52 protein-coding genes (1 of these 52 cut by a window edge) are annotated in these 56,838 nt (G+C 59.0%); 33 read left to right on the forward strand and 19 right to left on the reverse strand.

Annotated features, from left to right (window positions below):
• Window positions 1-1,002 precede the first annotated feature (1,002 nt).
• Window positions 1,003-2,043 (reverse strand): pseudouridine synthase, encoded by a 1,041-nt coding sequence (locus tag HMPREF0308_RS05145; protein ID WP_370445675.1) that lies wholly within the window; start codon window positions 2,041-2,043, stop codon window positions 1,003-1,005.
• On the opposite strand from HMPREF0308_RS05145, the gene HMPREF0308_RS13870 reads away from it, so the two are divergent.
• The 4 genes from HMPREF0308_RS13870 (at window position 1,991) to HMPREF0308_RS05160 (ending at window position 4,185) form a co-directional block, all read left to right on the forward strand.
• Entirely contained in the window at window positions 1,991-2,134 is a 144-nt protein-coding gene (locus HMPREF0308_RS13870) for a hypothetical protein (protein ID WP_005529397.1), read from the forward strand. The two genes, HMPREF0308_RS05145 and HMPREF0308_RS13870, sit on opposite strands and share 53 nt — an antisense overlap.
• 43 nt (window positions 2,135-2,177) lie before the next feature.
• Window positions 2,178-3,074: a universal stress protein gene (locus HMPREF0308_RS05150; RefSeq protein ID WP_005529399.1), complete on the forward strand. Its 897-nt coding sequence runs from the start codon at window positions 2,178-2,180 to the stop codon at window positions 3,072-3,074.
• Between the two features lie 161 nt (window positions 3,075-3,235).
• The gene (locus HMPREF0308_RS05155; protein ID WP_005529400.1) at window positions 3,236-3,499 is read left to right on the forward strand and encodes a GlsB/YeaQ/YmgE family stress response membrane protein; all 264 of its coding nucleotides are present in this window, start codon (window positions 3,236-3,238) and stop codon (window positions 3,497-3,499) included.
• 77 nt (window positions 3,500-3,576) lie between these two features.
• On the forward strand, window positions 3,577-4,185 hold the full coding sequence (locus HMPREF0308_RS05160) for a TetR/AcrR family transcriptional regulator (RefSeq protein WP_005529402.1): 609 nt from the start codon (window positions 3,577-3,579) through the stop codon (window positions 4,183-4,185).
• Here the strand turns inward: HMPREF0308_RS05160 and yidC are convergent.
• Window positions 4,142-5,110 carry a membrane protein insertase YidC gene (gene yidC / locus HMPREF0308_RS05165; RefSeq protein ID WP_005529404.1) on the reverse strand — a complete coding sequence of 323 codons (969 nt, stop codon included), beginning with the start codon at window positions 5,108-5,110 and terminating at the stop codon, window positions 4,142-4,144. The genes HMPREF0308_RS05160 and yidC overlap by 44 nt on opposite strands.
• A gap of 60 nt (window positions 5,111-5,170) precedes the next feature.
• Between yidC and HMPREF0308_RS05170 the strand changes: the two genes are divergently transcribed.
• Together HMPREF0308_RS05170 and HMPREF0308_RS13875 are read left to right on the forward strand one after the other, a co-directional pair.
• The gene (locus HMPREF0308_RS05170; protein ID WP_005529406.1) at window positions 5,171-5,902 is read left to right on the forward strand and encodes a class E sortase; all 732 of its coding nucleotides are present in this window, start codon (window positions 5,171-5,173) and stop codon (window positions 5,900-5,902) included.
• On the forward strand, window positions 5,903-6,055 hold the full coding sequence (locus tag HMPREF0308_RS13875; protein ID WP_005529408.1) for a hypothetical protein: 153 nt from the start codon (window positions 5,903-5,905) through the stop codon (window positions 6,053-6,055). It abuts the gene before it with no gap.
• Window positions 6,056-6,077: 22 nt separating this feature from the next.
• On the opposite strand, the gene HMPREF0308_RS05180 is transcribed toward HMPREF0308_RS13875, so the two are convergent.
• A complete protein-coding gene (locus HMPREF0308_RS05180) occupies window positions 6,078-6,635 on the reverse strand; it encodes a DUF2020 domain-containing protein (protein ID WP_005529410.1) in 558 nt (185 codons plus the stop codon).
• Between HMPREF0308_RS05180 and HMPREF0308_RS05185 the strand changes: the two genes are divergently transcribed.
• Both HMPREF0308_RS05185 and HMPREF0308_RS05190 read left to right on the forward strand, forming a co-directional pair.
• Entirely contained in the window at window positions 6,634-7,806 is a 1,173-nt protein-coding gene (locus tag HMPREF0308_RS05185) for a sensor histidine kinase (RefSeq protein WP_034657033.1), read from the forward strand. The two genes, HMPREF0308_RS05180 and HMPREF0308_RS05185, sit on opposite strands and share 2 nt — an antisense overlap.
• 42 nt (window positions 7,807-7,848) lie before the next feature.
• Entirely contained in the window at window positions 7,849-8,487 is a 639-nt protein-coding gene (locus HMPREF0308_RS05190) for a LuxR C-terminal-related transcriptional regulator (RefSeq protein ID WP_005529414.1), read from the forward strand.
• Between the two features lie 19 nt (window positions 8,488-8,506).
• Here the strand turns inward: HMPREF0308_RS05190 and HMPREF0308_RS05195 are convergent, their stop codons facing one another.
• Window positions 8,507-9,139, reverse strand: a complete 633-nt coding sequence (locus HMPREF0308_RS05195) for a DUF6474 family protein (protein WP_034657035.1) — start codon at window positions 9,137-9,139, stop codon at window positions 8,507-8,509.
• A gap of 63 nt (window positions 9,140-9,202) precedes the next feature.
• Here HMPREF0308_RS05195 and HMPREF0308_RS05200 point away from each other — a divergent pair, with 63 nt between their 5' ends.
• Window positions 9,203-10,669: a TM0106 family RecB-like putative nuclease gene (locus HMPREF0308_RS05200; protein WP_005529418.1), complete on the forward strand. Its 1,467-nt coding sequence runs from the start codon at window positions 9,203-9,205 to the stop codon at window positions 10,667-10,669.
• Between the two features lie 94 nt (window positions 10,670-10,763).
• Here the strand turns inward: HMPREF0308_RS05200 and HMPREF0308_RS05205 are convergent, their stop codons facing one another.
• Together HMPREF0308_RS05205 and HMPREF0308_RS05210 are read right to left on the reverse strand one after the other, a co-directional pair.
• Window positions 10,764-12,044: a copper oxidase gene (locus HMPREF0308_RS05205; protein ID WP_172465265.1), complete on the reverse strand. Its 1,281-nt coding sequence runs from the start codon at window positions 12,042-12,044 to the stop codon at window positions 10,764-10,766.
• Window positions 12,045-12,055: 11 nt separating this feature from the next.
• Window positions 12,056-13,207 carry an MFS transporter gene (locus tag HMPREF0308_RS05210; RefSeq protein ID WP_005529421.1) on the reverse strand — a complete coding sequence of 384 codons (1,152 nt, stop codon included), beginning with the start codon at window positions 13,205-13,207 and terminating at the stop codon, window positions 12,056-12,058.
• 156 nt (window positions 13,208-13,363) lie between these two features.
• Here HMPREF0308_RS05210 and HMPREF0308_RS05215 point away from each other — a divergent pair, with 156 nt between their 5' ends.
• Window positions 13,364-14,269, forward strand: a complete 906-nt coding sequence (locus tag HMPREF0308_RS05215; RefSeq protein ID WP_005529423.1) for a LysR family transcriptional regulator — start codon at window positions 13,364-13,366, stop codon at window positions 14,267-14,269.
• A gap of 98 nt (window positions 14,270-14,367) precedes the next feature.
• Here the strand turns inward: HMPREF0308_RS05215 and HMPREF0308_RS05220 are convergent, their stop codons facing one another.
• Window positions 14,368-14,970, reverse strand: coding sequence for a superoxide dismutase (locus HMPREF0308_RS05220; RefSeq protein WP_005529425.1), 603 nt, complete (start codon window positions 14,968-14,970; stop codon window positions 14,368-14,370).
• Window positions 14,971-15,163: 193 nt separating this feature from the next.
• Here HMPREF0308_RS05220 and msrA point away from each other — a divergent pair, with 193 nt between their 5' ends.
• Window positions 15,164-15,814, forward strand: a complete 651-nt coding sequence (msrA, locus tag HMPREF0308_RS05225; protein ID WP_034657037.1) for a peptide-methionine (S)-S-oxide reductase MsrA — start codon at window positions 15,164-15,166, stop codon at window positions 15,812-15,814.
• Here msrA and HMPREF0308_RS05230 read toward each other — a convergent pair.
• Entirely contained in the window at window positions 15,811-17,658 is a 1,848-nt protein-coding gene (locus HMPREF0308_RS05230) for an alpha/beta-hydrolase family protein (RefSeq protein ID WP_005529428.1), read from the reverse strand. The genes msrA and HMPREF0308_RS05230 overlap by 4 nt on opposite strands.
• A 130-nt stretch (window positions 17,659-17,788) precedes the next feature.
• On the opposite strand from HMPREF0308_RS05230, the gene HMPREF0308_RS05235 reads away from it, so the two are divergent.
• Genes HMPREF0308_RS05235 through HMPREF0308_RS05245 form a run of 3 tightly spaced genes read left to right on the forward strand, consistent with a single transcriptional unit; the run spans window position 17,789 to window position 20,376 of the window.
• Complete coding sequence (locus tag HMPREF0308_RS05235; RefSeq protein ID WP_034657109.1) at window positions 17,789-18,736, forward strand: L-lactate dehydrogenase; 948 nt, start codon at window positions 17,789-17,791, stop codon at window positions 18,734-18,736.
• Window positions 18,736-19,434, forward strand: a complete 699-nt coding sequence (locus HMPREF0308_RS05240) for a glycerophosphodiester phosphodiesterase family protein (protein WP_005529431.1) — start codon at window positions 18,736-18,738, stop codon at window positions 19,432-19,434. Before HMPREF0308_RS05235 ends, HMPREF0308_RS05240 begins: the two co-directional genes overlap by 1 nt.
• Before the next feature lie 21 nt (window positions 19,435-19,455).
• Window positions 19,456-20,376 carry a DUF5926 family protein gene (locus HMPREF0308_RS05245; RefSeq protein WP_005529433.1) on the forward strand — a complete coding sequence of 307 codons (921 nt, stop codon included), beginning with the start codon at window positions 19,456-19,458 and terminating at the stop codon, window positions 20,374-20,376.
• Between the two features lie 96 nt (window positions 20,377-20,472).
• Here the strand turns inward: HMPREF0308_RS05245 and HMPREF0308_RS05250 are convergent, their stop codons facing one another.
• From HMPREF0308_RS05250 to HMPREF0308_RS05260, 3 genes are all read right to left on the reverse strand, one after another.
• Window positions 20,473-21,837, reverse strand: a complete 1,365-nt coding sequence (locus HMPREF0308_RS05250) for an LCP family protein (protein ID WP_005529434.1) — start codon at window positions 21,835-21,837, stop codon at window positions 20,473-20,475.
• A 123-nt stretch (window positions 21,838-21,960) separates the two neighbouring features.
• Window positions 21,961-22,737 (reverse strand): CPBP family intramembrane glutamic endopeptidase, encoded by a 777-nt coding sequence (locus HMPREF0308_RS05255; RefSeq protein WP_005529436.1) that lies wholly within the window; start codon window positions 22,735-22,737, stop codon window positions 21,961-21,963.
• A complete protein-coding gene (locus tag HMPREF0308_RS05260; RefSeq protein WP_005529438.1) occupies window positions 22,734-23,870 on the reverse strand; it encodes an amidase in 1,137 nt (378 codons plus the stop codon). Before HMPREF0308_RS05260 ends, HMPREF0308_RS05255 begins: the two co-directional genes overlap by 4 nt.
• Before the next feature lie 33 nt (window positions 23,871-23,903).
• On the opposite strand from HMPREF0308_RS05260, the gene pheA reads away from it, so the two are divergent.
• Window positions 23,904-24,833 carry a prephenate dehydratase gene (pheA, locus tag HMPREF0308_RS05265; protein ID WP_005529440.1) on the forward strand — a complete coding sequence of 310 codons (930 nt, stop codon included), beginning with the start codon at window positions 23,904-23,906 and terminating at the stop codon, window positions 24,831-24,833.
• Window positions 24,834-24,843: 10 nt separating this feature from the next.
• The gene (locus tag HMPREF0308_RS05270) at window positions 24,844-25,524 is read left to right on the forward strand and encodes a histidine phosphatase family protein (protein WP_005529442.1); all 681 of its coding nucleotides are present in this window, start codon (window positions 24,844-24,846) and stop codon (window positions 25,522-25,524) included.
• 22 nt (window positions 25,525-25,546) lie between these two features.
• On the opposite strand, the gene HMPREF0308_RS05275 is transcribed toward HMPREF0308_RS05270, so the two are convergent.
• The 3 genes from HMPREF0308_RS05275 to HMPREF0308_RS05285 all read right to left on the reverse strand — a co-directional run bounded on the left by HMPREF0308_RS05275 (window position 25,547) and on the right by HMPREF0308_RS05285 (window position 27,836).
• On the reverse strand, window positions 25,547-25,894 hold the full coding sequence (locus tag HMPREF0308_RS05275; RefSeq protein ID WP_005529444.1) for a metallopeptidase family protein: 348 nt from the start codon (window positions 25,892-25,894) through the stop codon (window positions 25,547-25,549).
• Between the two features lie 40 nt (window positions 25,895-25,934).
• Complete coding sequence (locus HMPREF0308_RS05280) at window positions 25,935-27,014, reverse strand: septum formation family protein (protein WP_005529446.1); 1,080 nt, start codon at window positions 27,012-27,014, stop codon at window positions 25,935-25,937.
• An 87-nt stretch (window positions 27,015-27,101) separates the two neighbouring features.
• Window positions 27,102-27,836 carry a GntR family transcriptional regulator gene (locus HMPREF0308_RS05285; RefSeq protein ID WP_005529448.1) on the reverse strand — a complete coding sequence of 245 codons (735 nt, stop codon included), beginning with the start codon at window positions 27,834-27,836 and terminating at the stop codon, window positions 27,102-27,104.
• A 65-nt stretch (window positions 27,837-27,901) separates the two neighbouring features.
• Between HMPREF0308_RS05285 and serS the strand changes: the two genes are divergently transcribed.
• The 6 genes from serS to HMPREF0308_RS05315 all read left to right on the forward strand — a co-directional run bounded on the left by serS (window position 27,902) and on the right by HMPREF0308_RS05315 (window position 36,458).
• On the forward strand, window positions 27,902-29,158 hold the full coding sequence (gene serS, locus HMPREF0308_RS05290; protein WP_005529450.1) for a serine--tRNA ligase: 1,257 nt from the start codon (window positions 27,902-27,904) through the stop codon (window positions 29,156-29,158).
• A gap of 129 nt (window positions 29,159-29,287) precedes the next feature.
• The gene (locus HMPREF0308_RS05295; protein WP_005529452.1) at window positions 29,288-31,111 is read left to right on the forward strand and encodes a lysophospholipid acyltransferase family protein; all 1,824 of its coding nucleotides are present in this window, start codon (window positions 29,288-29,290) and stop codon (window positions 31,109-31,111) included.
• A 323-nt stretch (window positions 31,112-31,434) separates the two neighbouring features.
• Entirely contained in the window at window positions 31,435-33,147 is a 1,713-nt protein-coding gene (locus HMPREF0308_RS05300) for a glycerol-3-phosphate dehydrogenase/oxidase (RefSeq protein ID WP_005529454.1), read from the forward strand.
• A 27-nt stretch (window positions 33,148-33,174) separates the two neighbouring features.
• Window positions 33,175-33,915, forward strand: a complete 741-nt coding sequence (locus HMPREF0308_RS05305; RefSeq protein ID WP_005529455.1) for an MIP/aquaporin family protein — start codon at window positions 33,175-33,177, stop codon at window positions 33,913-33,915.
• Window positions 33,916-33,960: 45 nt separating this feature from the next.
• Complete coding sequence (gene glpK / locus HMPREF0308_RS05310; RefSeq protein WP_005529457.1) at window positions 33,961-35,508, forward strand: glycerol kinase GlpK; 1,548 nt, start codon at window positions 33,961-33,963, stop codon at window positions 35,506-35,508.
• Window positions 35,509-35,621: 113 nt separating this feature from the next.
• Window positions 35,622-36,458, forward strand: a complete 837-nt coding sequence (locus HMPREF0308_RS05315) for a Cof-type HAD-IIB family hydrolase (protein WP_005529458.1) — start codon at window positions 35,622-35,624, stop codon at window positions 36,456-36,458.
• Window positions 36,459-36,537: 79 nt separating this feature from the next.
• On the opposite strand, the gene HMPREF0308_RS05320 is transcribed toward HMPREF0308_RS05315, so the two are convergent.
• Complete coding sequence (locus HMPREF0308_RS05320; protein WP_005529459.1) at window positions 36,538-38,634, reverse strand: N-acetylmuramoyl-L-alanine amidase; 2,097 nt, start codon at window positions 38,632-38,634, stop codon at window positions 36,538-36,540.
• Window positions 38,635-38,929: 295 nt separating this feature from the next.
• Here HMPREF0308_RS05320 and glf point away from each other — a divergent pair, with 295 nt between their 5' ends.
• The 8 genes from glf to HMPREF0308_RS05360 all read left to right on the forward strand — a co-directional run bounded on the left by glf (window position 38,930) and on the right by HMPREF0308_RS05360 (window position 45,339).
• Window positions 38,930-40,126 carry a UDP-galactopyranose mutase gene (glf, locus tag HMPREF0308_RS05325; protein ID WP_005529460.1) on the forward strand — a complete coding sequence of 399 codons (1,197 nt, stop codon included), beginning with the start codon at window positions 38,930-38,932 and terminating at the stop codon, window positions 40,124-40,126.
• Window positions 40,127-40,699: 573 nt separating this feature from the next.
• Window positions 40,700-42,424 (forward strand): carbon starvation CstA family protein, encoded by a 1,725-nt coding sequence (locus HMPREF0308_RS05330; RefSeq protein ID WP_005529462.1) that lies wholly within the window; start codon window positions 40,700-40,702, stop codon window positions 42,422-42,424.
• Between the two features lie 6 nt (window positions 42,425-42,430).
• Window positions 42,431-42,673, forward strand: coding sequence for a cory-CC-star protein (locus HMPREF0308_RS05335; protein ID WP_005529463.1), 243 nt, complete (start codon window positions 42,431-42,433; stop codon window positions 42,671-42,673).
• Entirely contained in the window at window positions 42,667-43,566 is a 900-nt protein-coding gene (locus tag HMPREF0308_RS05340) for an ArsA family ATPase (RefSeq protein ID WP_005529464.1), read from the forward strand. Before HMPREF0308_RS05335 ends, HMPREF0308_RS05340 begins: the two co-directional genes overlap by 7 nt.
• 147 nt (window positions 43,567-43,713) lie before the next feature.
• Window positions 43,714-43,902, forward strand: coding sequence for a three-helix bundle dimerization domain-containing protein (locus HMPREF0308_RS14170; RefSeq protein WP_005529465.1), 189 nt, complete (start codon window positions 43,714-43,716; stop codon window positions 43,900-43,902).
• Window positions 43,903-44,102: 200 nt separating this feature from the next.
• Complete coding sequence (locus HMPREF0308_RS14175) at window positions 44,103-44,318, forward strand: hypothetical protein (RefSeq protein ID WP_005529466.1); 216 nt, start codon at window positions 44,103-44,105, stop codon at window positions 44,316-44,318.
• Between the two features lie 168 nt (window positions 44,319-44,486).
• Window positions 44,487-44,690: a hypothetical protein gene (locus HMPREF0308_RS05355; RefSeq protein WP_005529467.1), complete on the forward strand. Its 204-nt coding sequence runs from the start codon at window positions 44,487-44,489 to the stop codon at window positions 44,688-44,690.
• A complete protein-coding gene (locus HMPREF0308_RS05360; RefSeq protein WP_034657041.1) occupies window positions 44,674-45,339 on the forward strand; it encodes a hypothetical protein in 666 nt (221 codons plus the stop codon). The genes HMPREF0308_RS05355 and HMPREF0308_RS05360 overlap by 17 nt, the downstream gene beginning before the upstream one ends.
• 82 nt (window positions 45,340-45,421) lie before the next feature.
• On the opposite strand, the gene HMPREF0308_RS05365 is transcribed toward HMPREF0308_RS05360, so the two are convergent.
• From HMPREF0308_RS05365 to HMPREF0308_RS05380, 4 genes are read right to left on the reverse strand one after another with little or no spacing between them, the layout of a single operon-like run.
• Window positions 45,422-48,622, reverse strand: coding sequence for a type I restriction endonuclease subunit R (locus HMPREF0308_RS05365; RefSeq protein WP_005529470.1), 3,201 nt, complete (start codon window positions 48,620-48,622; stop codon window positions 45,422-45,424).
• Window positions 48,623-48,657: 35 nt separating this feature from the next.
• Window positions 48,658-49,806, reverse strand: a complete 1,149-nt coding sequence (locus HMPREF0308_RS05370; RefSeq protein ID WP_005529471.1) for a restriction endonuclease subunit S — start codon at window positions 49,804-49,806, stop codon at window positions 48,658-48,660.
• Complete coding sequence (locus HMPREF0308_RS05375; RefSeq protein WP_005529472.1) at window positions 49,806-51,437, reverse strand: class I SAM-dependent DNA methyltransferase; 1,632 nt, start codon at window positions 51,435-51,437, stop codon at window positions 49,806-49,808. The genes HMPREF0308_RS05370 and HMPREF0308_RS05375 overlap by 1 nt, the downstream gene beginning before the upstream one ends.
• 53 nt (window positions 51,438-51,490) lie before the next feature.
• Window positions 51,491-53,485, reverse strand: a complete 1,995-nt coding sequence (locus HMPREF0308_RS05380; protein ID WP_005529473.1) for a hypothetical protein — start codon at window positions 53,483-53,485, stop codon at window positions 51,491-51,493.
• A gap of 500 nt (window positions 53,486-53,985) precedes the next feature.
• On the opposite strand from HMPREF0308_RS05380, the gene HMPREF0308_RS05385 reads away from it, so the two are divergent.
• From HMPREF0308_RS05385 to HMPREF0308_RS05395, 3 genes are all read left to right on the forward strand, one after another.
• On the forward strand, window positions 53,986-54,528 hold the full coding sequence (locus HMPREF0308_RS05385; protein WP_005529474.1) for a three-helix bundle dimerization domain-containing protein: 543 nt from the start codon (window positions 53,986-53,988) through the stop codon (window positions 54,526-54,528).
• 300 nt (window positions 54,529-54,828) lie between these two features.
• Complete coding sequence (locus HMPREF0308_RS05390) at window positions 54,829-56,808, forward strand: glycosyltransferase (RefSeq protein ID WP_034657046.1); 1,980 nt, start codon at window positions 54,829-54,831, stop codon at window positions 56,806-56,808.
• Window positions 56,798-56,838, forward strand: the 5' end (the start) of a protein-coding gene (locus HMPREF0308_RS05395) for a phosphatase PAP2 family protein (protein WP_005529478.1). It continues 487 nt past the right edge of the window; only the first 41 of its 528 coding nucleotides appear in the window; the start codon lies at window positions 56,798-56,800; its stop codon lies beyond the right edge, outside the window. Before HMPREF0308_RS05390 ends, HMPREF0308_RS05395 begins: the two co-directional genes overlap by 11 nt.

Consider the following 56,838-nt stretch of genomic DNA (forward strand, 5'->3'; position numbering starts at 1 on the left):
CCCTTTTTCGATCTTTTGTCGTAGTTGGCCACGGCCTTAGCGATGCGCAGTGCATCAGTTCTTGGACGTCTTCTGGTTCGATCCAGGTGCCGGCACTCGGAACGATATGCACCGAAAGATTTGAAATTTCTCTCCTACGACTCGCTTAGAAGGGGGGTTGAAGAAGGTGTTAATGACGGTTGAAAAGTAGCCCAGTAGCAGCGGTCGAATGGTAGCCCATTCAATCAGAATTGGAAAGGTGGTTTCCATGGATAATTGGGCGCAGATTCGAGTACTGCGCGCGGAGGAAGGCGATTGGTTGTGCGGGTCGGCTATACGTTTCCTTGTCTTATTCTCTGATATCGGTCGGCCTAGCTGGTTGTCTTTTTCTCCATTTGGGCTCCAGGGGTGGATCGGGCCGGGTTTCTATAACTCCGTATTCAGTCTCTTCTGTTTCAAATCACATCATTCCTTTGGCCCGGCGTGGTTTCGTTTCAAGTCTGGTGTCGTTAGGGAATGCTGGAGTGTTTGTATTGAGGTCGCCCGTAGCCTTGGGCGGGGCATTTTGTCGATCCGATAGGTTTTAATGCCTGGGAGCGGGAACTCGACTAGTGGTTTCCGCTTTCTGTCGTAGCGTCGTGGTCGAGTCTTTGGGAGCTGCGTGGGGTTAGGCCTCAGATCGGCGGGGCTTGTTTTGTTGATATTCCTATCGCGCGTTGGTGCATGGGGGCGCCTTCGATTTGGTCCGGTAGGCGAGCTAGGCGAGCCTATTTGCGTCGTGATCTATCCCGCTGCGTGCGATTAGGGCCAAGCGTTTGTCGCCTAGAAGTCGTTGTTTGCGACTTTAGGTGAGGCCAACGTCTCCGTTGATGGTCTGATTTTCTCGTTATTTTGGGAAATTAATCTTGGGCAACTGGGTGTTTATTGCTTGTTTCTGTGTTTGGGCGTATCAATAGCCGTGTTCAGTTTGCATCATTTCCGCTGCTTATTTTTTCGCTGGGATCGACGTACGAATTACAACATTTATGGGTGGAGGAAATGATGGTCTACTAAAGGTAAATTCGAAACGAATTCCCTTGGTTTTCCAGTCAGAGGATCGATGAACTCGATGCGTGTCGCGGTGAGATGCATTGGTACGCGCATGTCTTCGGCGTCGGCGGGGAAGGTAACCGGGTAGACGGGGTCGCCAAGGATCGGCACACCGGCCTCCCACATATGTAGGCGAAGCTGGTGCGTCTTTCCGGTCTTCGGCTTGAGCGTGTACTTAGCCAAAGGCGGCTGCGGACCGTGAATAGCTTCGTAGGGTTCGTTATCCACGGGGTTAACGCCGGCAACCTCAGTGAAAGCATTTGGTTCGCCCGCTACCAGCCTGCCCTGGATCTCACCCGGGGTTTTCTCAATGCGTGACTCCCACATGGCGCCGACGGGGACGTCGGAAAGCGGGGCGATAGCCTCGTAAGTCTTGTGGACTCGTCGTTCCGCAAACAGTGTTTGGTAGGCGCCACGAATTTCTTTGGTCTTTGTAAACACGAGGATGCCTGACGTGAGCCGGTCTAGCCGATGCGCGGGCGACAGGTCATCGATGCCCGTGATGCGCCGCATCTGAACCGTCGCGGACTGCACGATGTGCTTGGCACGCGGCATCGTGGCCATGAAAGGTGGCTTGTCCACCACCAGCAAATGCTTGTCTTCAAACAGGATCGGAATGTCGTAAGGTACCGGCTCCTCCGGTGCAGGGATCCTATAGAAGAAGACGTCCTGGTCCTTGGTGAGCAGGGTCTCTGGTTTCAGCACTGTTTGATCGCGCAAGACCACTTCGCCTGCGTCGAAGCGTGCTTGGAGCGCCGCCGCGTTGTCGTCTGGGTGCCGGTGGCGTTGAGTCTGAATGAGGTGCTCGAGAAAAGCCCAGGCTGAAATAGAGCCTTCCGGTACACGCGCACGGGTGGGGTTCAACCCATCTTTAATCGGCAACGGGCTGAAGCCTTTGCGCATATGTACTAGTCTGTTCTCCATGGATTTTGACTCTCTTCTTGCACCGGTAATTGAATTCTTCTCCACCGGCATTGGCGCTGTAATTGCCAAGGTCGCGGAGTTTATTTACAGCGTACTTTTCCCAGCTAACGCAGGCGCTGCAACAACTGCGGAGATTGGTTAATACGTACTACACTTGATGGTATAACCACCTGAAAGGAAAGAACATGGCCAAGGAAGACATTGTTGTTGTTGCCGTAGATGGTTCGGAAGCCTCCAAGAACGCTGTTCGTTGGGCAGCTAACACTGCCCTCAAGCGTGGTATTCCTCTCCGCATTGCCTCCAGCTACACGATGCCACAGTTCCTCTATGCAGAAGGCATGGTTCCCCCAAAGGAGCTCTTTGAGGATCTGCAGGCTGAAACCCTCGAGAAGATTGAAGAGGGTCGCGCGATTGCGCACGAGGTTGCTCCAGAGCTGAAGATCGGACACACCGTCGCAGAGGGTTCCCCGATTGATATGCTCCTGGAGATGTCCCAGGACGTCACCATGATTGTCATGGGTTCCCGCGGCATGGGTGGCCTCTCCGGCATGGTGATGGGTTCTGTTTCCGCTTCCGTGGTTTCCCACGCTGCCTGCCCGGTTGTTGTTGTCCGTGAGAACAACAACGTCACCGAGCTGAACAAGTACGGTCCGGTTGTTGTCGGGGTCGACGGTTCTGAGGTTTCCCAGAAGGCCACCGCGTACGCTTTCAAGGAAGCTGACGCTCGTGGCGCAGAGCTGATTGCGGTTCACACCTGGATGGACATGCAGGTTCAGGCTTCCCTCGCCGGACTGTCCGCAGCCCAGGCTGAGTGGGCAGAAGTCGAGAAGGAACAGGCGGAGCTGCTGACCGAGCGCATCGCTTCCTTCCAGGAGGAGTACCCGAACGTTCAGGTAAAGAAGCTCATCGCCCGCGACCGTCCGGTGCGTGCGCTTACCGACGCCTCCGATGGCGCCCAGCTGCTCGTCGTTGGTTCCCATGGACGTGGTGGCTTCAAGGGCATGCTGCTCGGATCTACCTCCCGTGCACTGCTGCAGTCGGCGCCTTGCCCAATGATGGTTGTGCGCCCAGACTCTGCTTAATAGCTGGCAACCAGCCGAATTGGCTGGCAATCTACTAACGATTGAGACACGATTTTAGGAGCGACCTGCGGAAAGACAGATCGCTCCTTTCTTTTTTCCAAAAATGCTGGAACCATGGTACTTGTAGCTGAAACAACTAATACTAAAAGGAGAGAATTGCTATGGGTATGGGTCTAGGATTCTTTGGTTCGATTATCGTCGGTATTATTGCTGGCTGGTTGGCTGAGAAGATCATGAAACGCGATCACGGCCTGCTGACTAACCTTATCGTCGGTGTACTTGGCGGTCTCTTGGGCGCAGGCATTATGTCCTTCTTCGGTTCGAGCTCCCCGAATGGCTGGATCATGATGATCGTCGTCGCCACCTTGGGTGCTTGTTTGCTTCTGTGGATTGTTGGTCTCGTTACCAAGAAGTCGGCGAAGTAGATCCGAATCTAATTCGCAAACATACCGGTTTGTCTATATTGTGTAGATGAACCGGTTTCGTCGTTTTAGGAGAGGATATGCCAGAAAAGAAGTCGCGCAGGAATCGTCCGAGCCCGCGCAGCCGACTCCTCGAGTCCGCGACTAATCTCTTTACCACTGAGGGCATTCGTGTCATCGGCATCGACCGCATTCTCCGCGAAGCTGACGTGGCCAAAGCATCCCTTTACTCCCTCTTCGGCTCAAAAGACGCCCTCGTCATTGCGTACGTAGAGTCCCTCGATGAGAAGTACCGAGCTGACTGGGAAGCGCGCATTGAGGGGCTTACGGATCCGCACCAGAAGGTGCTTGCGTTCTTTGATAAGGCAATCGAAGAACAGCCCGATATGGAATTCCGCGGCTCGCACTTCCTCAACGCAGCGGGCGAATACCCGCGCCCCGAAACTGATGCTGAGCGGGGAATCGTTGCAGCCTGTATGGAGCACCGCAATTGGATGCACTCCACTATGACGGCACTGCTGACTGCGAAGAATGGCTACCCCTCGGCAACACAGGCTAGCCAGCTACTTATTTTCCTAGATGGCGGCATGGCGGGTGCTAGGCTGACCCGCGAAATATCGCCTCTTAAGACGGCGCGAGAACTCGCTATTCAGCTTCTTTCTGCGCCGCCTGCTGACTATTCAATCTAATTTGCTTGCGCGCCTCGCCCAGGATCTGGGCGTGGTGCTTGCGCTTTGCACGTAGGTCTTCCTTGCTGAGCCCTTCGGGATTCTTATTCTTTTTGGTGTCCTTGTTGCGCCAGGCGCGGAAGCTATCACGCCGCAGCTGTGTCACGGCGTCGGTAAGCGGGTAACGGCGGTACATGATGTATTCGTAGACCAAAGTTTGGACCAGTGTGTAGAGATAGGTCCAAGCCCAATAGAAGATGATGGCGACAGGGATTGGTCCGCTCATTGCTGCGCTCCACAGTATCCATGGCATCAAAATGATCATCGAGAACATGAACCAGAACATGCGTCGTGGCACTTTCTCATCGAACTGCAAGGTGAGGAAGCTGCGGTATTGGGTGATGATCATGTTAAGAATGGTGAAGCCGATGGCCAGTACCAGGATGGGAACTACGAGATCACGGTGGTCACGGGCAAAGTCCGTAATCGGCACGCCGTTGAGTAGCGCAGCGCGAAATGACGTGACATCGCCAGGTGTGAGCAGGCCGACGTGGTCCACTTGCCCGATGCGCGAGGCACGCAGCACAACTTGGTAGAGGCCGAGGAAGAAGGGCACAATGATGAAAACAGGTAGACAGCCCACGAGCGGGTTGTACTTATAGCGCTCGTGTAGTTCTTTTTGATCCTGTAAGGCTGCGACAGCCTCCTCTACCGTGGTTGCGGCGTCAAGCCTAGCTTTAATTGCATTGGCTTCGGGGCGCATCAAAGCACTTATGCGACCTGAGCGAACGGACAGCCAGTTCAGTGGTGCGATGAAGCTGCGAACAGTAAGAACGAGGAATACGATCGCCACGAGCCATGCCATAGATTCATCAAGAAAAGAGGCAAAGAGCAGGTGCCATAGTTTCAAGATGCCGGAAACGGGGTACATGAAAACTTCGAGCATGATTGTCCTTTGCGATCCATGGATAGGGCACTATTACTGTACAGCGGTTAAGGTAATTCCATGACTAAGACCAGAGTGAGCACTGTCATCGGTGAGCTGATGCTGACTGCTGGCGTGATCTTGCTGCTTTTTTCCTTCTATGAGGCCTATTGGACCAATCTAGAGTCCGGGAAGTTGCAGGACAAAGCCAATGAGAAGCTCGATACTCAGTGGCACAACCCTCGCGGTAAACTAAAGCCTGAGCTTGGCGAGGCTTTTGCGCGTATGTATATTCCGACCTTCGGGTCCGATTTCCATTTTGCCATCCTGGAAGGCACGGAAGATGAAGACCTCTTACGCGGACCTGGACATTATGCCGACACCCAGATGCCAGGCGAGTTAGGAAATTTTGGTGTGGCAGGTCACCGCGTGGGTAAAGGCGCGCCTTTCAACGATTTGGGCAATCTTGAGACCTGCGACGCCATTGTGATTGAGACCCAAACAGAATGGATTACCTATCGCGTCATGCCAATCGATGGCGCGCAGGCCGATTGTTTTACCCCGGAACAGCAGGCTAAGCCCGAATACCAGGGCATCAATGGCCGCCACATAACGCTGCCCAATGATGGTGCCGTAATTAACCCCATCCCAGGGATGGATACGCCAGTGGAGCAGGCATCAGAGGCCTTGCTCACCCTAACCACTTGCCACCCGCAGTTTTCGAATGCAGAACGCATGATCGTCCACGCGATGGAAGTCGGGCACGAGCCGAAGGTAAAGGGACAGACCCCGGCCGTTCTGGAGGAGAATTAAATGTATCGCGCACTTTGGAATCTTTTGCCAGGCCCCACAGTGGTCAGGGTAATACTCGCGATTGTGATTGCGGTTGGAGTGTTCTTCCTTCTTATGGAAGTTGTTTTCCCGTGGGTCTCGGTGATGATGCCGTATAACGACGTCGCAGTCTAACGTCGCTTCAACCCCTGAGGGTTTAGAGTGCCAAGTTCTTAATCGTTTCCTTGGTAATAAGCTCCGCCTTCAAGGTCTGCGCCTGGTTGGACCAGACGAGCACGGCCTTGTTGTCCTTTTGTACCGCGAAGACCGAGTAGGAATCCTCGAAGACACCACGTCCGCCGGACCAGCCATCGAATTCTGCAGGCTCTGTGGAGTCAATGGGCGCTGCCCAGTCAACCACCGCACGAGCTTCTTCTACCGAGGGCATTTCGCGGACGATGACTGTGGCCTGTGGTTCCTCTGGGTAGGACCAGAAGATGCAAGCGGGCGTCTTAAAGCGCTGATCGACGGCCACACGGGTCATTCTCTGGCCGTTGGTATCGGCAACCCACTGGGAGTCCAGGTAAGGGCAATCCTGATCGGTGCTGGCCTCTGCGGTGGCGTCGATGGGCAAACCGTCGTTGGGTAGTGCCGCGGCGGTAGGGGAGGCGTCGTCAGGCGCTGCCGAAAGTTCGGGGGAAGATAAGCCTTGGGAATCGCAGGCAGATAGGGCGAGCGTGACGACCATGAGGGAGGACAGTAGGCTTTTTCGCATGATGTCCACAATAGAACAGCGCTCGCCAGATACGGAGGCCTTGCGCAACGGCATCCATATTCTTACTGCAACGTTGCTTGTCGTTGCGATTTTTACCACCGTGCGTTTGCCGCTGTGGCAGGCGGTCATCAACCTGTTGTTGCTGACCGCTTTTGCAGTGGTTTACTTCGCGGGTTCCGTCTACGTGGAGCAGTGGCCGCGTGGGGCGCGGTACCTGTGGCTCGTCATTCTGACGGTGGTGTGGATGGCGGACATGTTCGTAGCTCCGGCAGCTATCTACTTGGTCTTCGCCCTTTTCTTCCTCTACCTTTACGTGCTCGACTTGTATGCGGGTGTGGTCTGCGTAGTTATCGCGACGATCATTTCCGTTACGGTGCAGATTCCTGGGGGTCTGACCTTCGGTGGCGTTATGGGCCCAGCGGTCTCTGCACTGGTGACCGTGGCGATCTATTATGCGTTTCGGGCCTTGTCCCTGATGAACCGTGAGCTGATTGAGACCCGCTCTCAGCTGGCAGAGTCAGAAAGGGAGAGCGGAATGATTGCTGAACGCCAGCGCATTGCGCACGAAATCCACGATACTCTCGCCCAAGGCCTGTCCTCCATCCAAATGCTGCTGCACGCAGCGGATCGAGATCTCGACACAGAAGACGTGCCGCGCGCCAAAGAGCGTATCGAACTTGCACGCCGCACCGCAGCAGATAACCTGCATGAAGCGCGCGCCATGATTGCAGCACTCCAGCCGCCAGCGCTTGCTGAGGCCTCCCTAGAAGGGGCGCTCACGCGCATGGCGGAGAACTTCGCTGCCACGAGCGGGCTTGACGTTGAAGTCGACTCTGAGGGCGACGTGCTCAAATTGCCGATGAAGGTCGAGGCTGCCCTCTTGCGCATCGCGCAGGGAGCGGTGGGCAACGTGGTCAAACATTCGGAGGCAACACGTGCGCGCATTACCGTAACTTACGCGCCGGGTGAAGTGCGCGTGGACGTAGTCGATAACGGGCACGGTTTTGACGTAACGGCAGTACAGAACAAACCGGCGGGGTTGGGGCACATTGGGCTCTCGGCGATGCGCCGACGCGCGGAGGAGCTCGGCGGCGAAGTGATCATTGAGTCCACCCCGGGGTCAGGTACCGCGGTGTCAGTTAGTATGCCCTTAGATAACCCTGTAAATTAAACTTTTGGATGATTTTCTCAACCACTTTAGGAGGAAGAGCACGTGATTAGGGTCTTGCTGGCAGATGACCACGAGATCGTTCGCCTCGGGCTGCGATCTGTGCTCGAAGGCGCAGAGGACATTGAGGTTGTCGGCGAGGTAGCAACGGCGGAGGCTGCGGTTTCCGCGGCGCAGGCCGGCGGTATCGACGTGATCTTGATGGATCTTCGTTTTGGCGCAGGAATCGAGGGCACGCGCGTGATGGGTGGCGCTGAGGCAACCGCGGCCATTCGCTCCTCGATGAGCACTCCACCAAAGGTCCTGGTGGTAACAAACTATGACACGGATGCAGATATCCTCGGCGCCATCGAAGCAGGCGCTGTGGGATACCTGCTGAAGGATGCGCCGCCGCACGAGCTGCTGGCTGCCGTGCACTCGGCCGCGGATGGTGACTCTGCGCTTTCGCCGATTGTGGCGGACCGTCTCATGACGCGTGTGCGCACCCCTCGTACCTCGTTGACTCCACGCGAGCTAGAGGTACTCAAGCTCGTGGCCGCGGGCGCGTCAAATCGCGAGATTGGACAGGACCTTATGCTTTCGGAAGCCACGGTGAAGTCGCACCTGGTACATATTTACGACAAGCTGGGGGTGCGCTCCCGTACTTCTGCTGTAGCAGCAGCCCGCGAACAAGGCGTTCTTTAGAAGGGGCTTTTGTCGGAACTTAGTCCTGTAAACGCTTCTGGATTTCAGCAGTGATGTTATCGATCTCGCCCTCGATGGTCTTGTGAACACGGCGGCGCTGCTGATCGGTCATGAACTCAGCGTTATCGATGGAGGCTTCCACCTCGGTCAGGCGCTCCTTGATGTCGCGCTTAAAGCCAGCCGGAAGGTTGGATTCCTTAAGGGAGTTACGGATACCTGTGGTGCGTGCCTTCAGGGAAGCTCCATGGCCGGAGAAGGAAGCGAGCTGGTCAGTAGTCAGGCCTGCCTTTTTGGCACGGTTGGCCTCCAGCTGGCCTTGAGCGGCTACGACGCCGCGGTAAATGAGCGGCAGGAGCAGCGGCGCAGCGGTTCGCAATGCGCCTGCGTAGCGCTTGACATTGTTCTTGTTTAGACGGCCATTCTTGAGCTTATCCAGCTCCAGCTGTGCCATCTTCTTTTCATGCTTGCGGCGCTTCTTTAACCCCTTTTCCTCGGACTTGATGAGTGCCTTCTCTTGCTTTGCCAGCAGCTTCTGCTGGCGCTTCTGTGCCTTGGAGGCTTCCTTAACTTCCGCCTTTACGCGGGTTTTAGCTGCTTTGAGCTCCGCGCGTGCTTCGCGGCGGGCCTTCTTAATCTTCTTAATAATGCTCATTTTCATCCTTTGCTTTTTGTCTGGGTTCAACTTTACCTTGCTGTTCTATTAAGCTCACCCGTTGTGAAGGATGTGCTTGGTGCTGCGGACCTCGTGGGGTGTCGTTATAGGCTCGTGCAGCGGCGTGCCCACCCGGAGATTCCGCGCACGCATGCTTCGCTGGCTAGGGCCGAGCGGCATGCTGCGGCTGTCGACGCAGCCTTGGCGAATTTGCCGGTTAAGGCACCCGGGCGTTTCCGACGCATCGATATTGAAGGGGATGAGTGGGAACGCTCCATGGCCACGCTGGAGGCGCTGGCTTATGGCTACACGCACATCACTAATGCCGTCTTTGCCACCGATGAATGGAAGGTGGAGGTAGATCTTCTCCTGCAAGAGGGCGAAAAGTACACACCAGTTATCGTGTCGAATCACCGCGTCGCTCGGCGCAATGAGAGGGCACGCACTCTGGCGGTGCCGACTCATCGCATCGGTTTGAGCGAGCCGCTTGAGATGCCGTACAAGATTCGCCACCATGCCGTGGATGGTTACCGGCTGGCATTTGCGGCGCTGGCGCTGGAGGAGTTGGGCTTGAACTCTGGCCGGGGCGGCGCGATTGGGCAGGATCGCTCCCAAGCCTTTTTTACTGACACGTCCCGTTACAACGTTGAGGGTGCGCTAGCGCAGCCTCTGCCGACGGGGCCGCGTCGGGTAAAAGAATGTGCGACGTGCCGTTTCTGGCAGCTTTGCGAGCCTGAGTTGGGAGAGCGCGATGACATCTCGTTGTTCTTGCCGGGCGATCGTGCGAACCCATACCGGGAGCGCGGCATTGAGACAGTGCAGGCGCTTATCGACGCCCATCTTGGCGAACCTTCTCAGTTGGCCCAGGCCTGGCGGGACGGGCAGCCGCTGCTGCGGCGCGCGGCGGCGTCGCCAAGCGTGGGCATCGAAGTGCCCCGTGCCGACGTGGAAGTAGACGTGGACATGGAGGCCTATCTCGACCAAGGCGCCTATCTCTGGGGCGCTTGGTACCAGGGCGAGTATCGCGCATTCGTGACGTGGGAGCCGCTCGGTGGCAGAGCTGAGGCGGCAAACTTTGAGGAATTCTGGTCCTGGCTCATGGGCCTGCGCGCGGAAGCACACGCTGCGGGTAAGACCTTTGCTGCGTATTGCTACTCGGCGCACGGGGAGAACCACTGGATGCGGATGTCAGCGAAGCGCTTTGGCAGACCTGCCCTGGCGGAGGTGGAGGAATTCATCTCTTCGGGCGAGTGGGTCGATATGTTTGTGCATGTCAAGCGTAATTTCGCGGGCCCTTATGGCCTGGGGCTGAAGACGGTGGCGCCGCTGGCCGGATTTGAGTGGCCGGAGGACTTCGACGGCGAGGAATCCGTCAACGCAAGGCGCGAAGCTTTGGCCGGTGATCTTAAAGTTCGCCAGCAGATCCTTGACTACAACGCAGGCGATGTACAAGCCACCCGCGCAATCCGCGAGTTCATGAGCGCCGACGCGCCAGGCGTGCCCAATCTTGGAGCCATTTCCGTCCCCTAAGCCTTAGACCTCTTACCTTGACGGTGAGCCCTGTCTGGCCCACCGACGACAGTGAATACGACTCTGACCACGAGCCCGAGACTGGTACGGGCTTTTAGAGGAGCAGAAGCGGGGCCAAGATGACGAGGCCAAGTGCGACCTGCTCCCAGGGGACAGTGGTCTCTGGGGCTGGACCCTCGACCTTTTTCTGTAGAACGGCTTTTTGCGCCTTCACGGCCCGGACGATGAAGATGGGGTAGACCGCGAGCGAGCCGAGGCACAGCAGCGTTGCCAGAATCATGGCCCACGAGCTGGAGGTACCCATCCAGATGGCCACGCCGCCATTGATGAAAGTCGCGCGCAGCAAGCCCGCGCGGTTAAGCTCACGCAGGCCAGCGCGGGTAGCAGCGGGTCCGCCGCCCATCGTGGTGGGCAGCAGGTAGCTCATCACACCGAACAACAACTGCGCGGCGAAGCCAATCACCAAAGCTAGCGTTGGGATAGCCGGCTCAGAACTAAAGAAGTGCTGCACCGTGTAATAGGTCAGCGCGCCCACCAACCAAAAGGCGGCAGCCAGTATGGAGACAGACGGGTAGTTGATGCGCCCGCGCGGATCTTTGGCCACAGTGAGGACATTGCCTACCCAGCCCTCGAGGCTAAGTATCCAGCCCAGGCAATAGACGATGAGTCCGGCTTCAGGGTGGTTCACAATCGTGCCCAACAGGGTGACCACAATGCCAACCGCCAGCAGCGTGAAGCTCGAGCGCATCCGCTTGTTGACGCCCTTGGTGCGCCAGATGGAGGGGAACAAGATGGTCAGCGAACCTGCGGCTGCCAGCCCAACGAAACCGCCAACGTTGGCGGTGACGTGCGCGATGAGTAGGCGTGGATGTGCCGGATAAACCGAGAGCAACGCGCCCAGAGTAGCGCCCACCGCCAGGAAGAATGCCGAGGCTACATAGGCCGCAATCACCGGACGGAAGCGCTTGTCCTTTGCCTCACGCCATTGCCCAAAGAGGGAAACTCCATGCCAGGCCACCATTGCGGCAACAATCGTGGCGCCCACCTGCGTCAGAATCCAGTGCTGCTCCCAAGCCTTGTGGAGGAGCTGGCCGATGAGGACCAAGACAACGCCCGCATTGAGCATATAGATGCGATAGAGCTGGCGCGGCCGGGCGGAATCAGGAAGGCGTGCTTGGACGAACTTCTCAGTCAGGTGTTGCGACCACACCACGATGGAATTGGTCAGGATGCCCAGCGTAAACAGGTGAATGAGCACCCAGCGGGCGTTAGGGGTGAAAGTATGGAGCGCACCCACGATGATGAAGACCATCATCCATATAGTCACGGGACGAGAAGCCCGTCGATGCCACGTGCGTGCTGACCACTTATCCATAAAACACGAGTTTATTCGTTTTTTCTCAAGGTCAAAGTCAGCACAGTAAGTGCCACCGCGAGCCCCGTATAGACTACGACGAAGCCGGCCCAGGGGAGGGCGTCGAAAAGCAGCCCTGCCACCGCGCCCACCACGGAAGAGCCGAAGTAATAACAAAACACGTACATGCTTGAAGCCTCAGCGCGGTCGTGCGTGGCAAGGTGGCCCACCCAACCTGAAGCCGTGGAGTGCGCTGCGAAGAATCCCACCGTCAGTGCCACGATTCCTACCAACACCACCGGCAGCGGGCCAGCGCATAGCGCGATGCCCACCGTGAAAAGTAGCGACGAGGCGAACAACGTCTTGCCATGACCAATCTGCTGCACCAACTTGCCCGCGCGTGCTGAGGACCACGTGCCGGTGAGGTAGAAGAGGAACACCGAACCCGCCAACGCCGGGGCGAGACCGAAATGCTCAATGAGCCTAAATCCCAAGAAGTTATACATGGACACGAAGGTGCCCATCGCCAAAAATGCGACTAGGAACAGGGGCGCGAGCTGGCGATTATGCCAATGGGCGAAGATGGCGCGCAGTTCATTGCCCAAGCGGATGGACTTCGGCGTGAAGTTGCGCTGCGCAGGAAGCAGGATGATGCAGATCGCCGCGAAGAGCAGGGAGACGCAGGCAGAACCGAGTAGCGCCCAGCGCCAAGAACTAAATTCCAAAATTCCCGTGGGGATAAGACGCCCGCTAAGGCCCCCAATGGAGGTGCCGGCAATATAGAGACCCATCGCGCGGGCAAGATCCTTGGCGTCGAGTTCTTCCGAGAGCCAGGCCATTGCCGTGGCAGGTGCGCCAGCCATCACTGCACCTTGGAGGCCGCGCAACGCGATGAGCGTGGCGGCATTCGGGGCTAGTGGCACCACGAGCCCGAGCACCGTCGCTGCGATGGCGGAGATGATAAGCAGACGCCCGCGGCCGAAGCGCTCCGACAGGATCGAGGCGGGGACCACGCATACAGCCAGCGAACCGGTCGCTGCAGAAATCGTCAGCGCGGCTTGCGTGGAGCTTAGACCCATCTGGGCGACCAAGGTCGGCAGCATGGCCTGTGTGGTGTACAAACAGGAGAAGATTGCGAGGCCCACGAAGAGCATCGCGAGTGTGGCGCGCCGGGTTCTGGTCATGCATCTAGGATGCTCGCCACCAACGCATGTGTAAAATGTGTGAAACCATATATTTCCATGCATGACATGCATGATGAGATGCGCATGGCGTGATACGCATGGCATAGCGAGCATGATTTTGCTCGGCAGGAAGAAACTACAGGAAGAATCCAAGCGATGAATCTCGAGGATGTGCGCGGAGTAGTCGCCGTGGCCGAGCAAGGTTTGGTGGGTGCTGCAGCTGATGACCTGGGGATCTCCCAATCGGCGTTGACTCGGCGTGTGCAGCGAATTGAGCAGCAGCTCGGGGCAAACTTGTTCTCCCGCACAGGGCGGCGGCTGGTCCTCAACTCCCGCGGGGTGGCCTTTGTTCAACATGCGCGGACTATGCTCAACGCGCAGACCGCTGCGCGCGATGCGGTGGCACGCCTTATGGATCCTGAGCGGGGAACCGTGCGCCTTGACTTCATGCATTCGTTGGGCACTTGGATGGTCCCTGACCTGGTCAAGGCCTATCGCGCCCAGCACCCGCACGTCGATATACGGCTACACCAAGGAGCCGCGCGTGAGCTCGTCGAGCGCGTGCTTGCCGGCGAGTCGGACCTCGCCCTTGTGGGCCCGCGTCCGGCAGGGGTGGCGCAGTCAGGCGAATCGGCGCCCTCATCGAGCGTGACGGAAATTGGCTGGCACCAGATTGAGCTGCAGCGTCTCGGCCTCGCCGTGCCTGAGGGGCATTGGGCAGCGGGGCGGCAAAGCGTGGACATCGCTGATTTCCGCGATGAGCCATTCATCGGCATGTTGCCTGGCTATGGCACGCGCATGCTTCTCGATGCCCTCGCTACCAAAGCGGGATTCTCCCCGCGGCTGGTGTTCGAATCGATGGAGCTGACCACTGTGGCCGGGCTTGTCGACGCCGGACTCGGCACCGCACTGCTTCCCCTCGACGACCCTTATCTCCAAGCCCGCAACCTCATCCCGTTGGAGCCACCTGCCTTCCGCGAACTCGGCCTCGTGTGGCGCCCCGGCGATGACGCCCCGCCCGTGGAGCAGTTTCGCGACTTCATCATGGCGCGCTCAGTCTGACGGCTTAAGGGACATTTGGCCCTTAAGCCGTCTGACTGGGGCAAGAAAAAGACCGCCCGGAGGCGGTCTTAACCAATGCAAGCTAACGCGTATGCGGCTTACTTGGAAGCTGCAGCGAAGCGCTCTGCAACGTCATCCCAGTTGAAGACGTTCCAGACAGCCTTGACGTAGTCAGCCTTAACGTTCTTGTACTGCAGGTAGAAAGCGTGCTCCCACATATCGAGCATGAGCAGCGGGGTGAAGTTGATGGAGGTGTTGCCCTGCTGATCGGTCAGCTGCTCAACGAGGAGGCGGCCAGCGATGTGGTCGTAGCCCAGGACAGCCCAGCCGGAGCCCTGCAGGCCAAGAGCCGCAGCGTTGAAGGCCTTCTGGAAAGCCTCGAAGGAACCGAAGTCACGGTTGATAGCCTCAGCCAGCTCGCCGGTTGGCTCGCCGCCACCGTTAGGGCCAAGGTTCTTCCAGAAGATGGAGTGGTTGGTGTGGCCACCCAGGTTGAAAGCAAGGTTCTTGTACAGAGCGCGGAGGCGGTCTGCATTGCCCTCGCCCTTAATCTCAGCGTCGATAGCCTCGAGAGCTGCGTTTGCGCCAGCAACATAGTTTGCGTGGTGCTTGGTGTGGTGCAGCTCCATGATCTCTGCGGAGATGTGTGGCTCGAGAGCGTCGTATGCGTAGTCGAGTTCTGGGAGTTCGTAGACAGCCATTGTTAATTCCTTTCTTTGGGTACGGTGCCCAATGATAGGAGCGCTGAAAGAATTCCGCCACAATTTATCCGGAACGAATTACGCTCGGGGCGCGTTAAAACCTATATGGGCCGTCATGGGGCGGTGTGCGAACGCCTGCCCCGTGGGCGAAGTTGCCGCCCAAATACCCCAAGACAACGAGCAAGGAGATGTCATGTCGTGGTTGTTTAAGCCGGAACCAAAGATTGTGAACAGGGAAGATGCCCTTCCCGGCCGTGCGGAGCCGATCCTGGATCCACGCCCGCACGCGGTGCTCGGCACTCCGATCACTGGCCCGTGGAAAGAGGGACAGAAGTCCCTTCTGATCGCTATCGGCTGTTTCTGGGGCGCGGAGAAAATGTTCTGGGAAACCCCCGGTGTGGAGTCCACGTCCGTTGGCTATGCCGGTGGCACCACCCCGAACCCTACGTACTACGAGGTCTGCCGCGGCCTGACTAACCACGCTGAGACCGTGCAGATTACCTATGATCCCGCGCAGGTTAGCCTGCATGACTTGGTGGTCAAGGCCTTGGAAGCCCACGATCCCACACAAGGTTTTCGGCAGGGCAATGACGTGGGCACGCAGTACCGTTCCGCGTTCTACCCAGAGACTGAGGAAGAGCGTGCGGAGATCCAGGAGATCGTGGATTCCTACGCAGGTAAGCTTGCCGACGCCGGCTTCGGTGACACCACCACTGAGGTCAAGCTCCTCTCAGAGACGGACTCCGGTGCCTACTACCTCGCCGAGGACGAGCACCAGCAATACCTGCACAAGAACCCCAACGGCTACTGCCCGCACCACTCTACTGGCGTCAAGTGCGGCTAGAACCGCTTCCTTACTTGGGTGCGGAAATCTGAGGGCTTGTTGAGCTGATCGCGTTCCACGAACACGCGCATCCTCTCCGCCAGCTCTGGCGTGAGCTGGGTGCGTGCTTGTGAACCGAGGACGCAATCCCAGTACCAGAATGTTTCCTCAAAGTAGTTGTGGCCGTGGCCGCCCGGCACATTGAGGGAGTTGAGCTGATCGAGGGCTACCTGCCAAAAAGTGATGAAAGGTGCCCACGGCAGGCGTTTGAATGTATCGGCATACAGCGTGTTCGGTGCCGGTTCATGAATCCAGTCTGGGCGCATGAAGATAAGGTGGCGATCCCACCACACGATGGCATCGGATGCGTGCTGGCCAAAGACCACGCGGGGACGGCACCAGCGCTCGTATTCGCTGCCGAAGGCATCGTGTTCCATGTGCGCTGGGGTGGAGGCAAAACGCACGTGCTTGCCGGCGTCGATAAGCGGCAGGCGTTCCAAGGAACCGCGATCACGCCCGCGGGCCAGCCGCCGCGTAAACGTAGTCATGCGAGGAGGGCCGGTGAATACCGCGCCGTCGCAAGACTGCAGAAGATCGTCTAGGTCACGGTAGTTTTCCACGATGCCGTAGCAGCCCAGGGATTCGCCGGCGAAATACAGCTTCGGGCGATCGTCTTCGGGCAGCGTCGAAAGCCGTGACTGCACAGCGTTGATGAGCTCCCGCGCGGCGTCGACTGGCGCCTGGCGGTCAACGACGTAGCAAAACACCGAAGGTAGATAGGAGTACTGCAGGGTGACCGTGGCGCAGTTGCCATGGGTTAAGAACTCGTATGCTGAAACCGAATAGTTGTTGATCCAGCCGGAGCCAGCGGGCAACTGGATGACGATGGTCTCCCGGCGAAAAGCGCCGGTGCGTTCTAACTCGGCCAATGCCTGCTGAGCGGCGCTGATGGGGCCGCGCCCTTGGACTAAGCCGACGAAGATGCGGATGGGCTCGTGAGCGCGGTTGCAGATCATCACCTCTTTAATGTCGTGCGCACGCGGGCCGCGGTCCAGGAAGGCGCGGCCTTGGGAGCCGACTGCAGTCCACGGCTCAAGGGACCATGGGCTGCCACTTCGCTCCGGCTCCCACGGCATGACCGAGCCGGGATAAACCAGCTTGTTGAGCTGCAGTGCTTTGAGGGAGGCGTCGTGGATGAAGCGGCGCCAGAGCATGCGATTGCTGAGGAAAGCAGCGGCGTAGCTGACCGCGGCACCGGCCAGCGGCCAAGCGACCCACCAGGGGAGCCACCGCTGGACCCCGCGGGAGAGCTGAGTGACAGTGATCTGTGCGGCTTCCCCGACGATGAGCAGCGTGCCGTAACCAACTGTTCCGAGGGCAATGCCGAGAAAGGCGGATTCAGGGCCGCGCTCGTTGTGCTTATTGACCAGCTTTGCCTGTGCGCTCTGGTTGCGAAGGGAACGCATGCCTACAGCCAGGGTGATGGCGCCCAGGGCTAGGTGCGTACGGCTGCGCAGGGTAGGGCCAACGTGATCCTGGGGGCGTTTGCCAATGGCGCGTAGTCCACGCTTGGTGATGAACGCGGCCGTGGTCGCGGCCAAGTGGCCTACGCCTTGGCCGATGGCGACGTTGGCGGCCGTGACCCACCACGGGCGCGGAAGGAGCGAGGGCGAGACCGCCGCCCAGGTGGCAATCTCGGCGGCAAAGATGCCGGGCGCCATGTTCTGTGGCAAACGTCTCCTGCCGGTCATGCGTACTCCAGGTGTAAGATCGCTGAGCACTTCCAGACCGAAAGCCGCAGCTGACAGGGTATGTATGGCTGCGGTGCGGGCGAATTTGCGGGCGATATCACGCATGCGGACCATTCAACCAGTTCGGAAAGCGCCCCGCAGCGTATGTCCGATCGGACAATTTGTGTGTGAGATCGGACTGCCTACTGTGTGAGATCGGGCGCACAACGGGCACAAATCAGAAATAGGGGGCACAATGGGAGCCATGGGAAATCATGTTGGAAACAAAGTTGTACTCATCGGCGCAGGCGACGTTGGAATTGCCTACGCATTCGCATTGGTAAACCAAGGCACCGTCGATCATCTTGCAATCATCGATATCGACGAGAAGAAGCTCGCCGGTAACGTAATGGACCTCAACCACGGTGTTGTCTGGGCGCCATCTCGCACCCGTGTCACCAAGGGCACCTACGAAGACTGCGCTGACGCCTCCATGGTCGTCATCTGTGCTGGTGCTGCACAGAAGCCGGGCGAGACCCGCTTGCAGCTCGTGGACAAGAACGTCAGCATCATGAACTCCATCGTTGGTGACGTCATGAAGAACGGCTTCGACGGTATCTTCCTCGTGGCCTCCAACCCGGTGGATCTGCTCACCTACGCAGTGTGGAAGGCCTCCGGTCTGCCGCACGAGCGCGTCATCGGCTCCGGCACCATCCTGGACTCCGCTCGTTACCGCTACATGCTCTCTGAGATGGATGACATCGCCCCGACTTCCGTACACGCTTACATCATCGGCGAGCACGGCGACTCCGAGCTCCCGGTTGTCTCTTCGGCCAACATCGGCGGTGTGTCCTTGTCCCACCGCTCCGAGAAGGACCCGGGCTACAACGAGCGCATCGAGAAGATCTTCGAAGAGACTCGCGACGCTGCCTACACCATCATCGACGCCAAGGGTTCCACCTCTTATGGCATCGGCATGGGCCTGGCACGCATCACCCGTGCAGTCATCCAGAACCAGGCAGTTGTGCTTCCGGTTTCTGCGTACCTGCAGGGCGAGTATGGCGTTGAGGATGTTTACATTGGCACCCCAGCTGTCATCGACCGCTCCGGTATCAACAAGGTTGTTGAGCTGCAGCTCGACGAGCATGAGAAGGAGCGTTTCAACGCTTCTTACGAGACGCTGAACGAAATTAAGACCAAGATTTTCGGCTAGTGAAAATTGTCGCCCACAGGGGATACTCCGGTAAATATCCGGAGCTATCCCCTCTCGCATTTGCTAAGGCGCTCGAGCTGCCTATCCACGGCGTCGAGTGCGATATTCGTTTGTCCAGGGACAGAAAAGTTGTGGTCAACCATGACCCCACCTTGGATCGCACCGCAGGTAGGCCCGGCCGCATCGCACAGATGGACTGGGACGAGCTGCGCCACGTCGACATCGGCGATGGGCAGAACATGCTGCTGCTCGATGAACTGCTAGAGATGCTGGGCGATAATCCGCACCATCTCTACATCGAAACCAAGCATCCCTCCGGCCAGGGCGATGTCCTTGAAGAACAGCTGGTGCTGCGCTTGCGCTACGCCGGGCTTCTCGACGACCCCCGCATCCACATGATTTCCTTCTCCCATAAAGCAATCCGCCGGATGCAGTCCCTTGCCCCTCAGGTGGACCGTTTCTACTTGCGGCGTGACTGGGAACGCCATTTCCCAGATATCCTTCTGTCTCGTCCGACGGGGCTGGGAATGTCACTGTTGCGTGCAAAAATGCGTCCCGATGACATTGGGGCGTTCGACCTGCCCACTTATCTGTGGACCGTGGATAGGTCCGACGATATGAAGTGGGCGTGGTCGAACGGCATCGATATCCTCGCCACGAATCAACCAGAAGTAGCCCTACACGCCATAGAACTGTAGGCAGCAGGTAAATTGGTGGGCATGGCCAAGAAGAAAAAGAACAACGAACAGCTGCCTGAGGGCATGTCCCGCCGTCAGGCAAAGCTCGCTGCTCGCGCCGCTGAGCGCGCTGCCCTCGAAAAGGATCCCCGCCCCTTCGGCGGTTTAGCCGCTGAGGCGTCCCTCGTTGCAATGCAGGAATTCGTTCCTTCCGCAACGGCAAAGCTTTCCCTGAAGGGCTTCGACAAGGACGTTTACGTCTCGACCGTGCTCCCAGGTGCATCCGCGGCCCTCATCCGTGATGAGGAGTTTGGTGGCGAGGCATTCGTGGGCCTGCAGGTCCAGTCCCATACCCACAACCCTGGGCGCGACCTCGCTTATGCGCTTAACTGGGTAAAGAACAACAAGCCTGGCTCTACTCTGGAGTCCACCGCTGCGGACGGCACCGAGCCGGCCTTGAGCGAGTTGCTTGAGGAATCCGCTGAGCTGGATATCAACGTCTACCAGGACTTCGCTTGGTGGATGCCGGAGGGCGCGCAGATCACCCCGCAGGTGGCGCAGTCCATGCAGATGGCCAACGATTCCGTCATTGAGTCCCACCAGGTGGGCAATGACATTGAGGGCATCGCATTCTGGGCTAACGCTGGCGGCGGCAAGGCACACATCCGTTGGGTCCGCCCTAACGATGATGAGAACGCTTTCCTCAACGCCCTGGCCCGCGTCGCTGCACGCGGCGAGTTGAACCTGGGCGAGGGTACCAAGTTCGCTGGTGTCTTCCGTACCCACGGCCTCATCGCGCCGGTCTTCGACCTCAAGCCTGAGGTGGCCCACGACTCTTACGAAGTTGAACTTGCCCGCGTGGACAAGGCGCTGGCCGAGGAGCTCAAGAATGACGCTAACCTCACCGCTGACGAGCGCAAGCAGCTGGAGAACATCAAGTCCCGCCAGGTGACCCTGCGCTAGAGGCAGCTCTAGATACTTAGCCTGAGCCTTAGTGCTACACGGCAAAGGGGAGAGAAACCAAGATGGCTTCTCTCCCCTTTTATTTTGTTGCGCAGCTTACTTCATCGAGTCCCACAGCTGCTGCGTTGCCTCGTCATCCCACAACACCACGTTGCCCACGGTGGTGTCTTGGAATCCGCCAATTGGCACGGTCTCAGTTTCCACGCCGCTGGCCATGGCTAGGGCCACGCGAGCGAGGTGCCACACGTGATCCTTTTCACCCACGACGAAGGAGGTTGCGGTGTGGTTGACCAGGGATATTGTGCGGAACGGGTTAATGAGCGTGCCCGGTGAGGTGATCTTGTCGAGCAGCGCCGCGAAGAATTCGCGCTGACGCTGCACGCGGTCCAGGTCGCCCATTGCTGTGGCACGAGTACGCACGTAACCCAGCGCATCACGTCCGCGTAGCTCCTGGCATCCAGCCTGCAGGTTGATGCCCGCTAGTGGGTCGTCGATGGGCTCCTTGACGCAGATGTCCACGCCGCCGACGGAGTCGACCACGTTGGCAAGTCCGCCCATACCGATTTCCGCATAGTGGTTGATGCGCAGGCCAGTGGATTGCTCCACGGTTTCGGTGAGTAGCTGGGGTCCGCCGTAGGTAAAGGCGGCATTGATCTTGTCCATGCCAAAGCCAGGGACCTCAACGTAGCTATCGCGCGGGATCGAGATGAGCTTCGCCTTGCCGGAGGAAGGGATGTGCAGCAGCATGATGGTGTCAGTACGGCCCACGCCCACGTCACCACCGGTTCCGAGCTCTGCTTGTTCTTCTTCGGTGAGGCCTTGACGGGAATCGGAGCCCACCAGGAGCCAGTTTGTTCCGGCGGTTTTGGCCACCTGCTCGGCCGGCTTGGCCTCGATGCGGGTCAGGCGCGAGTCCGTCCACAGGGTAAACACGAGGGTGAAAACGAGTAGGATAGCTACGGCCCAGCCAAAGCATCCCAGGGATTGCTTGATGGGGTTGGCCTTTTTACGGCGTCGGTGTGGGCGTTGCTTCGGCGCCGGTTCGGGCGCACGATAGCTGCGCGGCACCTCGGGAGTGGCGCGGCGTGGGGCGGGAGCGGCCGGGGTGCTCCGATATCCGGTGTTCTGAGCAGGGCGCTGGTTGCGCTCCATGTAGGCGCCGACGTCGAAGCGAGTTTCCTCTGCGCGCTGTGCTGGGAGCGAGTTAGCCCGCGGCGTAGCACGCGACGCGGAGGGGGAAGAAGCGACGGCAGATGCGCTGGAGGAACCTGCACGAGGTGGGCGCTGCTGCGCTTGGCGACGCCGCACCGGGCGGCCGTAGCGGTCCCTGATGGGTTTGCCGTCGGCGCCGAGGACATAGTCGGCGGGCGAGCTGGAATTCGAATCTGCTCCAGGGGCGGGGACAGGGCTATCGCCTGCGCGGCGCGCCTCGCGATGCGGGTCTCGTCCAGATTCAGTCATGCGCTCAACCTTACAACGAATTCACATCCGCCCCACAAGGCACACACCGCCCTCCTCCTCATAAACCAGGAGACGGGTGGCGCCGCGGAATGGTTCACAGACCTCGGGGTAGTGATGTGGGTCTTAGAAGAGGAAAGCGTATCCCACGAACGCCACCGCGTCGATGAGGAAATGCGCAATGACAAGCGGCCAAACTTTTCCGGTCTTATGGAAGAAGTAGCCGTAGACCAAGCCCATCACAATGTTGCCGAATCCAGCGGATACGCCCTGGTAGAGGTGATAAGAACCGCGCAGGATCGAGGAAGCTGCGAGAGTTGCTGGCAGGCCCCATCCCGATTGACGCAGGCGCGTCGTGAACCAGTAGACCACCACGACCTCTTCCGCAAAGGCATTGGCCGCAGACTTCACAAGCAGCACGGGCATCTCCACCCAGGCATTGTCGAAGGAGGTGGGCACTACCTCCTTGGTCCAGCCAAAATGCAGCGCGGTGTAGTACAACGCCAAACCCGGGAGTCCAATTAGCGCTGCTAGACCAGCGCCTTGCAGCCAATCCCTGCCCCAGGCACGAACCCGAGTGGTCGGCTGAGCACCGCTTCCGCCGAGCATATTGCGCGGCGGCATGTGCACGTGCAACAAGTACAAAGCCAACGCACCCCAGGCAAAGAGCACTGCAGCAGAGCACAACTGGAGCCCGATATCGATGAGCGGCAGAGTGGATTGGCTCGCGTTAATCGTCACCGACTGCTCGTTGAGCGGAGCCGGATTGAGCAGAGCATCGGTCAAGCGTAGTGCAGAACGAACACCGGAAATGCCAAAGGTGATGACGAGGACTATCAGGATTTCGCTCCGGAGCGCTTTTAGCGTCTTAAGCGTCTTTGCTGTGTTCATATCCTTAGTCATCGGTGGAGAGCCTTCGCTAGGCCGAGAAGCTCGGCGTCGTCAAGCGTGATGCTTCCCAACTGGACGCCGACCGGTGGGTGATCGCGTACCGGCCAGGGAATCGATACCGCCGGAAGCTTGGCCACATTAAACAACGAACCCCACGGCGACCAGCGCGTCTGCTCGTCGAAGTTCTCCTGATGATCCAGCGACACGAAGGTGCCGCGCCGGGGAGGATCGTAGGCCAGCATCGGGCTTAAAATCGCGTCTACCTCCCAGTACTGCGCCAGAAGCTCAGGCAGTGCTGCCGCATGTAGGCGCGCGGCCGTGTGCTCTTCCTTACTGATCAATTTGCCCCGTTGCCTGACCCAATCGGTGTAGCCGGCAGCATCAGGAAGGGTGGCCAAGCGCCACATGAACAGGCGCTGGAAGGTCACGAAGGTCTCAGCTGCTTGCGGATATGGAGAGATAGCCACCGTCTCAAAGCCTTGCGCTTCAAGCGCGGTCGTTGCCTCTTTAACTGCGTGGAGCATGTGTGGAGCAATTTCCACGTCAGCAAAGAGCGGCTGCGTCAGCACGCCAATGCGGGCCCGCGGCGTGCGGGGAGTGAGGCCGTGGAGAAAAGCGGCGTCGGCAAGCGTGCGCGTGATGAAGCCCTGCACCGTGAGATCCTCGCCCGCGGGCTTGAATCCCACCACACCGCACGCGGCTGCAGGAACGCGGATGGATCCGCCGCCGTCGGAAGCGTGCGCGGCCCGGAGCAGACCGCGCGCTACCTGCACTGCTGCGCCACCAGAAGAACCACCTGGCGTGTGTCCCGGATACAACGGATTGTCTGGATGCGGCAGGCCTACCGGCTCCGTGTCCACGCGCAAACCCAACTCGGGGGCTGCCGACTTGCCGATGAAAAGCGCGCCCTGCGCCTCCAAGTCCGCGATGAACGGGTCCGTGACGTCGGGAAAATACGTGCGCGCCTTATGCCCCAGCGTGGTGGGCATTCCCATGACGTCGTTCAAATCCTTGGCCGAGAGAATCCAACCGCTCAGCCTTCCCTGCGTCTGCGGGCGGCGGTCCAAGTCGAGGTGGGTGAAACCATGCTCTTCTGCGGAAAGAGAAGACACAGACTCGCGCAGCTTTTCCAGGGTGAACTCCATGGCAGCACAGTCTAGTGGGCTAAGGTTTCTCCTATGAGCACCACCACAAAAGCCAGCACGAAGATTGCCTTCTTGGGCCCTGCGGGGACCTTCACCGAAGCCGCTTTGCAGCAGCTGAGCGTGCACTTTGAACAGGTGGAACCCTTGCCGGTGAGCTCGCCTTCGGAAGCCCTGGCCGCGGTGCGCGCAGGTGTTGCTGACTTCGCTTGTGTGGCGATTGAGAACTCCGTCGATGGCGCTGTGACTGCGACTTTCGACGCCCTCGTGGAAGGCGAGCGCGTGCAGGTCTACCGCGAGGTGGACCTCCCAGTGGCGTTTAGCATCATGGTGCGTCCAGGAATGCAGCTTGGCGACGTCGCGACATTCGCCACCCACCCCGTGGCTTATCAGCAGGTGCGTGGTTGGCTGAAGGAGAACCTGCCAGGCGTGAAGTTCGTGCCGGCTAGCTCCAACGGTGCCGCTGCCCAGGCGGTGGCGCAGGGGGAGATTGACGCAGCGGCCGCGCCCGCGCGTGCGGCTGAGCTCTTTGGCTTGGACACGCTTGCCGACGGCGTCGCAGACGTCGCAGACGCTACCACCCGGTTTGTGCTGGTTGGGCCTGCTGGCAAGCCGACTGCGCGCACGGGGCACGACAAGACCTCGGTGATTTTTACGCTGCCTAATGAACCTGGTTCGTTGGTCGGTGCGTTGGAGGAATTCGCTCACCGTGGCGTGGATCTTTCCCGCATCGAGTCGCGCCCCACCCGCAAGACCTTCGGTACCTACCGCTTCCATGTGGACCTCATTGGGCACATTGAGGACCAGCCGGTAGCAGAGGCGCTGCGCGCGGTGTGGCTACGCGCAGAGGAACTCATGTTTGTGGGCTCGTGGCCGTCTGTTGCGGAAATTGGTGAACAGCCGCGTGATCTCAATCGCTTGGCGGCCGCGGATGAATGGGTAGCGCAGGCGCGTCAGGGCAAATAATGTAGTTGCCATGTCCGGAAGAATCTTTCTTGTGCGCCATGGCCAGACGTTCTCCAACGTAGAGCGTCTCATCGATACCCGCCCTCCAGGAGCCGAGCTTACTGAGCGCGGCCGTGACCAAGCCACTGAGGTAGGCCGCGAGCTCGCGGAGCTGACCGCAGGCCGCAACGTGCGCTTCTACTGCTCCGTGGCACTCCGTGCGCAGCAGACTGCGATGCTGGCAGCTGCCTCATTTGCGGAGGCTACCGACCAGTTCCGCGTCCCGGTTGAGGTCAAGGCTGGGCTGCACGAGATCTTTGCAGGCGACTTTGAGATGGACGGCAGCGAAGAAGCGCACCGTTCTTACATGGTGGCGTTGCGCGGCTGGATTGACGGCGACGCCACCGCCCGCATGGAGGGTGGCGAGACCTATTCCGACGTCCTGGCCCGCTACCAGCCGGTGGTTGAGGAGATCGCGGCGGAACTCGGTGACGATGACGACGCCGTGATTGTCAGCCATGGCGCGGCCATCCGCGTGGTAAGCCGCCATGCCACCGGCATCGACGCCGACTTCGCGTACACCGGATACATGCCCAACGGCAGATTTACCCTCATGGAGCCAGGCGGCAGGCCCTTTGGCCAGTGGACGCTCAAGCGCTGGGCCGACACCGATATTGATGAAGCCAGCGGTGTCGCACCGACCATGTACTAAACAGGCGATGGGAGGAGGCTGACTAACCCCAGCCCAAGTGGTGGAGCTCGTGCTCTTCAAGGCCGAAGTAATGTCCCAACTCGTGGAAGACGGTTACTTCGACTTCATGCGCGAGCTCTTCTTCGCTGTTGCACCAGTGCTGCAGGGCGCCGCGATAGATAAAGATGGTATCGGGCAGAAAACCCGTGTGGTCGAAAGTGCGTTCAGGGAGCGCGACCCCTACGTATAAGCCCAACAGGTGGGGGTTGTCTTCGTTGTAATCCTCCACGAGGATGGCCAGGTTTCGCATGCGGTGCACGAATTCATCTGGGATCTTGTCCAGGGCATCCGTGACCATCTCGTCGAAGCGTTCTTCACTGACTAGGTACATAAGCTTTCCGATGTAGACCGAGGCAGACCGAGGCGTGAACCTACTGGGCTGGTGCTACCGCAGGGGTTGGTGCTGCCGCGCCAGGGGCCGCAGATGGTGCAGCGGATGGCGCAGCCGAAGCGTTGTTGCGGATCGGGTTGCGCTCAGGCTGCTGTGCAGGTGGGGCACCATCGATGGTCAGCGCAGCGCGGCCACCCGTGGCCGAGCCCGTGATAATGGAGAAGGAACCATTATTAGGGTGCATCAGCGAGCAGTTCACTGAGCGGGAGCCACCGTTCCAGGAGGCCTCGCTGACAGAGCCCCAGAATGGCTGCAGCGTGGATTGGTAGAGGTTTTCTTCCCCGCCCAAGTACTTCTCAGCGGCAGCGGTGCAGGTCTCGTTGAGGTAGGTGTCGAGCTCCTCGCCGGCTGGGTAACCGTCAGGGAAGCGCTCGCCCAAGTTAACAACGGATACGGTCTCAAGCTGGTGCGGTTGAGCGCAGTCAACGGTGCGCATGATCTGCTTGTCATCGATGCTGCGGCACTCGCCGGCCTTGGCCACGACAGCTTGGTCCACTGCCTCCACGTTGCCGGTGCTCAGCTGCGGTACACCAGTTTCATCAGTGGTTTGTAGGCCGCACAGTAGGGTGCGGTCGCCCTTGTCCCAGGCGTTAGACGGCGGCAAGACCGAGGCGATGTCATACTTGCCTGCCGGATCCCATTTGCCGTGTAAGTAACCCAAAGTGCTGGACGCGCAGAGCTCATCGCGTAGCGCGTTCTGGCGGGTGACGTCGGGGCGTTTGGCGTCAGGACCAAACTCGCTGGTGGGGTAGGTGCTGAGATCCTCGCGAGCGGCGACCTCAAAGCGGTGCGGTTCAGCGCAGGAGATGGACTGGAAGTTAGAGATCTCGCCCTTGGCGTCGATGTCCCATGTCAGGCAGGTTCCAGACTCGGCAGAGGTAAAGGAGGCAACTTCCATTTCGGAGGTCGGCCCGGTCTCATCCGTTGAGGTTTCGCCCGCGGTGGTGCCGGTGGAGGGGCTCCAAAATCCATATGCGCCCAAGAAAGCGGCCGCGGCGAGGGCGGCCACTAGGAAAAGGCGGACGGCAAAGGATGAGCGCCAAGGGGAAGTTTTACTCATAAGGCCTCCTATAGTACCCGCTAGTGCTGCATAGCTCGGAAATCCTGGGAGGCCGCTTGCCCATGCGGCCTGCGTGGAAGAAGGTCGCTAGTTCTCGAGGGCGCGGCTCACGCGGGTGGTGAGATGGTAGCGGTCGGTGCGATAAACGGAGGAACACCACTCGACGGGACGGTCGCCTGAGCGGGACTTGCGGATGATGTGCAGCAAGGGGGTTCCAGGTTCGACGTCGAGAAGCTCGGCGATCTCCGGGTCAGCCGCAATAGCAGTTACTGTCTGGTCTGCCTCGGTAATCGGCAGATCGAAATTAGAGTCCAAAATGGCGTAGACAGAGTTGTAAATATCATTTTCTAGAAGGTTGGGGACAAAAGAAGAGTTGTACCAACCGTCGTCGATGGAATAGGGTTCCCCGTCGCCCAGTCGCAGGCGTCGAAGGTGAGTGTGGGTCAAAGTGGAATCGGTGCCGAAGAACTCGGATACCTCATCTGGGGCTGATGCCCGCCCGCCTAACAAGATTTTGCTCGAAGCGTGGACGTGCTGTGCGCCCATTTCGTCGGAAAAAGAGGCCAAGTGAAGGCGTGAAACGAGGGGATTAGGGGCCACGAAAGTGCCTTTTCCGCGTACTCGCCGTAGGCGACCAGCGGCCACAAGATCACCGATGGCGCGGCGAACCGTGATGCGGGAAACGCCATACGTCTCCTCCAAAATGCGTTCACCAGGGAGAATGTCCCCTGGCTTGAGCGTTGTGTTGCACAGCTCAGTGAGGATGTCACGAAGCTGGGCATGCTTGGGGACTGGTCCGTCGGTGATGATTTGTGCGGTCATATTCACATAATAATTCGCTGGTTATTACCACTGCAAGGCTCATGTAGTGCGGTAAGCTTTTCAACGTGATTGATCTTAAGTTCCTCCGCGAAAACCCAGACGTTGTCCGTGCCTCCCAGGTCACCCGTGGGGAGGACCCAGCTCTTGTCGATCAGCTCCTGGCTGCCGACGAAGCTCGCCGTTCCGCTATCTTGGCGGCAGACGAGCTGCGTTCCGAGCAGAAGGCGTTTGGCAAGAAAATTGGACAAGCTTCCCCAGAAGAGCGTCCTGCTCTTCTGGAGGGCTCCAATGAGCTGAAGGAAAAGGTCAAGAAGGCCGAGGCTGAGCTAGCTGAGGCTGAGGCAAAGGTCAACGATCTCCAGTTCCAGATCTCGAACGTGGTCGAGGGGGCACCAGCGGGCGGCGAGGATGACTTCATCGTCCTTGAAGAGGTTGGCGCCATCCCAGAATTCGACTTTGAGCCGAAGGATCACCTCGAGCTCGGCGAGTCCCTTGGACTCATCGACGTCAAGCGCGGTGCCAAGGTTGGTGGCGCTCGCTTCTACTACCTCACCGGTGACGGTGCCTTCCTGCAGCTGGGCATGCTCATGCTGGCCGCGCAGAAGGCGCGTGAAGCAGGTTTCCAGCTGATGATCCCGCCAGTTCTGGTTCGCCCAGACATCATGGCTGGCACCGGTTTCTTGGGCCAGCATTCCGATGAGATCTACTACCTGCCTGCTGATGATTTGTACCTGGTTGGTACCTCCGAGGTCGCCCTCGCTGGCTACCACAAGGATGAGATCCTGGACCTCAGCGATGGCCCTCTGAAGTACACCGGTTGGTCCTCCTGCTTCCGCCGTGAGGCTGGTTCCCACGGTAAGGACACCCGCGGCATTCTTCGCGTCCACCAGTTCGACAAGCTGGAGATGTTCGTCTTCTGTAAGCCAGAAGAAGCAGAAGAGATGCACCAGATGCTGCTGAAGATGGAAAAGGACATGCTCGCTGCGATGGAGCTGCCATACCGCACCATCGATATCGCTGGTGGTGACCTCGGCTCCTCTGCCGCCCGCAAGTTCGACAACGAGGCATGGGTTCCTACCCAGGGCTGCTACCGCGAGCTCACCTCGACCTCGAACTGCACCACTTTCCAGGCGCGCCGCCTGCAGACTCGCTACCGCGATGAGAATGGCAAGACCCAGTACGCTGCGACACTCAACGGCACCTTGGCCACCACCCGTTGGCTTGTAGCCATCCTTGAGAACCACCAGCAGGCTGACGGCTCCGTTGTTGTTCCTGAGGCACTGCGCCCATTCGTGGGCAAGGATGTTCTGCGTCCGAAATAAGGAACTGTAAAAAGTATTGATTATGTACGCCTCTCCCCCGGGTTCTTGCAGCCCGGGGGTCCGTGTATCCCAGACCCTTTAGAGCTTTGATTTCACTGCTCTATCCAATCCGCCACTCGTCAGGGGACCATGATGAACGCAATTAAAGACTTCTTTTACCAACGAATTGTCACCCTGGCACGGGGCGTTACTATTGCGCAGGGGCTTAAGTTTCGCACCTGGGGCGAGGAGAATATCCCGGACAAAGGCGGCGCGGTGTTGGTGGTCAACCACACTGGCTACATGGACTTCGTATTCGGTGGCTTCATTCCGCATCAAAAGAAGCGTCTGGTGCGTTTCCTCGCCAAGGCCGCCATATTCAAAACCCCAGTTGTGGGCCCATTGTTGAACATGATGGGTCACGTTCCAGTCGATCGCATCGACGGGGGCGAATCCATCCGCTGCGGGATCGAGCTGGCGAAGGCGGGCGAGCTTGTCGGCGTTTTCGCCGAAGGTACGATTTCCCGCAGTTTTGAGATTCGCAGCATGCGTAGCGGCGCGGCCCGCATCGCCTATGAAGCGGGCGTCCCCGTCATTCCCATGGTGGTCTTTGGCTCGCAGCGCATCTGGACAAAAGGGCAGAAGAAGAACCTGGGCCGCAGCAACACCCCGCTATTGATCCGGGCGCTGGAGCCATTTACCCCGACGGGCGACGTCGAGGCAGACACCGCCGAAATCCGTCGCCGCATGCAGGCCGGTGTCGAGGGTCTGTGGAAGGACTACGAGGCCGAGTTTGGCCCCATGCCCAAGGGCGCTTTCTGGGTTCCTGCCCGCATGGGTGGAGGAGCGCCCACCCTGGAGGAGGCCGAGCGCGAGGACAAGGCCGTGGAGTCGGAGCGCTACCGTGTGCGCCGCCTCCGTGACGATCTGATGGGGCTCAAGACCCGCATCACCGAGGCAACCTCCGAGCTGCTCAGGGAACGTCTTGCTATCACCGCCAAGCCTTCGACGGACGAACTCGAAGAGCTTAAGCATACGGCCCCAGAGACACTTGACTGGGTCAAGGAGAACTTAAACTCGGTCCTCGAGGAGGCTACCCGCGGGCTTGAGGAAGGGCGCGACAAAGTCTCGGAGATCATGGCTCAACTCAAGCTCGATGTTGCAGAAGCCCAGGCTAATCTTGCGACAAGCAGCAGGGAAGTCTTCGCCGGTTCTGTCGTGGAGCAGGGCTTGCTCGGCGCGGCGACGCAGTCGCGCCTTATTGTCTCCCGGCTGCCGCATCGCATGAAGGCTAACTTCACGCAGATCCCGCGCATCGTTGTGGCCGATGAGTCTGCGATGAACTATGACGGCGACTCCATCACCACGCGTCTGCACGATGCATTCGCTGGAATCTATCCCGAGTCGGAGATCCTCATCTTGGTGTCGCCGCAGGCGGCGCAGCATCCTGACTCGACCTTTGACCCGATTCAACAAGAACTATGGAGGATTGAGCATCAGGGAGGCGTCGTCAAGCACGGCTCCGAAGTGATCGCCGTGCATGCGCTTGACGACGCCACCGTCACCGCCATCGAATCCATCCCCGAGATGGTCGTCGAGTGGTCGCGTGAGGGCGATGACATTGTCTCTGGTCATATCAAGCGCGAGCTGAAGGAAGTGGCGGAGCAGCTCGGAGAGGTGCCAGGTATCGGCCTCATTGATACTCCTGCTGGTCTCGTCGTGGTAGCAGCTGAGGTTAATCGCTGGAATGCAACGCAACGTATCTTGGACACCGTTGCCGCTGAGCCTAAGGACATTACTGTCTTTGCGGGAGAGGATGGCGACGAGGTCTATCTCGACCATGTGCAGGTAGTGGCCCTGGAGACCGCACCGATTGAGCTGGTGAAGGAGGCGTCCTCGGTGACGTATTCGGCGGATCGTGCTGGCATTTCTGAGGTGCTCGAAGCAATGGCGAAGCTTAATACGCGCCGTTAGTACCACCCGCATCAACCAAGGGGCTCTGGATATGACCAGACGCCCCTTCTTCTATGCCCACTACTCCCCCTTAATTGGGGTGAAAGAGCTTTGTTTCCTTTATAAAAACTCGTGGAAATTGCTGGTTGTCCACGCGAAAGTTACGGGTGAGTAGCTTCACATTCGCGACCACGCCGTGACCTTTAACATGAATCCCAGGAGAAAAGATCTTCAAGGCCCGAGGCGGGGAATGAACCACTTTGGGCGACGATGACGCTCCATTGGCCACCGTAGCGTCCTTACGTAAGGTGGCGCCAGGGGCAAGAGAGGAGATGAGGTCAGTAATGGCCACGCTAAGCAATCAAAGTTTCAATCCGGAGTATTACGAGAAGGCTTGGGAGAACTACTCCACTGAGGAATACGACGTTGTCATCATCGGCGGCGGTTCCGTGGGTGCGGGTGCTGCCGTTGACGCTGCAACCCGTGGCCTGAAGACGGCAGTGGTGGAGACCCGCGACTTCGCAGCAGGTACCTCCTCGCGTTCCTCAAAGATGTTCCACGGCGGCCTGCGCTACCTGGCCATGTTCGACTTCCGCCTCGTAGCCGAGTCGCTCCACGAGCGCGAGCTCAACATGTCGACCCTCGCGCCGCACCTGGTTAAGCCACTGAAATTCATCTTCCCGCTCACCCACCCAGTCTGGGAGCGCGTCATGATGTTCGGTGGCTTTACTTTGTATGACCTCATGGGCGGTGCAAAGAGCGTTCCTATGCAGAAGCACCTGACCCGCAAGGGCGTGCTCAAGGTTGCGCCGGGTCTGAAGGACGACGCTGTCGTGGGCGGAGTGCGCTACTACGACACGCTTGTCGACGACGCCCGCCACACCATGACCGTCCTGCGTACCGCCGCCGAGTTCGGCGCCAACGTGCGTACCGGCACCGAGGTTATCGGCTTCGAAAAGGATCGTGGCGGCCGCATTATCGGTGCGCATGTTCGCGACCTCGCAACCGGCCGCGAGGCCACCATCAAGGGCCGCGTCTTCATCAACGCCACCGGTGTCTGGAATGACAAGATTCAGGAAATGGCCGGCGTGGAGGGCAAGTTCACTGTTCACGCCTCCAAGGGCGTGCACATCGTTGTGCCGAAGGATGCCCTCGACGCTGACGCAGCCCTGTGCTTCGTCACCGAGAAGTCCGTCCTCTTCGTCATCCCATGGGGCGAATACTGGATCATCGGTACCACCGACACCGACTGGGAGAAGGGTCTGTCCTTGCCAGATCCAGCACCGACCAAGGCTGACATCGACTACATCCTCGACCAGGTCAACCAGCGCGTTACCCGTACTATCACCCGCTCCGATATCGTCGGCGTCTACTCGGGCCTGCGCCCGCTTTTGACCGGTAAGTCCGACACCACCACCAAGCTGTCCCGCAACCATGCCGTGGCCAAGGTTGCTCCGGGCCTCGTCTCCGTTGCAGGCGGCAAGTACACCACCTACCGCGTCATCGGTAAGGACGCCGTTGACCTGGCCGTCAAGGAGCTGTCCTTCGACGTCCCAGAGTCCGTCACCGAACGCACCCCAATCCTGGGTGCCGAGGGCTACCATGCGCTGGCTAACCAGGTACCGTCCTTGGCTAAGCGCTACGGAGTGCACCAGGACGTCATCGAGCACCTGCTGGGCCGCTACGGTTCCCTGCTGGGCGAGGTCCTGGCTCCTGCAGAGGACGACCCTGAGCTGCTCAAACCGCTGCCGAATGCGGAGCACTACCTGTGGGCCGAGGTGCGCTACGCCGTCACCCATGAGGGCGCACTGCACCTCGAAGACGTTCTCTCCCGCCGACTGCGCATCGCCATTGAGTACGCCGATCGCGGCGTCGATTCCGCCGATGCGGTGGCCGACTTCATCGCGCCTTTGCTGGGCTGGGATGAGGCTACCAAGCAAGCAGAAATCGCTGCATTCAAGGAGCACACTGAGGCTGAGCTCCAGGCTGAGGCAGCACTTACCGATCAAGAAGCAAACGACATCCTCGTGCGCGCGGCAGGTAAGCCGCAGGTATAAGGACCATTCAAGAGAAAGACTAAAAGCATGACCGCAATGGATGCTTTCCTCTGGGAGTTCATCGGAACTGCCCTGCTCCTCCTGCTGGGTAACGGTGTGTGCGCCTTGGTCAACCTGCGCACCTCCGGTGCTAAAGGATCTGACTGGATTGTCATTGCCCTGGGCTGGGGCATGGCAGTTTTCGTGGGCGCCAGCGTGGCGGACCCTTCCGGCGGCCACCTCAATCCGGCCGTGACCTTGATGGTTGCCATCAATGGCGGACTTGAGTGGAACCTCGTTCCTGCCTACATCGCAGGCCAGCTTTTGGGCGCAATGCTCGGCGCCTTGCTGGCCTGGGCGGCCTTCAAGCAGCTTTTCGACGCCAATAACCTCGACGAAGCTGGCAATGAAACCGGTGCGAACGCCTCCACTGGTGGCATCTTCTTCACTGGCCCTGCTCACCCGAATAATTTCTGGAATGCGGTCACTGAGTTCATCGGTACCTGCGTACTGTTGATGTTCATTGCCTTTGGTCCTTCCGGCGGTGAGATTGGTGCACTGAAGTATTTCGCAGTCGCATTCGTCGTCGTTTCGGTCGGCCTTTCCCTGGGTACCCCAACCGGCTACGCCATCAACCCGGTCCGTGACCTGGGCCCGCGCTTGATGTACGCATTCGTCCTTCCCATCAAGGACAAGGGAAGCGCCAACTGGGGCTATGCCTGGGTACCAATCGTCGCCCCGATGCTCGCTGCAGTAGCCATCGGTTTCCTTTCCATGGCTTTGGCTTAAATACGCATCTCACCGCATCTTTAGAAATACGCAAGGAGTAAACCCATGAGCGAAAACAAGTTCGTAGCAGCAATCGACCAGGGCACTACGTCCACCCGCTGCATCATTTTCAACCACGACGGCGAGCAGGTCGCTGTCGGCCAGTTCGAGCACGAGCAGATATTCCCGGAAAAGGGCTGGGTTGAACACGACCCGAAGGAAATCTGGGACAACACCCGCCGTGCTGTCGGCGAGGCTTTGGCCAACGGCGACGTCGCCGTCGAGTCAATCGTTGCGCTCGGCATCACCAACCAGCGCGAGACCACCGTTGTGTGGGACAAGAACACTGGGGAACCGGTCTACAACGCAATCGTGTGGCAGGACACCCGCACCACCCAGATCTGCAAGGAGCTGGCGGGGGAAGAGGGCCCGGACAAGTGGCGTCGCCGCACCGGCTTGGTCATCAACTCCTACCCGGCAGGCCCAAAGGTCAAGTGGATCCTCGATAACGTCGAAGGTGCTCGCGAGCGCGCCGAGGCTGGCGACCTGCTCTTCGGCACCATCGATACCTGGCTGCTGTGGAACCTCACCGGCGGTGCTGAGGGCGATGGCGATGAGCCAGCTCTGCACGCAACCGACGTCACCAATGCGTCCCGTACCCTCTTAATGGACATCGAGACTCTCAAGTGGGACGAGGAACTGTGCAAGGAGATGGGAATTCCTACCTCCATGCTGCCGGAGATTCGCCCGTCTCTGAGCGACTTCCGCACCGTGCGTTCCCGCGGTTCGCTGGCTGGCGTTCCGATTCGCGCCATCCTCGGTGACCAGCAGGCAGCGATGTTCGGCCAGGGCTGCTTCCGCCCAGGTTCTGCAAAGAACACCTACGGCACCGGCCTGTTCCTCCTGCTCAATACCGGTACCACTCCGAAGTTCTCCGAGAATGGCCTGCTGACCACGGTCTGCTTCCAGCGTGAAGGTGAGAGGCCGGTCTACGCACTCGAAGGTTCCGTCTCCATGGGTGGCTCTCTGGTTCAGTGGCTGCGTGACAACCTGCAGATAATTCCTAACGCTGCCTCCATTGAGAACATGGCTCGTTCCGTGAAAGACAACGGCGGCGTCTACTTTGTTCCTGCCTTTTCTGGTCTGTTCGCACCGTACTGGCGTCCGGACGCACGCGGTGTCATCGTTGGCCTGACCCGCTTTGCAAATCGCAACCACATTGCACGTGCGGTCCTGGAGGCGACTGCCTACCAGACCCGTGACGTGGCAGATGCCATGGTCGCTGACTCCGGCGTGGAGATTACCGAGCTGCGCGTGGATGGCGGCATGACCCACAACGAGCTGCTGATGCAGTTCCAGGCCGACATCCTCGGCGTGGAGGTCCACCGTCCGAAGAACGTGGAGACCACCGCAACAGGTGCGGCCTTCGCGGCTGGCCTGCAGGCCGGTTACTTCGAGGACCTGAAGATCCTGGACACCGGCGCCGGCGAGTTCAAGGTCTGGAAGCCGCAGATGGAAGAGGAAGAGCGCGCTGGCCTCTACAGCGAGTGGAAGCGCGCCATCAAGCGCTCCCTCGACTGGGAGGATTCGGACGAGGATGACACCATCCAGTAGTCGCAGCTAAGTACTGAAACTGCTGACTGTAGTTAGAACAAAAACCTCCGTGGCTCCACATCTTAAGATGTGGAGCCACGTCCTAAGCTGTGGGGCCACGTAGACTATGAGGCATGGTCCATCCCCAGTCGGCACCGCGCCTTATCGCCAGTGACATTGATGGAACTCTGTTGGACAGGAATCACCGTGTCACGCGGCGCAACCGTGAAGCAATCGCCCGCGCAGTTAGTGCGGGTGCCTACTTTGCGCTTTCGACTGGGCGGCCTTTCCGCTGGATTGCGCCCGTTCTTGAACAGCTCACCGTGCGCCCTGTATGCGTGACGTCGAATGGCGCCGTGATTTATGATTCCGCCGCCGATACGATCCTCAGCGCACATGAACTACAGCCCGCCGCCATCAGTGATGTTATCGCCGTGGCCCAAGAAGTCTTGGCGCCTTATGGGGGAGTGGGGTTTGGCGCCGAGCGCACCGGTTCCTCGTTGGCGGACCCAGTCGAAGAGCTCTTTGTGGTGGAGCCCCATTATTCAGAGAATGCGCTCTTTGACGGATTTGGCCTCGTAAGCATCGACGAGCTTGCCTCCCAACCCGCGGTAAAACTGCTGGTCCGCAACACTCACTTCACTGCTCCTGAGCTGTATTCACTCATCGCCCCACGGGTTGACCCAACGGTTGCGCATGTCACCTACTCGATGAACGAAGGAATCCTCGAAGTTGCGGCGCCGAATGTAACCAAGCGCAAAGGGGTGGAGTGGCTCGCCGAGCGTTTCGGTGTGGCCCGTGAGGACATCATCGCGTTCGGGGATATGCCCAACGACATTGAGATGCTCTCCTGGGTGGGTCACGGCGTGGCGATGGATAATGCGCATCCCTACGTCAAAGAGGCCGCAGATGCAGTGACCGTGGCCAACCACCAATCCGGCGTCGCCAAAGTCTTGGAGCAGTGGTTCTAGACCGATATCAAAAGGAGCCGTCTCCTCCTCAACTCCGGTGAGGTAGGAGGACGGCTCTTTCTATGCTGTCTGCGGCGCCTTAGTTGGTGAAGACGTTGATCTTCTCAGTCGCAGGGTCGTACTGAATGTAGCCGCCCTGGAAGTTGACGCGGATCTCGCGACCGTTGCCGGTGGAAATCTCATCAGTCGTCGGCAGTCCGAGTTTGGTGGAGTTGTCGTTCTCAGCCCAAGTCTTAGCGACCTTGCCCACCAGCGCGTGGGTGCCGGTTTCCTTGGAGGAGAGCACCACGCCGTTTTCGAAGAGCTGCGAGACAACGCCAGCGTTGACATCTGGGCCGCCTACTGCCAAACCGAGAACCGGTCCGAAGGCATTCAAGATGGCGGTCCAAGACTTCTGGAGACCTGGGTTGCCGGAGAGCTGGACGACCTTGTTGACCACAGTCGGAACCTCAGCGGCGGTGAGACCGCCGACGACTTTCTGACCGCCATCAATGCTTGTGCCTGAACGCCTGAGCAGGACGGCAACCAATGCAGCGGCAATGCCTGCGACGGCCTGGATGACGGCGACCGGAATCTGTGTGCCGCCAAGGGAAGACTGGACGCCGGCTGCCGGCGGCGGGGTGTTGCCGCCAGTATTGCCGCCAGCGTTGCCGGTGCCAGGGGTGACCCAGGAGCCGTTACCGGAAGAGCCGCTCTTTACAGCCTGGTACTTCTTGTAAGTCGCATTACGGATCTCATTCCAGTGCTGAACGGTGTGGTTGCCTGGACAAGTGTGATAGTGCAGGTCGCGGTGTCCGTGGAAGACTGGAACGTGAGCTATCTGTCCCGCGGCAAACTTGGAGCCGCTGAAACCGCCGGAGCGCAGGTCCGCGTAACCGCGAGGGTCGATGTTGGAGATAGCGGCCTTCCAGCCAGCGATCTCAGCCACGGAGTTGAGAATTGCCTGGGTTGGTTCAGCCTGATCGTAGTTACCAATCATGGAGATACCCCAGGTGTTCGAGTTGAAACCACCGACATGTGCGCCCTGGACAGCCTTGTCGAGTCCGCCGTAGCGGCCCTCATAGATGGTGCCGAACTTGTCCACGAGGACGTTGTATCCGATGTCGCACCAGCCGAGGTTCACGGCGTGGTACTGGTAGATGCCGCGCATCTGTGCAGCCGCGTCAGCCTTGGTGTAGTTGTTGTTGCCCGCGGTGTGGTGCAGGGTCATGGCCTTGACGCCGTTGTCGTAGGTCGGGCCCATGCAACGCTTGGACTCGTCAGCACCCCAGCCCGCGCGGGAGACAACCTTTGGCATGCCGTCGGTAACGGCGGTCTGCTCGATAGCCTCGCCAGCCTGTGCGTTGCCGTCGATGAAGACAGCTTCCATGCCTTCGACGCTGGTGTTAGCAGCGTCGGCCGGCTGCTCTGCCGGTTGGTCTGCCGGTTGCTCGGGGCTTTCGGCACCGAGCTCCTCGACGTCAGCTACAGGAGCGATGGCACCAACGTTGTATGGCAGCGGAGCCGGACGAGGGTTGGCGGCCTGTTCGGCGGCTTGTTCGGCTGCCTGGTCGAGTACGGAAGTCTCGGAAGGTGCGGCCTCAGAAGGTGCCGCTTCGGAAGGTGCAGCAGATTCGGTTGGAAGGGACTCCGCGGCACCCGGCTCCACCTCGGTCTCCTTGAAGCTCTCATCCAGGTTGGAACCAGAGACGAGATCCACATTGCTGATGGAAACCTGCACGTCGTTGGTGGTTCCGGTGTAGATCAGCTCGGTGCCGTTGACGGCGTTGGGGTCGTCGTTGTTGTAGCTCAACGAATCCATGTCGTACCACTGCGTCCACGAGCCGTCGGCCTGCTTCGCACGCACGAATGCTGCCACGTCGCGGGGGCCCTTCCAGGTCACGGCGAACATAGAGAAAGGCTCGTCGCGGTGGAACTGCTTCACGGCGCGGGGGCCGTCGCCCTCGCCCTGTGCGGAGATGGCGGCGTCTTCGACAATGACGGTCTCGCCATCGCCAAAGCTGGTCGAGGCCGAGGAAACGTCAATTGGGCCGGAGCCGTTTTCCTGCGTGCGCAGGACCTGATTGCTGCCGAAGGCAGCGGCCGCGACCATGGAGATCGAGGTGACTGCGGCGATGAGCGGCGTGGACCACTTCGACTTGGTGGGAACAATGCGGCGTCGTAGTCGTAATTGCACGTTTTCTCCCTAGGGTTTTGCGTAGCGTGTGTGGACTGCACGTGATGGATGCTCACGCACCGAGAGCGCTTAGCGCACTACGCGGGGAAAGCTGGAAATGGCAGTTAACCAGTGCAGGAGGTTTCGACAGCTAAAACCGCATACAAAAGTTAACAGTTGGGCAAGATGTTACTTCTGTTATTGCTGTGAATTTTGTTGCGACACGCGTTGAGGGTGCATTCTTGGGAAGACTTCTAATGCGTGTCATCTGGGTGTCCTCCGCGGTAGTGAGCGGGATCTGCAATAAGGTGGTGGCATGACTTCTTATGACCTCATCGTTGTTGGATCTGGATTCTTCGGCTTGACCGTGGCCGAGCGTGCTGCCTCGCAGCTGGGCAAGAAGGTGCTCATCGTCGAGCGCCGTAACCACCTAGGCGGAAACGCCTACTCCGAGGCCGAGCCAGAGACCGGCATCGAGGTGCACAAGTACGGTGCGCACCTGTTCCACACCTCTAACGAGCGCGTGTGGAACTACGTCAATCAGTTCACTGATTTCACCGACTACCAGCACCGCGTGTTCGCCATGCACGATGGCACCGCTTACCAGTTCCCGATGGGTCTGGGCCTTATTAATCAGTTCTTCGGCAAGTATTACTCGCCGGATGAGGCGCGTCAGCTCATCAAGGATCAGGCAGGCGAGTTCGATGTCGATGAGGCACAGAACCTTGAAGAGAAGGCCATCGCGCTTATCGGCCGTCCGCTGTACGAGGCTTTCATCCGCGACTACACCGCCAAGCAGTGGCAGACCGATCCGAAGGAGCTGCCGGCCGGCAACATCACCCGCTTGCCGGTTCGCTACACCTTTAACAACCGCTATTTCAATGACACCTACGAGGGCCTGCCAGTAGACGGTTACGCGGCATGGCTGGAGAACATGGCAGACCACGAGCTTATCGACGTCCAGCTGGACACCGATTGGTTCGAGGTTCGCGAACAAGTTCGCGAAGAGAATCCGGATGCGCCGGTTGTTTACACCGGCCCGCTGGATCGCTACTTCGACTTCTCTGAGGGCGAGCTAGGTTGGCGCACCCTGGACTTTGATCTTGAGGTCTTGCCGACCGGCGACTTCCAGGGCACCCCGGTGATGAACTACAACGATGCTGACGTTGACTACACCCGCATCCACGAGTTCCGCCACTTCCACCCGGAGCGGCAGGATAAGTACCCGAAGGATAAGACCGTCATCATGAAGGAGTACTCGCGCTTCGCTGAGTCGGGCGACGAGCCTTACTACCCAATCAACACTCCAGAGGATCGCACCAAGCTGGAGGCTTACCGACGCCTCGCAGCGGCCGAGGCAAAGGAGAATCAGGTTCTCTTCGGCGGCCGCCTGGGCACCTATCAGTACCTCGACATGCACATGGCGATCGCCTCTGCGCTAAGCATGTTCGACAACAAGCTGGCCCCGTTCTGGAACGAGGGCAAGGTGCTCGAACAGGAGCGCGGCCACTAAGTCTCCTCTGCTGAGGTCGCGAAGCTTCAACCTTTAACGCTGCTCATAACACTCAACACGTGCACGTGTTGAGTGATGCGCCGTTTTCGAGCGCAGTTAGTCGTTCTGAACTGCGGGGATAAACACACGCACGGCGGGGCACTTCATCGTGGAACCGGCTATATCGAAATCCTCGATCAACTCCAGCGGCATTTACTGCCGCCGCCAGAACCGCGTGACTCTCTGACGGCTTTTGAACTTGTCTTCCCGCGACGCGACGAGGGCGGAGAGGGCTGTTGCGAGCGGGGGAAGTCTCGGGGCGCTGTGATCGACTATGTGCAGGAACATGTGACGGGATCGAGTCGTGAGCTCGCGGCGGCGGGCATGTCGGTGGGCGGTATTCATCGTGTGCTCAACGAGATGATGGAAGCTGGCGAACTTGTATGCACCGAGCCTTTGCGCAGTCCGAAACAACGGAATCGGTTCGCGTGATGGGTAGAAAATACCCCCATCACTCACGCGCGATGGCACCCCATCTCGTGATGTGTCATAATCCTCCCAATTAATGTGAACCGCAGCACACGGAGGATTGGTATGAACTCTCTCATCCTTATGGCCATCGGTCTTTCGATGATGGCCGTTGGCTACTTCTTGTACTCAAAATTTTTAGGTTCAAGAATCTATAGACTCTCCGATAGCTATAAGACGCCTGCCCACACCATGGAGGACGGCGTCGACTACGTGCCGACGAATAAGTACGTGCTTTGGGGCCACCACTTCACTTCGGTCGCGGGTGCGGCGCCCATCATCGGCCCTGCCGTCGCCGTTATTTGGGGCTGGTTACCGGCCTTCCTGTGGGTGACCATCGGCACCGTCTTCATGGCGGGTATGCATGACATCGGCGCGCTGTGGGCTTCCCAGCGCCACCGCGGCCAGTCCATCGGTACGCTCTCCGGGCGCTACATCGGTGCGCGTGGCCGCAACCTCTTCCTGGTCGTCATCTTCCTCCTCCTGCTCATGGTGAACACCGCCTTCGGCGTGGTCATCTCCAATTTGCTGGTTTCGACGCCGACCTCCGTCATCCCGACGTGGGGCGCCATCATCGTCGCGCTCCTCGTGGGCCAAGCCATCTACCGTCTCAAGTGGTCGCTGCCGCTCGTTTCTGTTGTGGGCGTCGTTGCGCTCTACACGCTCATGATCATCGGTGATCGTTTCCCCATCGTGCTGCCGGAGACCGTTCTCGGCATCCCGGCGAACGGCGTGTGGATCATCGTTCTGTTCGTCTACGCGTTTATCGCCTCGCTGCTGCCGGTGTGGATGCTGCTTCAGCCGCGCGACTACATCAACGGCCTACAGTTGTTCATCGGCCTGGGCATTCTCTACGCTTCCTTCCTCTTCACCGCGCCCGACGTCGTCGCACCGGCGTTGCGCGACAACCTGCCGGCGGAAACGCCCGGTATCTTCCCGCTGCTCTTCGTTACCATCGCCTGCGGCGCAATTTCCGGCTTCCACGGCATGGTTGCCTCCGGCACGTCGTCGAAGCAGCTCGATAAGGAGACCGACGCTCGCTTTGTTGGTTACTTCGGTGCCGTCGGCGAGGGCCTTCTTGCACTGGGCACCATTATCGCCACGACCTCCGGTTTCAAGACGCTCGCCGACTGGGAGCAGATCTACTCCGAGTGGAACGCCGGTGGTGTGTCCGCCTTCGTTGAGGGCGGCGGCAACCTCATTAACGAGGGCCTGGGTATTTCCACCTCGTTGTCCGCAACCATTCTTGCGACCATGGCCGTCCTCTTTGCGGCGACGACAATGGACTCCGGCGTGCGCCTCCAGCGCTTCGTCGTCCAGGAGATCGGCGAGATCATGGGCTTCAAGATCGGCGCCCTCGGCGCAACGTCCATCGCGGTGGGCATCGCTTTCGCCCTCACCTTCTCGCAGGGCGCGGACGGTTCCGGCGGCATGACGATCTGGCCGCTTTTCGGTACTACAAACCAGCTTATGGCGGGTCTTTCGCTCGCCGTCATCATGGTCATTCTCACGCACCTGCGCCGCCCCACGTGGCCGGTTGCCATCCCGCTCATCTTCGTTACCGCGATGTCTCTGTGGGCTGCAGTCAAGCAGCTAGGCACGCTGTGGGCTGCCCAGAACTGGCTGCTCTTCGCTATGGACGTCGTCATCGTTGTTGCTGCGGTGTGGGTCATCGTCGAGGTTATCGGCGCCGTCTCTGCGGCACGCAAGGCCCCGCCCGTCGAGTGGGGTGACGAGGATACGGACGCGCCGAACCCGGTGCGTCAGTCTGCCGACGTCCCTGTGGCCTAAGTCTCTATGAGCCTCACCAGTCTGCTCAAAGAGTTCTACGCCGCGCCGTACCGGCGCGAGTTCGCCCGGGCGCGCCGGGACGAGGACGACTTCTTTCGTCTCATCGTCCTCTCCGAGGCGCTGGGCATCCCGAATCCGGCGAGCTTTTACACGATTGAGTTGCTCCCGGTTATCTACGAAGACCTGCATGAATGGCATACACGCATGGGCATCGATCGCTCGCCGATTGAGGGGTTGAGCTGTTGCTAACGTTCTTTGGTGGCAAGGGTGGTGTGGGGAAAACCACGTTGTCGAATGCCTACGCGCTGGGCCGCTCGAAGCAGGAACGCGTCCTCGTTGTCTCCACCGATCCTGCCCATAATCTGGGCCACCTGTGGCATCAGGAGATCGGTCCGCAACCTGTGACGGTGCGCGAGAACCTCGACCTCGTGGAGCTGGACCCGGAGAAGGCGACCCACGCTCACCTCGCGCAGGCGGGGGAGACCATGCGCGCCCACATGCCGGAGCGCCTCCATAAGGAAGTTGATAAGCATCTGGAGCTTGCCGCAGCCTCCCCGGGCACGCATGAAGCTGCGCTCCTCGAGCAGATGGCCGTCCTTATCGAGGGCCACGAGGGTGCCTACGATCACATTATCTTTGATACCGCTCCGTCCGGGCATACCGCGCGTCTCATGGCGTTGCCCGAGCTCATGAGCGCGTGGACGGATGGTCTCCTCAAGCGCCGCGATAAAGCGGATAAGTTCGCGGACGTCGTCGGCTCGCTCGGTGGCGAGACCAAGTCACAGCGCCGTGACGCGGAGTTGCGTTCCATCCTTTATCGCCGCCGCACGCGCTTCGAGCATCTCCGTAACGCGCTGCGGTCCTCGACCTTCAATATCGTGCTCACGGCCGAGCGCCTGCCGGTCATGGAGACCATTGAGCTTTACACGGAGCTCGCCGAGCATCGCATACCGGTGGGAGAGTTGTTCATTAACCGCCGATCTCCGGCGGCGCTGCCTGGCCGGCGCGCGGTGGAGGAAGCAGCGCTTGCGACGCTATGCGCGGCGCTGCCTGGCGTGCCTGTCACTGAGCTTCCGCTGCTTGATTATGAAGTTGGTTCGCCCGAGGCGCTTGAGGAGGTAGCGACCTACCTGCAGCGATAGCTCAAACTTTCATCACACGAATTACTGGGTTGGTTCCCACTATTTGACCGCGCCCACTGCTCTTGCTCTGGTTAAATCTAGGTTAACGAATAGAGAACGCAGAGTTGTGCTCTCGCAATAGGCACGAAAGTGAGTGGGTGAATAATCATGCTGAATATCCAGAATGCCCTGGATACCCTGCGCAAGGACCTTCACGAGTCCCACGGCCATAGCTTCTCTGCAGGAGAGATTGACTCGAAGCCGGATGAGGTTATCGCTGGCCACCTCAAAGGCGAGACGCTCGACGAGTTCGTCCTGGTCATGGTCGAGCGCGAGCACTCCGAATACTTTGGTTAGCACTGCGTGCACGTCCGCTTCGCGTCTGGCGAGGATCCGTCACTGGCTGCCGCTGCTGTCGCGCTCACCAAGAAGTGCGCGGGCGATGCGCTGTACGTCGATGCTGCTGCCACGCACTCGGAGAACCTCTTGGATTCCCATATGGCACACGTCCTCGGCGAGCGTGGCTTGGGCGAGGGCCCGCCCGCTACCTCGATGAGGTGTGCACCGTCGCCATACCGGATTACATCGTCTACCTTGGCTGCGACCTTGAGCGCGACGAGGCTGGCAAGGGCATTAAGATCTGGGACATCGAGCCCACCACCACCGTCGAGGAAACCCGCGAACTCGCAGACGACCTAGACTCTCGCGTGCTCTACGTGCTGGGCAAGCTCGGCATCGAGCCGATTTCCGAGGAAGCTCCCGTTAACGTCTAGGGAATGCAGTGCAGTATCTCGCTGTCCGATGGGCAGCGGGATTTTCGATCCTATGTTCGATTTTTGGCGACGGAGTCCGCCTGGAATCCGCTGTCATGTCGGTACCCCCGTGCAAAATCTAGGGCACAATATTTGTTAGAGAGCCTATCCGCGGGAAGGAGAGAAGCAATGTCAGCACCTATCATCCGTCGCTTGACGAAAAGCGAGGCTGCGGCCGAGCTCAAGGAACTCGAATCCGAGATCGTGGGAGATCCGGAAGAGTTTGAAGAGCGTGCCTATAACTATGATCTGTCGCCGACTGAGATGGGTTTGTGGGAGCGCATCTCTGAGCTTCGTTGGTTGATTAAGGCTGCCGGTGGAAGCGGCCGATAAGCTCGAACCACTTGTGCGGGCTTTTCACAAGGAAATTGAACAGTCCCTCTCGTTCTTTTCGTCGACGAGCCCCAGTTTTGTCTTTACTGACCTTGACCGGAACATATCTGTGCGTCTTGACGAGGAAGAAAACGGTAGGCCGGGTATCGTCCCGCTCACGTCTTCGGGCTACGTCGTCCTCGGGATAAAACCAGAATTTAAATGTACCTGGGATGACAGCCTTTCGTTTCCTGCTATCGATCAATCAAGTTTTGCGATCTATCCTTACGCAAACACGCAGAGGCCTCCACTTTTCCGGGTTGAATACGATCGCGATCGGGGCCGTAAGAACCCGAGCGCACATTTTCATGTCCACGCTCATCGCGATGAGTTCACCCATTTGATGGGGTTTAGCGAGAAGCTCAACACGAAAAAGAACAAGAAAGTCCGCGAATTCCTTAAGAAGGCGCCCGCGATTTCTTCTTTTCATTTCACGAATGGGGGCACCGCTTTCGGCCCATTCTGGAAGACGTACTTGAGAGCTTGCGTCTCGAGTTCAACCTCGATGTGGACAACGCATTGTGGCAGGAACACCTCAAAACCGTGCGGCTCAAATGGCATTCGATCCAAACTGCCGCCGTTGTACGCGATAACCCAGCTGCTGCAGTGAAGGCTCTGCAGGAAGAATATGGATTGAAGGTCCCCGCTGAATGGGATTGCCCGCCAGCGAGGATCGACAAGATTAACCGAAGCTAGTCTTCATCGCGAGAAAGCTCCGAATACCTCGGCGCGAATTTCTCCATCTGTTCAATGACAAGCTTGATGGCCTCCGGCGCCTTGTCCGGTGGATACTTGTAGTCGCGTAGCAATCTGCGGACCGAGCGTCGTAGTTTCGCACGTACGTCATCGCGTACTGTCCAGTCGGTCTTTGCATCGCGACGCAGCATGGAAACGAGCTGGCGTGCGATTTCAGCAAGAACTTCGTCGTCCATGAGCTCGGTTGCGGATTCGTTTGTCGACACCGCGTCGAAGAAGGTGAGCTCGTCATTGCCTAGTGGCGGGGTGAATTGTTCACCGCGTTTGCTTTCCTTGACAATCTCCTTGGACAGGTGGATGAGTTCGGCGATGATTTCAGCGGCCGTGAGCTGCTGATTGGTGTACCGATTCATCAGCTCGGTGATCCGCTCGGAGAATTGCTTGGAGCGCAGCTCGTTGTTTCCTGTGGCGGTGCGGGCTTCCTGCTGGAGCTGGCGGCGCAACGCATCGATCAGCAACGAGACCTCAGAGGGGGATTGTTTGTCCTTGAACAGGTCGACGGTGAGATCCTGCAAGTTCGGAATCTCAATCCCGGCCTGGCGGTAGATGTCGATGACACCGGTGGCCTCAGCCGAATCAACGACCAGCTTGCCTAGGGCGTTGCGGATGGAGTCGCTAATCGGCTCGCCATTGGCCACGCGGTCGCCTGCATCGAGCTTGATGAGCCAGTTCTTGACCTCGGAATAGAACTGCACGCTCGGACGGAATTCATCGGCGGCCGGGCTGTTGGACGCAAGCGCCCATGCACGTGCGAGCCTTCCTGCCTGACGCTTGAACTCGTCCGCGACGGGACGCGCATTTGGCTTCTCGGGGTCGTAGTTGCCTTCGGTTCTTGGATTGCGAAGGAAACCAGTGACATCGAGCAAAGCACGACGAAGGTTGGTGTCATCGATGAAAGCGGTGTTCTTCCACTTGATTCCCACAATGTCGTCGAGACGAGCCAGGAATCCCTTCGCCAGAGTTAGTGCTTCCTCAACGTCCTGGCCTGTGACCTTGGTTCCGTCGTCGGAGGGGTTGAGCGTGAACTCAGCCAGCGCCTTCTCCAAGTTCTCCACCAACGGTGCGTAGGCGACAAGGAGGCCATCCTGCTTGTTTCGGAACGTGCGGTTGACGCGGGCGAGGGTCTGCATCAGCAGCGCGCTCTTGAGGGAGCGGTCAATGTAGAGCGTGTGCAGCGGCGGTGCGTCGAAGCCGGTGAGCATCATGGATTGGACGATGGCGATCTCGAGCTCATCGTCAACATCCTTGATGCGGTTCTTCACGGCCTTGAGCGCGCTCGGACGGCGCATGTGGACCTTGAGCTCATCCGGGTCGGACGGCGCGGCAGAGTAGATCACCTTGATCTTGCCCTTGTCATCGGCATCCGAATGCCACTCAGGGCGCAGCGCCACGATCTTGGAGTAGAGGCGTGCCGCAATGGAACGCGTGGCGGTGACAATCATCGCTTTGCCTGGGGCGCCGATGAATTCCCGCATGTTTTCGCGCCGGTCTTCCCAGTGGCGAACAAAGTCCTCAGCGAGCGCATCCAAGCGGTCGTCGGAACCGTAAATGATTTCCAACGCGGCGACGGAGCGCTGAATCCGGTCGCGCTCCACCTCGTCGAGACCCGTGAGTACTTCCTCGGCAGAGTCATCAATATCGTCATCCGTGATTCCAGCAATGCGCTTGAGTGGGATGAGGCGCGGCTCGAAGTAGACGGGCACCACGGCACCATCTTCGACGGCGCGGTTCATGTCGTAGACATCCACGTCGTCACCGAAGACCTTGCGCGTATCGCGGTCCCACTCCTTGAGCGGGGTACCGGTAAACGCCAGCATGGTGGCATTCGGCAACGCATTACGCAGGTGCTGTGCGTAACCATCAGCGGCGGTATCGCCAAAGCCATAGTGGGAACGGTGTGCCTCGTCGACGATGACCACGATGTTGCTCCGGTCAGAGAGCAACGGGTGCTCGGTCTCACGCAACTCACCCTGGCCGTTCAAGCCAAACTTCTGGAGGGTAGAGAAGTAGATGCCGCCGGAGGTTTTCTGCGACAGCAGCTCACGCAACTCAGCACGCGACTCGATATTGCGCGGTGCCTCCGGCAGGATGGTGGACCGGTTGAAGGTCTCGAAGAGCTGCTCATCTAGCTCGGTACGGTCATTGAGCACAATGACGGTCGGGCTGAGCATCTCGGACCGACGCATAATCTTGGCGGTGTAGAGCTCCATCTCCATGGACTTGCCGGCACCCGTCGTGTGCCAGATGACGCCAGCGCGCTTGTCGCCGCGCGCCGCCGTGATCGTGGAACCCACTGCCTTGGTCACCGCGAAGTACTGGTGCGGCTTGGCGATGCGCATTACTAGCCCCTCGGCGGTGTCATCGAACGCCGTGAAGTCGCTGTAGAGCTGTCCAAAACGCTCCACATTAAACAGACCATCAAGCAACAGGTCCAGCTGCGTGACCGGCTCGCCGGCCACAACCATGTTGTCGGATGGGACAGGACGGCCGTCCTCATCCACATTCCACGGCGCAAAGTGGTTCCACGGAGTAAACGGCGTTCCGTACTTGGCGCTGAGGTCATCCGAAGGAATCACAATATTGGCGAAGCGGAAGGCCATGCCGAATTCCTTGACGTACGTCTGCAGCTGGTTGTGGGCGCCTTCGATTGAGGTATTCGCGCCCGTTTTCTTCAGCTCGATAAACGCCAGCGGCATGCCGTTGACGTAGCAGACCACATCGAAGCGACGCTCGCCGTCCAGGTTCGCAACGGTGACCTGGTTGAGCGACAAATAGTCGTTCATGTGCGGCTGCGAGGACAGGAAGATGATGGTTGGGTTCTGGACGTTGCCCTCGTGGTCGATGTACTCGATACCGCGGTAGCCTTCCACCAGAATCTGGTGAATGCGCCTGTTCTCCGCAATCGCGGACTGCGACTTCGGCGTGATGACCTCACCGATCGCCTGGTCGAGGTACTCCTCCGGTACACCCGGGTTGAGGTTGCGCACGGCATTGCGCAGTCGCCCGCGCAGCACGATGTCATTCCACGTGTCGCGCTCGCCGGAGCCCGGCGCAAAGTCCGGGCCATGCCCAGACACCCACTCCAGTTCCGCCAGGTGGTCTTGAACAATGAGTTCGAGGGATTCTTCGCTCAGCATGAGCTTCTCCTTAAGGGTTGTAGGGGTAGGTTTGCTTAGCTTTCCGACGCCGCCATGCCCGCAACGTCCGCAGCCTCACCGACCGTGATGCGGCCGCTCATGAGGAGAGGAAGGAGCTCGTCGCGGGTGCGGGCGAGGACTTGGTTTTCGCGTAGAGCGTGCATTGCGCGTTCGTGGATGGGAGTGAGCTGCTGTTCGAGTTTTTCGGAGTCACGCAGCACAGGAATTACTGCGTTGTGAAGGTCAGACTTGTTAATACCAGCAAAGACAGTTCCACTGGATTGGTACGTTTCCCAGAGCTCAGGATGGCCCTTCAGCAGATAGAACAAGCCTAGATGCGATTGTTTCCCGCGAATTGCTGCGATGCCGCGGCCAATGACGCAGGGGCGTTCAGCGATATTTACTTCACCAATTGGTGCACGGACTGCAAACAGGATGTCGCCTTCTTGGGCAGTGCGCACGGCCTTCTCCGCAAAGACGCGTTCAGATGGAAAGAGCTCGCCAAAGTCACGCACGCCTTGGAAGAAAGGCTCACCAATACCTTCTTCATTCAGGAACTCTCCTTTGGGGGAAGAACCCATTGTGATGTCTGCGAGATTCTGCAGATGTTCAAGTTCTTTTGTCACGGCCTTCTCAACAAGGTTGATGTTTAGATGAGTGGCAATTTTGATAATGCGTGAATTTGCGGCGATTTTGTCGTCGAGTGCTTTCAAGACGGACGCGATCTTTTGTTGTTCGCGTATTTCGGGCAAAGAGAACTGGAAGTCCATCATTGCCGCAGCACTGAGATTCGGTTGTGCCGACTTGGAGTGAGCGTTGGCAAAAATAAACTGCTTCCATGCTGGGGAATTCAATACATATGAAACAAAGACTGGGTCGACGTCTGAGGTCTTTGGTCTGAATCGCACTAGATAAGAAGCGAAGACTGTTGGCTCGGTACCTCTAAAGAGATGGCTAGCCCCCACGGTTGCACCTGTTCTGGCTACAACGATGTCATTTTGTTTAAGTAGCTTTTTTCTCCGATCTTCGTCATCGATGTCGACGAAAGGTACACCGGAATAGTCAGTGAAGTTAACTATGTCAGTGATACGAAGGAAATGGGTGCCTGTAGGCTGTTCGGTCGCACTGGCGGTGACTCCGTAGTCAGACTCGCATACTTCTTTTAGCGAAACGATTTTTTTCATTACTTCAACCTCCCCAGCTGTTCGCGCACAACCTCGTCCAGGCGGGCGGCGTCGTCAAGCGTGGCGGTGAGCTCGCCGGTAAGCCGAGCGATCTTCTCGTCGATGGGCTCGTCGTCTTCTTCGGCCTCGGCGAAACCAACGTAGCGGCCGGGGGTCATGGCGAAGTCGGCATCGCGGATGTCGTCGAGGGAGGCGGACTTGCAGAAGCCGGCGATGTCTTCGTAGGCCTTGCCCTTTGGGGCGGAGGTGCGGCCGCGCCACAGGCGGTAGGTGTCGGCGATCTTCTGGATGTCCTCGTCGCTGAAGGTACGCTCCGTGCGGTCAATCATGTGGCCGAGCTCGCGGGCATCGATGAAGAGCACCTGGTTGGTGCGGTCGATGGTGCCCTTGGAACCGGCCTTCTTGTCCTTGGCGAAGAACCAGACGCAGACCGGGATCTGCGTGCCGCGGAAGAGCTGTGCAGGAAGTGCGATGACGCAGGAGACGATGTCGTCTTCCACCATGGCCTTGCGGATATCGCCTTCGCCGGAGGAGTTCGACGTCATCGTGCCGTTGGCCATGACAACACCGGCCTCGCCTTGAGGGGTGAGCTTGGAAATGATGTGCTGCATCCACGCGAAGTTCGCATTGCGCTTGGGTGGGACGCCGTACTTCCAGCGAGTGTCTTCCTCGTTGCGCGACCAATCCTTGATGTTGAACGGTGGGTTGGCCATGACGTAGTCCATCTGCTTGTCCGGATGGATGTCACGGGCGAAGGTGTCGGCCCAGCGCTCACCCAAGCCAGCAGAGCTAATGGCGTGGATGGCCAGGTTCATCTTGGCCATGCGCCAGGTGCGCTCATTGAGCTCCTGACCGTAGATGGCCAGAGCAGTGCGGTCCTTCTCCGTGGTTTCGAGGAACTTCTCTGCCTGCACGAACATGCCGCCTGAGCCACAGCAGGGGTCGTAAACACGACCCTGGGTCGGCTCCAGGATTTCTACGAGGGTACGTACGACAGGGCGGGGAGTGTAGAACTCGCCGCCACGCTTGCCCTCAGCACGGGCGAACTTCTCCAGGAAGTACTCGTAGACCTCACCCAGCAAATCGCGTGCGCGTTCTGGCCCCTCTGCGGTGAAACGCGTGGTGCTGAATAAGTCGATGAGTTCGCCCAAACGACGCTGGTCAACGCTTTCCGAGGCGAAGTTCGTGGGCAGGGTACCTAACAGTGACTCATTGTCCAGCATGAGCTGTTTCATCGCGTTATCGATGAGCTTGCCAATGGACTGGTACTCCTGGCCGGCGTCGGCCGACTTGCCTTTCGAGTTGTCACGTAGGAAGGTCCAACGAGCGATGGGGTCGACCCAGAAAACGTTCTTCTCACGGTAAGCGTCGATATCCTCCAGGTCTTCCTGGATGTACTCTTCGCTATCGCCGCGCTCCTCGCCTTCGGCACGCAGCTCCGCGCGACGGGCATCGAAAGCATCAGTGACGTATTTGAGGAACACCAGTCCTAGGACGATGTCCTTGTACTGGGAGGCGTCCATGGAGCCGCGCAGCTTGTCTGCTGCCTTCCACAGTGTGTCCTTGAGCTCTTTGAGGGTGGTGGCGGAGGCAGCCTCTACGTTCTGCTCATCCTTGACTGAGTTAGTCATTTTTCCTCCTTACATATAACGGTGTTTGTGTGTTTGAATGTTGAACTCTGTTATTAGCCTGGTGGGGATTGTGCACGAGATTCAGCGATGGTGACAGCACCGGTACCTATCGACATGACGAGGCCGTGCTCAAGTTCATCGAGGCTATGTAACTGTTCTAAGAGCTGCTGGCGTCGTGCGCGGAGCTGTTGCTCGACTGTGCTGAGGTGCTGCGCATTCTTGCGAGGCAATACGGGGAAGTACACCGATCCCAACTCGGAGGAGACAGCTTCGTTGATAGCCTTCTCTACGAGGTAGGGAATGCAGACCTGTTCCAAGGGAGTGTGGCTGCGTCCACGGAAGGTGCGGCATCGTAGTGCTTGAGCCGGTGCAGTGACTAGTTTGCCGCCTTCCTCATCGATGAGCGCGCGTGGTCTGGGGCTCTTGATGAAGACCACGTCCCCTGGTTCTGTGAGGGTGCCGCGCGGTGCAATGTCCTCCAACCGGAGACGATCGATGCAACGTGCGCCCTGTGGAATGCTCCCCAGAATTTCGGGTTCACCGATGAGTTCCAGTTTTGCTACTGCTTCGGGGGCGAGATCACGTTCGGCAATGCGGGAGCCGCTGAGTTTCTGCAGCACCCCAGTGCGAGCGTTGGTCGCGGCCTTCCACGGTAGGTACTCAAGGCGCGTTGCCCCCGATTCAGCGCGCATACCAATCTTTGGCTGCGCGTCCTCCAACCCTGCTGAACTGATGTCTAACCCTGCCTGATGTGCGGTGTGCATGAGATCGGCGGCGGAAGACGTCGACGTAGAAGAAAAGACCGAGTCATCGAGAGAATGAGTACGGCTGCGCCAGGCATCAGCGGCGCGAAGAATACGACCGCGGACAAAGGTGTGCTTGCGCGCTTCATCCGGTGTGGTGAGCATGGTTGCCCAGTCAGAGACGAGACCGGGTGTCTTAAGGTCCGGCACGTCAGCGATAACGGCAGCAGCATCGGCAGGGTTGCCTATGGCCTCGCGATTAGGGCGCTTGAGAATCCATAGTGCGCCCTGCTGCTGTCCGCGGTCCGGAAAAATGCCTCGGGGCAGCCGTGCGCTGTAACGCAGTGGTGCAATTGCGCCGGTTTCAGTCGGTGCGAGGAAACGCCGTCGGACGACCTCCGCTAAAGAGTCCTCGATAAGCATGTCTGCGGTGGAAATACAGAACATTGCGCCGCGTTCGTCCAAGTTGTCGAGCAAGTCCTGGAGGTGCTCGAAGTATTCGGTCGCATTTTTGAGAGGGGAAGGAGCGCCGAGGACGATGAGAGAATTTGTTGGGATCTCCTCGCTAGCGTCGATGAATTCCACGTTTCGGCACGCTAGTTCCGCCCAATAGAGAGAGTCTGGTGCGCAGTCCTTTCGGTATCCGATGTTGAGCGCCAGCGTTTCTTCGAGTTCCCGGGCGAGTCCAGTGACGAAACCTAGGCTGTATTCATCAGTAGGGATGATAGGTGGAGTTGGGTTTTCTAGCGTGAGGGCTTCCGATACTGCTTGCATAGCGCGGGAAGTAAAACGGGAAGAGAGTGTTACCTGGCGCTGAGCACTGAGGTCATCTGCAAGACGGGCGAGCGCGGCCGCGGGCCCGAAAGCCGCCTCGGCTACCTGCTCTGCTGCTTTTGCGATGTCAGCTTCAGGGGCATCAGAAGGAATGTTGTCTGCTGCGCGCTGGTACGCCGCAGCAAGAGAGTCGATTACTGCAGCAGAGGGCGAAAAATCCTGAGGGGAGGAAGCCGTGTTGCAGTTCAAAAGGCCCAACGCCGCGCGTGCCGGATTGCGGAGCAGCATTCGGTAGAGCGAAGAATAAAAGAGGGCATCTTCAACGGCTGTGTCGCGGCGGCCGAGCTTAGTTGCTCGCAGCCAGCCTTGAATTTCGGTGATGGCGTAGTAGGGGTGGCCATCATGTTCTCCGCAAGGGGAGGGGAAGGGCGCGATGGATTCTGAGTTAAAGCGCTGAATCCACTCGTTGACCGCGGGGCGCGTAACGCCGGTCAGCCGGGCGACATCGGCGAGTGTCAGTGTTGCGGTCACTTGAGGCCTCCTTTCATAGGGTAGTGATGGGGAATAGGGGCGAGCGGTCATCGATGATTGCTCTGTCCAATACGTTAAATGAACTCGATTAAAGTACCCAGCTTTTAGTCTGTTAATTATCCTGAAGGGGGCTTAAGGCCGATTAATTAATAATAAAATAGTGTTGCCCAAGAGTGGTTTGGTTTTCGCGGGGATCGGGCTTCAAAGTCGACATGTGCATGGTTATCGCCTCTGCGCTGAGCATGTTCGACAACAAGCTGGCTCCGTTCTGGAACGAGGGCAAGGCGCTTGAGCAGGAGTGCGGCCACTAAAACAGCTTGCCTGCTTCAATCCCCGCCGACGAGGAGCTTTGAATCTTCTTCGGCGGGCTTTTTGTGTCTGTACGCCGGCGCTTTGCCGGTTTACGCGTGTCGCGAGTCGGTGTTGAAACCGGTGGCAAATCTCCGTAAGGTTAACATTAGGTTAACAACCAGAGAACAGAAAGTAATTGGGTGAGTACCATGACGCATCTCAATGATCACCGCCTCGCGACCCTGCGCCAGGACCTCCACGACCTGTACGGCAACACTCACGCTGCCGCGGAAATCGACGCCGAGGTAGACGCGGCAATCGCGCGCCATACTGCCGGTGCAACGGTCGAAGAATTCATCCCTGTTCTGGTTGAACGCGAGGTAAAGGAATACTTCGGCGGGCACCGCATCCATGTCCGTTTCTCTGCTGGCACCAACCACGCCCTTGCGGAGAAGGTTGTTGAATTGACCAAGGAACAGGCCGGCGACGCCTTGCTTGCCGACGCCGCTCATTTCCACACCGAGGTTGATCCCAACAACCGCATGGTCAGCATGCCTGACTTCATCGTGTACCTAGGCCGCGACATCCCGCGCGACGAAGCAGGCAAGGACGTCAAGATTTGGGATATCGCTGCGGCCAATACGCCAGAGGAAGAGCGCGAACTTATCGATGACCTCGGCGCCCGCGTGCTTTACATGTTGGGCAAGCTGGGCATCGAGCCAGTAGGCGATAAGGCCCCTGTCGAGGCCTAATCTCCCAACTAGAAGCGATAGGTCGAGTGCCTCCGATTCTTCGCGCAGAGTTGATTCATCCGAGGGCGAAAGCAGATGACCTTCATCGAAAGATAGAAGGCTCTGCTTTTTAATAGATGGAGAATGCGAGCGCATTTATGGCCTTTTCGGTGCGGATTAATCGTCGTGCTCACGGCCAGATTGTGTTAAATGCGCGTCACTGCAGCCATGAATCCGTGTGGGAGCGAGGTTATCGGCCACAAACCACTAGGCTGTTTGACTGAATATTGTCATAAAACCGTTTGGAGAATCGAAGTAATCGTGACTGCCAACAATTCCTCCGCCAGCGCCGCTGGCAGCGAAACCCGCGTTTTCGAACCTGTTCAGCGAATCTTGCTGCCCAAGCGCGGCGAGCCTTTTGACGTCCGGATGCTCTATCTCATCGAGTCTGAGCAAAACCGCGAGCGCCTGAGCTGGACCAACCGCACCGCGGTGACGATTCCAGCGGGTGAAGAGGCTTCTTTCGAGACCTACTTCAACGCTTTCCCTGCCTCCTACTGGCGCCGCTGGTCCCAGCTGAAGTCCATCGTGCTCTCCCTCGAACTCGAAGGCCAAGCCAACGTCTCCATTTATCGCTCCAAGCAGGATGGTCAGCGCATCTCCGTGGCCAACCACCTGGTCGGCAGCGGTCACCACGACTTCGAACTGCCGCTGAAGAACTTCGAAGACGGCGGCTGGCTGTGGTTCGACATCACCGCAGAGAAGGAAACCGTCCTTTCTAATGCGGCATGGTGCGCTCCACATGAACCAGGCCCGCAGATTATGCCGGACGGTACGGAGATCCCGGCGTCGGAAAAGCGCGTTGCCGTGGGCATTCCTACCTTCAACCGCCCAACCGACGCCGTCGCAGCGCTGCAGGCTCTCGCCGAGGACCCAGTGGTCGACGGCATCATTGACTACGTTCTCATGCCGGACCAGGGCAACCAGCACCCAGCAGACGAGCCAGGCTACGAGCAGGCCGTCGAGCACTTCGGCCCGCGCTTCCGCGAGTTCCGTCAGGGCAACCTGGGCGGCTCCGGCGGCTACTCCCGCATCATGTACGAGGCGTTGGAGAACACCGATTCCCCGTTCATCCTCTACATGGATGATGACATCGCCATCGAACCGGACTCCATCCTGCGCGCAGTGCAGGCCGCGCGATACGCCGCCAAGCCGATCATCGTTGGCGGCCAGATGCTGAACCTGCAGGAGCGCTCCCAGCTGCGCACCACTGGCGAGCAGGTCAACAAACACGACTTCATGTGGGGCGGGGCCCCGCACGCGGTCTACGACCACGACTTCGCCAAGTACCCATTGCGCGCTATTGGTGACGCCCAGTCGCACCTCGACCCACGCAAGTACGACTCCCGTGCTCTCCATCGCCGCGTCGATGTCGAATACAACGGCTGGTGGATGTGCCTCTTCCCGCGCGTCGTAGCTGAGACCAACGGCCAGCCGCTACCACTGTTTATCAAGTGGGATGACACCGAGTACTCCCTGCGCGCAGCCGCTAACGGCTTCCCAACTGTCACCTGGCCGGGGGCCGCAATCTGGCACATGGCGTGGGCGGACAAGGACGACGCCATCGACTGGCAGGCGTACTTCCACCTGCGCAACCGCCTCATCGTCGCTGCGATGTACCACGACGGCGACGTCAAGGGCATTACGAAGTCCATCTTCAAGTCCACCCTCAAGCACACGATGTGCATGGAGTACTCCACCATGGCTATCCAGCTGGAAGCTATGAAGGACTTCCTCGCCGGCCCGGATCGCCTCTTCGACATCCTGGAATCCTCCCTGCCGCGCATCGCGGAAATCCGCAAGAACTACTCCGATGCCGTCATCATCGAATCCGCCGACCAACTGCCGGCTCCGACCGGCGCGCCGGGCGTGCCGACCCGCAACATCGGCGGCCGCCTCGGCAAGGTCAAGAAGCTGCCATGGCTGCTCAAATCCGCGAAGCACCTTGTCACCAAGGAAGACCGCGCGCACCACGAGGCGCCGCAGCTCAACCTCACCCCCGACGAGGCGCGCTGGTTCACTCTGTCCCGCGTGGACTCCGCAACAGTTTCCACCGCCGGCGGTACCGGCGTGGCCTTCCGCAAACGCGACCGCGATCTGGCCACCGACCTCGTCAAGCAGACCCGCGGCCTGCTCAAGGAGATCGAGGAGAACTTCGATGATCTGAAGGCGCAGTATCGCGCCGCGATGCCGGAGCTGACTTCCCGCGAATCCTGGAGGAAGGTATTCGATGCCCAGTAAGCTTTCTGTAGCTGAATCACACGTTCTGGA

This window comes from Corynebacterium striatum ATCC 6940 (assembly GCF_000159135.1).
Taxonomy (GTDB): domain Bacteria; phylum Actinomycetota; class Actinomycetes; order Mycobacteriales; family Mycobacteriaceae; genus Corynebacterium; species Corynebacterium striatum.

Coding starts and splice junctions, on each gene's coding strand:
- HMPREF0308_RS13870 (WP_005529397.1), top strand. CDS start 1,991: ATGGATTTTGACTCTCTTCTTGCACCGGTAATTGAATTCTTCTCCACC.
- HMPREF0308_RS05145 (WP_370445675.1), bottom strand. CDS start 2,043: ATGCCGGTGGAGAAGAATTCAATTACCGGTGCAAGAAGAGAGTCAAAA.
- HMPREF0308_RS05150 (WP_005529399.1), top strand. CDS start 2,178: ATGGCCAAGGAAGACATTGTTGTTGTTGCCGTAGATGGTTCGGAAGCC.
- HMPREF0308_RS05155 (WP_005529400.1), top strand. CDS start 3,236: ATGGGTATGGGTCTAGGATTCTTTGGTTCGATTATCGTCGGTATTATT.
- HMPREF0308_RS05160 (WP_005529402.1), top strand. CDS start 3,577: ATGCCAGAAAAGAAGTCGCGCAGGAATCGTCCGAGCCCGCGCAGCCGA.
- yidC (WP_005529404.1), bottom strand. CDS start 5,110: ATGCTCGAAGTTTTCATGTACCCCGTTTCCGGCATCTTGAAACTATGG.
- HMPREF0308_RS05170 (WP_005529406.1), top strand. CDS start 5,171: ATGACTAAGACCAGAGTGAGCACTGTCATCGGTGAGCTGATGCTGACT.
- HMPREF0308_RS13875 (WP_005529408.1), top strand. CDS start 5,903: ATGTATCGCGCACTTTGGAATCTTTTGCCAGGCCCCACAGTGGTCAGG.
- HMPREF0308_RS05185 (WP_034657033.1), top strand. CDS start 6,634: ATGATGTCCACAATAGAACAGCGCTCGCCAGATACGGAGGCCTTGCGC.
- HMPREF0308_RS05180 (WP_005529410.1), bottom strand. CDS start 6,635: ATGCGAAAAAGCCTACTGTCCTCCCTCATGGTCGTCACGCTCGCCCTA.
- HMPREF0308_RS05195 (WP_034657035.1), bottom strand. CDS start 9,139: ATGAGCATTATTAAGAAGATTAAGAAGGCCCGCCGCGAAGCACGCGCG.
- HMPREF0308_RS05205 (WP_172465265.1), bottom strand. CDS start 12,044: ATGGATAAGTGGTCAGCACGCACGTGGCATCGACGGGCTTCTCGTCCC.
- HMPREF0308_RS05210 (WP_005529421.1), bottom strand. CDS start 13,207: ATGACCAGAACCCGGCGCGCCACACTCGCGATGCTCTTCGTGGGCCTC.
- HMPREF0308_RS05215 (WP_005529423.1), top strand. CDS start 13,364: ATGAATCTCGAGGATGTGCGCGGAGTAGTCGCCGTGGCCGAGCAAGGT.
- HMPREF0308_RS05220 (WP_005529425.1), bottom strand. CDS start 14,970: ATGGCTGTCTACGAACTCCCAGAACTCGACTACGCATACGACGCTCTC.
- msrA (WP_034657037.1), top strand. CDS start 15,164: ATGTCGTGGTTGTTTAAGCCGGAACCAAAGATTGTGAACAGGGAAGAT.
- HMPREF0308_RS05230 (WP_005529428.1), bottom strand. CDS start 17,658: ATGGTCCGCATGCGTGATATCGCCCGCAAATTCGCCCGCACCGCAGCC.
- HMPREF0308_RS05235 (WP_034657109.1), top strand. CDS start 17,789: ATGGGAAATCATGTTGGAAACAAAGTTGTACTCATCGGCGCAGGCGAC.
- HMPREF0308_RS05245 (WP_005529433.1), top strand. CDS start 19,456: ATGGCCAAGAAGAAAAAGAACAACGAACAGCTGCCTGAGGGCATGTCC.
- HMPREF0308_RS05250 (WP_005529434.1), bottom strand. CDS start 21,837: ATGACTGAATCTGGACGAGACCCGCATCGCGAGGCGCGCCGCGCAGGC.
- HMPREF0308_RS05255 (WP_005529436.1), bottom strand. CDS start 22,737: ATGACTAAGGATATGAACACAGCAAAGACGCTTAAGACGCTAAAAGCG.
- HMPREF0308_RS05260 (WP_005529438.1), bottom strand. CDS start 23,870: ATGGAGTTCACCCTGGAAAAGCTGCGCGAGTCTGTGTCTTCTCTTTCC.
- pheA (WP_005529440.1), top strand. CDS start 23,904: ATGAGCACCACCACAAAAGCCAGCACGAAGATTGCCTTCTTGGGCCCT.
- HMPREF0308_RS05270 (WP_005529442.1), top strand. CDS start 24,844: ATGTCCGGAAGAATCTTTCTTGTGCGCCATGGCCAGACGTTCTCCAAC.
- HMPREF0308_RS05275 (WP_005529444.1), bottom strand. CDS start 25,894: ATGTACCTAGTCAGTGAAGAACGCTTCGACGAGATGGTCACGGATGCC.
- HMPREF0308_RS05280 (WP_005529446.1), bottom strand. CDS start 27,014: ATGAGTAAAACTTCCCCTTGGCGCTCATCCTTTGCCGTCCGCCTTTTC.
- HMPREF0308_RS05285 (WP_005529448.1), bottom strand. CDS start 27,836: ATGACCGCACAAATCATCACCGACGGACCAGTCCCCAAGCATGCCCAG.
- HMPREF0308_RS05295 (WP_005529452.1), top strand. CDS start 29,288: ATGATGAACGCAATTAAAGACTTCTTTTACCAACGAATTGTCACCCTG.
- HMPREF0308_RS05300 (WP_005529454.1), top strand. CDS start 31,435: ATGGCCACGCTAAGCAATCAAAGTTTCAATCCGGAGTATTACGAGAAG.
- HMPREF0308_RS05305 (WP_005529455.1), top strand. CDS start 33,175: ATGACCGCAATGGATGCTTTCCTCTGGGAGTTCATCGGAACTGCCCTG.
- glpK (WP_005529457.1), top strand. CDS start 33,961: ATGAGCGAAAACAAGTTCGTAGCAGCAATCGACCAGGGCACTACGTCC.
- HMPREF0308_RS05315 (WP_005529458.1), top strand. CDS start 35,622: ATGGTCCATCCCCAGTCGGCACCGCGCCTTATCGCCAGTGACATTGAT.
- glf (WP_005529460.1), top strand. CDS start 38,930: ATGACTTCTTATGACCTCATCGTTGTTGGATCTGGATTCTTCGGCTTG.
- HMPREF0308_RS05330 (WP_005529462.1), top strand. CDS start 40,700: ATGAACTCTCTCATCCTTATGGCCATCGGTCTTTCGATGATGGCCGTT.
- HMPREF0308_RS05335 (WP_005529463.1), top strand. CDS start 42,431: ATGAGCCTCACCAGTCTGCTCAAAGAGTTCTACGCCGCGCCGTACCGG.
- HMPREF0308_RS14170 (WP_005529465.1), top strand. CDS start 43,714: ATGCTGAATATCCAGAATGCCCTGGATACCCTGCGCAAGGACCTTCAC.
- HMPREF0308_RS05355 (WP_005529467.1), top strand. CDS start 44,487: ATGTCAGCACCTATCATCCGTCGCTTGACGAAAAGCGAGGCTGCGGCC.
- HMPREF0308_RS05365 (WP_005529470.1), bottom strand. CDS start 48,622: ATGCTGAGCGAAGAATCCCTCGAACTCATTGTTCAAGACCACCTGGCG.
- HMPREF0308_RS05370 (WP_005529471.1), bottom strand. CDS start 49,806: ATGAAAAAAATCGTTTCGCTAAAAGAAGTATGCGAGTCTGACTACGGA.
- HMPREF0308_RS05375 (WP_005529472.1), bottom strand. CDS start 51,437: ATGACTAACTCAGTCAAGGATGAGCAGAACGTAGAGGCTGCCTCCGCC.
- HMPREF0308_RS05385 (WP_005529474.1), top strand. CDS start 53,986: ATGACGCATCTCAATGATCACCGCCTCGCGACCCTGCGCCAGGACCTC.